Consider the following 55,042-nt stretch of genomic DNA (forward strand, 5'->3'; position numbering starts at 1 on the left):
CGCCTCGCTCTTCCAGTACCTCGAGCGCGAGCTCCGGCTCACGAGCAGCGCCGCCGCCCGGCGCATGACGGCCGCCGCGCTCGTCCAGCGCTTCCCCGCCGTCGTGGAGCCGCTCCGCGATGGGCGCGTGTGCATGTCGGTCGTCTACGAGCTCTCGAAGGCGCTCACCCCTGAGAACGCGAGCGAGGTGCTGCCGCGCTTCTACGGGCTCTCGAAGCGCGAGGCGGAGGCGCTCGTCGCCGAGCTGAGGCCGGTCGCGAATCCGCCGCGGCGCGAGGTGGTCACGGCGCTCGCGCGCACCACGCCGCCACTGCGCGCGAGCGCGCCCGCGGAGGCGCGGACCGCCTCGCCTGTACCCGAACGGACTTCGCCGGTGAAGTCCGAAAGGGTACAGCAGGGCGAGGCGACCGACCTCTTCTCCGCGCCGGCTCGCCCGCGCGACGAGGTGGTGCCCCTCGACGCTGACCTCCGCCGCTACCACCTCACCGTCTCGAAGGCGTTCCTCGCCAAGCTCGACGCCGCCAAGGACGCGCTCTCCCACGCCATCCCCGACGGCGACACCGAGGCGGTGCTCTCCGCCGCGCTCGACCTCCTCCTCGAGAAGACCGACCGCCGGCGCGGCCTCGTGAAGCGGCCGCGGCCGGCGCCTCAGAAGCCCTCCGCTGACCCGCGCCACGTCCCGGCGGCGGTCGCGCGGGAGGTGTGGAAGCGGGACGGCGGCCGCTGCAGCTTCCGCCTGCCGGACGGGAGCGTCTGCGGCTCGACGAAGCGACTCGAGCTCGACCACATCCGCCCGGTGGCGCTCGGTGGGCGCAGCACCGCCGACAACCTGAGAGTGGCTTGCTGGGATCACAACTCCCTGCACGCTGTGCAAGTCTTCGGCAGGGAGCACATGGACCAGTTCCGGAAGGACGCGGACCGAAGCGCTCCATCCACCGCCGCTGGCGGAAGCACTTCTGGGGCGTGCGGAGAGGGCGCTGAGGCCGCTGGCTCGACGCGGACGCAGCGACGACGCGGTACCGGATCGTGAGCCGATCTCGCGGACGGCGCCGCGGACGTGGGGGTGGCGCCTCGCCGGCGGCGCTCGCCGGACGGTGCCGCCTGGCTCGACGAGGCGGCGACCGCTGGACGGCCACGCACCTCTCGGCCGGCTGGAACGTGCCTAGGGGGACTTGTGGCGAATCGTGAGGCGCAGCGGGGAGAGGGCCGGGGAGGGGCCTCTCACGACCGGTCGAGCGCGCAGCCTGGAGCGGCTGCTCACGCTCCTCAGCGCCCGGGCCCCAGCACCGACCAGGCGGCGACCGCCACCCCCGCGATGGACTCGCCGGCGATGGCGCCCGCGCCGACCAGGGGAACGAGCGCGCCCGCGCGGGCGGGGCGGAGCGCCCGCCAGGCGGCGCCGGCGAGCGCCCCCGCCGCGATGGCGGCGGCGTAGTGCGCGGGGGCGATGAAGCCCATCCCGACGGCGCCCGCGGCCGGCAGGAAGCGGGCGGCGCGCGTGCGGCCGAGCAGCTCGAGCGCCGCCCCGGCGGCGAACGCCACGGCGGCGGCCACCCCGGCGCCGGGCGGCATCGCCGCGAGGCCTCCCGCCGCCGTCTCGGCGATCGCCTTCCAGGGGAGCGCCCCCGGGACCGGCAGCGCCGCCGTCCCGAGCCCCTGCGATCGCGCCAGGAGCAGGTACGCCGGCACCGCCACCGCGGCCCCGACCGCCGTGCCCGCGAGCAGCGCCAGCGCCTGCCGGCGCGGGGAGGCGCCCAGGTCGCTCCCCGCCTTGAGCGCCCAGAGCGACACGCCGGCCTGCGAGGCGGTCCCCGCCACCACCGCGCCCATCCCGGCGTTGGAGGCGAGCGTGGTCCGGGAGACGACCCCGCCGGCGACCTGCGCCAGCTGTCCGACCTCGCCCGCCGGGATCATGTCGGTCTGCCCGGCGGCGCGGGCGCTCACGCCGCCCAGCACCGCGGCGAGCGCCAGGGCCGCGGCCACCTGCCACGGGCGCAGCCCGAAGCCGGCGGCGCCCACCACGGCGATCCCCGCCACCGCCGCGCCGCCGAGCCACAGCGCCGACCGCCCCCCGCCGCGCAGCCTCGCCAGGTCGCCGAGCGCGCGCGGCAGGGTCCGCGCCTGGCCCGCCAGCGCGACCGAGGCCGAGCCGAGCATGAGGGCCACGCCCGGCCAGGCCAGCCACCCCACCAGCGGGCCGTAGGCGGCCTCCGGCACCGCGCCCGAGCGCAGCAGCGCGGGCGCGACGAGGGCCCACGCCACCACCGAGCCGGCCAGCACGCCGAGCCCGTTGTGCAGTCCGGCGACCAGCCCGGCGCCCGCCATCATGGGGCTCCAGGCGATCCCCAGCCCGAGCGCGGCCGCGGGCGCGCCGGCCACCGTCCCCGGCCAGGCGGTCACCGCCGGCCACCAGCCGGCCACGTCGCGCGCGGCGGTGAGCGCCGCCGACGCGCCGCCCACGCCGGCGAGCAGGCGCGTCCCCGAGCGTTCCCCCCCGTGCGCGGCGCGGATGACGCCCGCCGTGGCGACGCCGGTCGGGAACGGAAGCCGCTCCTCCTCGACCAGCCGGCGTCGCAGCGCCAGCGCCAAGAGGACGCCCAGCGCCCCCACGCCGAGCCCCCACGCGCCGGCGACCCAGCCCGGCGTGTCCCGCCCCAGGAGCGCGAGCGCGGGGATGGCGCCGAGCAGCCCGGCGGCGGCCGGCGCCGCGCCCACCGCCACCGCCGCCGTCTGCGCCAGGTTCGTCTCGAGGGCGGTGGCGCGCCGGCCGCTCACCCCCGCCCACGCCGAGAGGCCCGCGAAGGCGAGCAGCGAGGCGGTGATGGAGCCGGAGTCCCACCAGCCCGTCTTGAGCCCCATGTAGACGTTGCCGACCGCGATGAGCGCGCCGATGGCGAGGCCCGCCGCGAGCGCGCGCGCCGTGAGCTCGGGTGCGCCGGGTGCGTCGCCGGGGGGGTCGCTCGTCGCCACGGCCGGCATGCTAGCCTATCGCCCGGATGAGCACGGGCATGGACGACACGGTCCCCGCGCCGCCGCCGTTCGGGGCGAACGAGGAGGGCGTCCCCCTCGGCGCCGAGGTGGGCGAGTACCTGGTGCTGGGCTTCCTCGGGGCGGGCGCGCACGGCGGCGTCTACCTGGCGGAGCACCGGCTGGCCGGGCACCGCGCCGCGGTCAAGATCCTCCACCGGGACGCGGCGGAGTCGAGCGAGATCACGGCCCGCTTCATCCTCGAGGCGCGGGCCGTGAACCAGATCCGGCACCCGGGGATCGTCGACATCTACGACATCGACACCCTCCCCGACGGCCGGCCGTTCTGCGTGATGGAGCTGCTCGCGGGGCGGACGCTGCACGCGCTGCTCCTCGAGCGCGCGCCGCTCCTCCCCGCGGAGGCGGTCGGCTACCTGACGCCGGTCTGCGAGGCGCTGCAGGCCGCGCACGAGGCGGGCGTCGTCCACCGCGACGTCAAGGCCAGCAACGTCATGCTGGTGTCGGAGGGGACCGCGCCGCAGGTGAAGCTCCTCGACTTCGGGGTGGCGAAGCTGCTCGAGCCGGGGGCGGGCGGGCTCACCGCCGTCGGGCAGCGGATCGGGACGCCCGCCTCGATGTCGCCGGAGCAGATCCGGGGGGCGCCCATCGACCTGCGCGCCGACGTCTACGCGCTCGGCGTGCTCCTGCACCGGATGCTCACCGGCCAGCTGCCGTTCGACTCCCCGGATCCGGCCGAGGTGGAGCGCATGCACCTCGAGGCGGCGCCGCCGCGGCCGAGCGCGCTCGCGCCGGTGCCGCCGGCCTTCGACGCGGTGGTGGCGCGCTGCCTGGAGAAGGATCGGGAGCGGCGCTGGCCCTCCGCGATGGCCGTCGCCGAGGCGGCCCGGGCGGCCCTGGGCGACGCGCCGGCGAGCGCGCTGCAGACCGCGCCCGCGGTGGCCGTCCACGTCGGGGTGAAGCCGCGCGGCAGCGCCGACATGGAGTCGCTCACCGCGCAGGCCGACGTGGGCGACGCCGCCGAGGCGGCGCTCCGCGAGGCGGGCTACGCGCTCACGCTCGGCACGGCGGGCAGCGTGCTGGGGGTCCGCTTGCTCCCCGCCGAGCCCGAGGCCGCGAGCGCCGCGCGGACCGAGGCGGTGGCGTGGGCCTGCGCCCTCGCGGCCGGGCTGACGCGCCCAGCCCTCGCGGTCATGGTATGCGTGCACGCCGCCGACGCGGCGGTGCGCGCGGGCGCGGCGGGCCCCGAGGTCGTCGGGGGGCCCATCTGCGAGCTCGACCGCTGGCTGCCGGAGGGCGGCGCGGGCTTCGTGGCGACGCCCGCGGCCCTCGCCGGCCGGCCCGGCTAGCGACGGAGGAACACACGACATGAAGGCCCTGGCGAAGACGGAGCGGCGGGAGGGGATCTGGATGGTGCGGGACGCGCCGGAGCCCGAGGTGGGCGTCCACGACGTCCTCATCCGGATCCGCGAGAGCGCGATCTGCGGCACCGACGTGCACATCTACAACTGGGACGCGTGGAGCCAGCGCACCATCCCGGTGCCGATGATCGTCGGCCACGAGTACGTCGGGGTGGTGGAGCGCGTCGGCGCGGAGGTCACGGCCTTCAAGCCCGGCGACCGGGTGAGCGGCGAGGGGCACCTCACCTGCGGCTTCTGCCGCAACTGCCGCGCCGGCCGGCGCCACCTGTGCCGGCACTCGGTCGGCGTCGGCGTCCACCGGCCCGGCTCGTTCGCGGAGCTGCTCTCGCTGCCCTCGGTCAACGTCTACCGGATCCCGGACGACGTCCCCGACGACATCGCGGCCATCTTCGACCCGTACGGCAACGCGGTGCACACGGCGCTCTCCTTCGACCTGGTCGGCGAGGACGTGCTCATCACCGGCGCCGGCCCCATCGGCGCCATGGCCGCCGCCGTGGCGCGGCACGTCGGCGCCCGCCACGTCGTGGTGACCGACGTGAACGACTACCGGCTCGGGCTCGCCGCGAAGCTCGGCGCCACCCGCACCGTCAACGTCGGCAAGGAGGACCTCAAGACGGTCATGGCGGACCTCGGCATGACCGAGGGGTTCGACGTCGGCCTGGAGATGAGCGGCAACGGCAGCGCCTTCCGCCAGCTCCTCGAGGTGATGAACCACGGCGGCAAGGTCGCGCTGCTCGGCATCATGGCGGGGCAGGAGGCGATCGACTGGAGCCAGGTGGTGTTCAAGGGGCTCTTCCTGAAGGGCATCTACGGCCGGGAGATGTTCGAGACCTGGTACAAGATGGTCGCCATGCTCCAGACCGGCCTGCACCTCTCACCGGTCGTGACGCACCGGTTCCCCATCGACCGCTTCCAGGAAGCCTTCGACGTGATGCGCAGCGGCCGGTCGGGGAAGGTGATCCTCGACTGGAACGCGACCTGACGGCTCGGCTCGCTCGGGGGGGCGCCCGCCGCGCCCGTCCGGCCGGCGGCCCCGCCGGGCGGCCGGTGTTAAGCTCTCGCCCGCCGTTCGCGCGGTGGCCTCTTCCCAGCGGAGAACCCATGCCTGCCCTGCTGCCCGACGTCGATCCGGACGGTCTGCTCGAGTACTCGGTCGTCTACACCGACCGTGCGCTGAACCACATGTCGAAGCGGTTCCAGCGCGTCATGTGCGACCTGTCGGCGACTCTGAAGCAGGTCTACGGCGCGCGCTCCGCCATCGTGGTGCCGGGCAGCGGCACCTTCGGCATGGAGGCGGTGGCGCGCCAGTTCGCCCAGGGCCAGCGGTGCCTCGTCCTCCGCAACGGCTGGTTCAGCTACCGCTGGACGCAGATCTTCGAGGTGGGCCGCATCCCGGCCGAGGCGACGGTGCTGAAGGCGCGCCGCCAGGGCACGCAACGCCAGGCGCCCTTCGCCCCGGCGCCCATCGACGAGGTCACGGCGGCGATCCGCAGCCAGCGCCCCGACCTGGTGTTCGCGCCGCACGTCGAGACGGCCTCCGGGATCCTGCTCCCGGACGCCTACCTGCGCGCCGTCGCGGCGGCGGTGCACGAGGTGGGTGGGCTGTTCGTGCTCGACTGCGTCGCCTCCGGCGCGCTGTGGGTCGACATGGCCGCCACCGGCGTCGACGTGCTCGTCACCGCCCCGCAGAAGGGCTGGAGCGGCTCACCCTGCTGCGCGCTCGTGATGCTGGGCGAGGCGGCCCGCGCCCGCATCGACGCCACCACCAGCACGAGCTTCGCCGCCGACCTGCGCAAGTGGCTGCAGATCATGGAGGCGTACGAGGCCGGCGGCCACGCCTACCACGCGACGCCCCCGACCGACGGCCTGCGGAAGCTGCGCGACACGATGTTCGAGGCGCGCGACCACGGCTTCGCGAAGCTCGCGGCGGCGCAGCTCGAGCTCGGCCGCGAGGTGCGCGCGCTGCTCGCCAGGAAGGGCTTCCCCAGCGTCGCCGCGCCCGGCTTCGAGGCGCCGAGCGTGGTCGTGAGCTACAGCGACGACCCGGGCGTCGTCAACGGCAGCAAGTTCGCCGCCGCGGGCCTGCAGACCGCCGGCGGCGTGCCGCTCCAGTGCGACGAGGGCCCGGACTTCCGCACCTTCCGCATCGGCCTGTTCGGGCTCGACAAGCTGACGCACGTCGAGCGGACGGTGCGCCTGCTCGAGGACGCGCTGAAGAAGATCGCCTGAGCGGGAGGGCCTGACGGCGCGCTCACGGGGCGAGCTGCGCCGGGACCGCCGCCGCCCGCGCCCGCGCCTCGCCGATGCGCCCCAGCGCCGACGGCCCCACGCCCTCGACGCAGATGGACGCCGCCGCGGCGCCGAGCCGGGCCGCGTCCGCCGGCTCCGCCCCGCCGGCCAGCGCGAGGAAGAAGCCCGCCGAGAACACGTCGCCCGCGCCGGTGGGATCGACCTCGCGCGCCGGATGGACCCCGACCCTCCACGTGCGGCCGCGCGCGATCACCTCGCAGCCGCGCCGGCCGTGCGTGAAGGCGACCACCGGGACGTGGCGGGCGAGCCGGCCGACGAGATCGCCCTGCCCCGGGACGTCGTCCTCGCCCAGGACGGCCGCGTCGATCCCGGCGAGCTCCTCGGGGGCCGGGTCCCAGCGCGGCTGCGAGACGCTCCCGTCCGGCTCGAGCCGCCGCACCCAGCCCTGCACGCCCAGACCGGAGAAGCGGGCCTGCACGGCGCGGCGGAACGCGGCCAGCTCCACCTCCGCGAGGATGGGGGCGAGGTGCAGGAGGTCGGCGGCTCGCCAGGCCGGGGGGAGGCGCGCCGGGTCGAGCGGCGGCGCGGCCGCGAGCACGCGCTGCGAGCGGAGCCCGTCGGGGCCATAGGCGTTCGCGAAGGTGGTGGTGCGCGGCGCCGGCGCGAACGCCACCTCCGCGCGCCCGAGGGCGCCCGCCGGGAACTCGGGCCCGGCCGCGCTCAGGACGCGCACCCGCGCGCCGAGCCCCGCGTAGGCGAGCGCGCAGTAGGTCGCCGCGCCGCCGGGCACGAACCCGCTCCCGTGGCGGTCGAGCGTCACGTGGCCGGCGAGGAGGACGGTGGGCGCTCCCGCCCCGGGCGCCTGCGCGAGCGGGCTCACGGCGCCGCCCCTCCCCGCTCGACCGCCTGGGCCTCGCGGGCGAGCCCCTCCACCACCGAGTGGAAGCCCTTGAACTGCTCCAGCCGGGCCGCCGGCAGGAGCCGCCGGACCTCGGCGGCGATCCGCGGCACCTTCGCGGTGCCCCCCGTGCAGCAGACCACGCCGATGTCGCCGGGCGCGACGCCGGCGCTCCGGACCGTGTCCTCCAGGCAGCGGGCGATGGCGTCCACCTCGCGCCGGCTCGCGTCCTCGAAGCCGGGGCGCGTGACCGGCTCCCGCACCTCGATGCCCGGGTACGAGAAGGCGATCTCGGCGCGCGGCGCCGACGAGAGCTCGCGCTTGGCGCGCTCGATGGCCTCGAAGAGCTGGAACCCCTGGGTGTCGTCCACGAGGGTGGTGAGCTGGTCCAGCCGGCGGCGGTCCTCGTCGGAGACCGACCAGCGGCGGACGTCGGCGAGGAAGCTGGCGATGTCCCGCCGCTGCAGCATCGACAGGTGCGCCGGGGAGCAGAGGTGCTGCATCACCCCGTGCGGCATCCGCAGCACGTTGCTCCCGAACGGCGCCCGGTACTGGACCTCCGCGCCGAAGTGCTTGCTGACGCGGGTGCGCATGAGCGAGGCGTCGAGCGCGTCCCCCGCCACCGCCACGCCGCCCACCGCGAGCACGTCGGCCCGCTCGAGCGCGCGCGGGCCGACGCGGAGCACCGTGAAGTCGGAGGTGCCGCCGCCGAAGTCGCCGATGAGCGCCACCTCGTCGCGATCGGCCGCCGCGCCGAAGGCCCGCGCCGCCGCGATGGGCTCCGGCAGGAAGTGCACCTCCTCGAAGCCGGCGAGCTCGGCCGCCTTGCGGAGCCGCCCCTCCGCGAAGGCGTCGTCCCCGCCGTCGAAGTGGACCGGCCGGCCCAGCAGGGCGCGCCGGACCTCGGTCCCGAAGAAGGCGTCGGCGCGCTGCCGCATGTTGCGGAGCAGCGACCCGACGAGCTGCTCCGCCGTCAGCTGGCGCCCGCGGATGACCGTGCCGCGGAACGACCGGGACCCCAGGTAGTGCTTGATGGAGCGCAGCAGGCGCGCCTCCGCGCCGTGCTCGATGAACTGCCGCAGGGCGTCGGAGCCCACGAACGCGCCCCCCGCGTCGGGGAAGCAGAGGATGCTCCGGAGGATGGTGGGATCCGGGGCCGACGGGTCGAGCGGCACCGGATCGAACACCCGGCGGGCGTTCGCCGCGGCGAGCAGCGAGTTGCTGGTGCCGAAGTCGATCGCGTAGAGGGTCGGGAGGTCGGACATGCCGGCTCGACGTAGCACGAGCCGGCGCCGGGCGCCCCCCGAAGATGGACCCCAGATCCGCGCGTGATCCTGGCACCCCGGCCCGTCTAGAGTCGCGGGGCCATGACCTTCTCGCTGCAGTCTCCGGCGTTCCAGCAAGGGCGCGAGATCCCCTCCGTCCATACCTGCGAGGGCGAGGACGCCTCTCCGCCGCTCGCCTGGTCCGGCGCGCCCGCCGGCACGAAGAGCCTCGCCCTCATCGTCGACGATCCGGACGCGCCCGATCCGAAGGCGCCGAAGATGACCTGGGTCCACTGGGTGCTCTACGGCCTCCCCGCCACCTCGACCGGCCTGCCGGGCGCGGTGGCGTCGAAGGAGCTGCCCGCCGGGACGCGGGAGGGCGTGAACGACTGGAAGCGCACCGGCTACGGCGGCCCCTGCCCGCCCATCGGCCGGCACCGCTACTTCTTCAAGCTGTACGCGCTCGACACCGTCCTCCCGGACCTCGGCTCGCCGACGAAGCCGAAGCTCGAGCAGGCGATGGAGGGCCACGTGCTGGCGAAGGCCGAGCTCATGGGGACGTACCAGAAGCAGCGGTGACCCGCGGCGGACCCGCGCCCGCTGGGAGTGGCCCTCATGAGCGCGTTCCAGCCCGCCGACCCGCGGTTCGACGCCCGCGTCCGGGCCAGCTTCGCGCGCCAGGCGATGATGGCGACGCTCGGGGCGACGCTGGAGCGCGTGGCGCCGGGCGAGGTGGACCTCCGCCTGCCCTTCCGCGCCGACCTGACGCAGCAGCACGGGTTCCTGCACGCCGGGGCGATGACCGCGGTCGCCGACAGCGCCTGCGGCTACGCGGCGCTCACCCTGATGCCGGCGGACGCCGCGGTGCTCACCGTCGAGTTCAAGGTGAACCTGCTCGCGCCAGGGAAAGGCGAGAGCTTCGTGGCGCGGGGGCGCGTGCTCAAGGCGGGGCGCACGCTGACGACCTGCGCCGGCGACGTGTTCGCCAGCGCGGGCAGCGAGGAGCGGCTCGTCCTCACCATGCTCGCGACGATGATGGCGGTGCGGGACCGTGCCGGCTTGGCGGACTAGCTCGCTACGGCGTACAGGGCACGCGGTTGCGTGGGCCGACGGACCGCGCTAGATGGGGCTCGCGACGCGCGAGCGTCGCACCCATGATCGACCGCTCCTAGAGACCGAAGCCCTCTTCCGCCGACCTCCTGGCCGGCCCCCGCCGCCGCCGCGCGCGGCGCGTCTCCCGGAGCACCCATGCCACGCCTCCGCCTCGAGCGGCTCACGTTCGCGTACGCGGACGCCGCTCCCATCCTCGACGGCGCCGACCTCACCCTGGACCCGGGCTACACCGGCCTCGTGGGCGAGAACGGCGCCGGGAAGTCCACCCTCCTCGCACTCGTCGCCGGCGCGCTCGAGCCGAGCTCGGGCGCGGTGCGCGTCGAGCCCGGCGGAGCGCGCGTGGTGCTCTGCCCGCAGCGCGTGGACGACCCGGGCCCCGACGCGCTCGCCCTCGCCGCCCGCGAGGATGGCGAGGCGCGGCGCCTCCGCGACGCGCTCCACCTCGAGCCGGCCGACCTCGCGCGCTGGGCGACCTGCTCCCCGGGCGAGCGCAAGCGCTGGCAGCTCGGGGCGGCGCTCGCGGCCGGCCCCGACGTGCTCCTGCTCGACGAGCCGACGAACCACGTCGACGAGGCCGCGCGCGCCCTGCTCCTCGACGCGCTCCGGCGGTTTCGCGGGCTGGGCGTGGTCGTGTCGCACGACCGCGCGCTGCTCGAGGCGCTCACCTCGACCACGCTCCGCCTCCACCGCGGCGAGGCGCGCCTGTACCGGGGCGCGTACGGCGTCGCGCGCGCGGCGTGGGAGGCCGAGACGGCCGCGGCCTGGGACGCGCGCGCCGCGGCGCAGGACGCCCGGCGCCGGGCCGAGCGCCGCCTCGACGACGCGCGTCGGGCGCGGGCGGCCGCGGAGCGCTCGCGCAGCGGACGCGGGCGAGACCCCAGGGATCGGGACGCGCGCGGGATGCCCGCCAAGAACCTCGCCGGCTGGGCCGAGGATCGCCTGGGGCGGCAAGTCGGCGTGCTCCGGCGCGAGGCGGCGCGCGCCGCGGAGGCGGTGCCGGTCGCCGCGGTCGAGAAGGCGATCGGGCGCTCGGTGTTCGCGGGGTTCGAGCGCGCGCCGCGTCCCTGGCCCCTCGCGCTGGCGCGCCCGCTCCTCCAGGTGGACGGCCGGCCCCTGCTCCGCGGCGTCGAGGTCCGGCTCGGCCGCGCCGATCGCGTGCGGCTCGCCGGGCCGAACGGCGCCGGCAAGACGACGCTCCTCGTCGCGCTGCTCGAGGCCTCCGCGCTCCCGCCGGAGAAGGTGCTGGTCCTGCCGCAGGAGCTCGCCCCCGGGGAGGCGCGGCGCGCGCTCGAGGCGGTGCGCCGCCTGCCGCCCGAGGTGCGGGGGCGGGTGCTCTCGATCGTCGCCGCGCTCGGGAGCGACCCCGAGCGGCTCCTCGCCAGCCTGGAGCCGTCTCCCGGCGAGGCCCGGAAGCTCCTGCTCGCGCTCGGCCTCGGCCGGCATGCGTGGGCGCTCGTGCTCGACGAGCCCACGAACCACCTCGACCTGCCGACCGTCGAGCGGCTGGAGGCGACGCTCGCGGCCTACCCGGGCGCGCTCCTGCTCGTCACGCACGACGACGCCTTCGCGGCGCGGTGCACGACGTCGACGTGGCGCATCGTGTCGGGGCGCGTCGAGCGGTGAGCGGAGGGGCGGGCGCGCGCTGCGCCGGAGCGGGGTCAGGGGCCAGCCGTGAGCTCTCGCCGTGGAGCCCGCGTCGTGGGGGCCGCGCGCGAGACCGTGGCGAGCACGCGGGACAGCTCATCCGGCAGCGTCGGCTTCGCGAGGTGGCGATCGAACCCCGCCTCGGCCGCCTGCTGGACGTCGGCCGGTGAGGCGTACCCGGTCAGCGCGACGAGCGGGATGTGCCTGATCTCGGGATCCTCTCGGATCCTGCGAGCGACGTCGTACCCGCTCATGCCCGGCAGGCCGATGTCGCAGAGGACCGCGTCCGGGCGCACCGTGCGGACCAGCTCCAGCGCCTCCGCGCCGGTGCGCGCGAGATCGGCGTGGTGCCCGAGGATCTCCAGCATCTGGCCGAGGACCACCGCGGCGTCTTCGTCGTCTTCCACGGCGACGATCCTCAGCCGGCGCCACGCCTCCGGCGGCGGTGGCCCCGGCTCGGCCGCGCGCGGGGCCGCCTGCAGCGGGAGCCGAACGATCAGCTCGGCCCCTTTCCCCGGCCCCTCGCTGCGGGCCTCGACCGTGCCGCCGTGCAGCTCGACGAGCCCCTTCACCAGCGCCAGGCCGAGACCGAGCCCGGCCCCTCTCCGATCGAGCGTCCCATCTCCCTGCTCGAACGGTCGGAACAGCCGGCTCCGCAGCTCGGGCGCGATCCCGACCCCCGTGTCCCGGACGCGAATCACCGCCTCACGCGCTGCGCCATCGACCTCGACGGTGAGCAGGGCGTGCCCGCGCTGCGTGAACTTGGCGGCGTTCTGGAGGAGGTTCCCGAGCACCTGGACGATGCGCGTCGCGTCGCAGTCGACCCACACCGGGCCGGGCGGGAGCGCGACCCGCAGCTCGATTCCCTTCGCCGCGAACGCGAACCGGTTCTCCTCCACCGAGCGGCGCGCCAGCTCGACGAGGTCGAGCCTGGCCTGCTGCAGCCGGATCTTGGCGCGCGTGATGCGGCTGGCGTCGAGGAGATCTTCGACCAGGCGCGTGAGCTGGCCGAGCTGACGCTGGACGATGCCTCGAGCGGAGGAAGCCTGCGCACTCCCGGCGGGGGCCCCCTCCATGACGAACAAGGCGTTGCGCGCCGCGGCGAGCGGGTTGCGCAGCTCGTGCGAGAGCACCGCCAGGAACTGCTCCCGACGGCGGTCCAGCTCCCGCAGCGTCTCCTCCGCCTGCTTCTGGGCGGTGATGTCCGAGCACGTGCCGACGATGCGGACCCCGGCGCCCGCCACGTCGCGCTCGACGACGCGTGCCCGGGCGAGCATCCACCTCCACTCTCCCGATGCGGCGCGGACCCGATGCTCGAAGGTGATGGTGTCGGTGACTCCGCCGATCGCGTTCGAGACCTGCCGCTGCACGATCGGCATCTCCTCGGGGTGAATGAAGCCCGCGAGCTGCGACATGCTGGTCGGTGTCTGCTCGGGCGAGTACCCGAGAAGCTCCGCCCATCGCGCGCTCTGGTAGATCTCGTCCTCCAGGACGTTCCAGTCCCAGACCACCTCGCTCGCGGCGTCCAGGGCGAGCCGCAGGCGCTCCTCCGACGCCCTGAGCGAGTCCTCCGCCCGGGCGCTCGGAGCGTTCGAGCACGGGTTCACGCCAGATTCAGGCTCCCCCATGGAAACCCTCGTTCGGATCACGGCCGAGAACTGTACCTCCCTTCCACCCCCGCAGCGCACCGGAGCGGCCTCGCCTGCCACCAACGGGTGCGCGGCCTTGTCGGGTCATGCCCTTCCTCCGCCTCGCTCGTCAGCTCGCTCCTGCTCGGCGCGTCGAGGTGACGAGCCCACCGATCACGACGGTCGCGAGGGGACCTGGCGGAGCGCCGCAGCCGGGTCAGGACGGAGTGGTGCAACGCGCGTAGCTTGATGCCGATGGCGATCGAGCTCGTCCCGTCCAGTGGCGACGCTACCCTCATCCTGAGTGGAGACCTCGACGCCGCGGCCGCGTCGCCCGAAGCAGGATCCTTCGCCATCTCCGGCCGGAGGGCGCGATCGCCTCTCCGAGCACGTGACACCAGGCGGGCTGGTGAAGACGTCGGCAGGACGCCTGCAGCGGACGGGCTCTCCAGGAGTGAACGTCATGCCTGAATGGAGCAAGGTCTGCTGTGCGCTCGACCTCTCGGACTCGTCGGGCGTCATCGTAGGGAAAGCAGCATCCCTCGTGCGGCGGCTCCAGGGCGCGCTGACATTGCTCCACGTTTACGAGGCGCACGCACCGTCCCCCGACCTCTTGCTGGAGAGATACGAGCACGCGGCGCCGGAGATCGAGCAGAAGCTGGCCGCCCATCAGCGTGAAGCCGAGCGCGTCATCGGCGGCCCGGTGCGCACCGTGATCCTGACCGAGGGTCCGCCCGCGGCGGCGATCGTGCGGTTCGCCCGCGAAGGATCGTTCGATCTCGTGGTGACCGGGACCCACGCCGACAAGGGCCTCGCTCGCGTCCTCCTCGGCTCTGTCGCCCAGCGGGTGGTCCGCGAAGCGCCGTGTCCCGTCATGGTCGTGCGACAAGCCGGCGCGCTCCAGGGCTGACGTAGCGACGCGACGCACGGGACAGGAAGGTGCCGGAATGCCCGAGTGGAAGAACATCTGCTGCGCGGTGGACTTCTCGGACTCGTCGCGCGTCGCCATGGACTACGCGGCCGAGATCGCGCGGCGGTACGAGGCGAGCCTCACGCTCGTTCACGTGCACGATGCGACGCGGGCTTCGGGCGCCGACATGACCCTGCGTCACCGCCAGCAGCTGCTGGAGGCATGGCGGCGCGAGGCCGAGTTCCTGGCCGGACGTCCGGTCGCGGGCAGGATGCTGGAAGGTCATCCAGCCGAGACGATCCTGCGGTTCGCCAGCGAGGGCTCCTCCGAGCTCATCGTCATCGGGACGCACGGTCGCGGCGGCTTGAAGCGCCTCGTGCTCGGCTCGGTCGCGGAGCACGTCGTGCACCGCGCCGACTGCCCCGTGCTCGTCTCGCGCCACTTCCATCGGCCGACGTGAGGCCCCGCGCTCCGCTTCACTCGGCGGCGACCTGCTCCGGCTTCGCCGGCCGAGCCTCGGTCAGGGTCGCCTCCGTGAGCAGGAGCACGCTCGCCACCGAGACCGCATTCTCGAGCGCCAGCCGCACCACCTTCGTCGCGTCGACGATGCCGGCCTCCACCAGGTCGACGTACTGCCCGGTGGCGGCGTTGAACCCGAAGCTCCCCGCTCCGGTCCGCATCCGCTCGACCACCACCGCGCCATCCGCGCCGGAGTTGGCGGCGATCTGACGGGTCGGGACGGTGAGCGCGTGCTTCAGGACCGCGAGCCCGGTGCGCTCGTCCCCCTCGCACCTCGCCTCCTCCGCTGCGACGGCCTCGATGAGCCTCAGCAGCGCGAGCCCGCCGCCCGGCACGACCCCCTCCGCCACGGCGGCCTTGGTCGCGCTGATGGCGTCCTCGAACGCCTCCTTGCGACTCTTCAGCTCGGCTTCGGTCGGCGCGCCGACATGGATGACCGCCACGCCGCCCACCAGTCTCCCCAGCCGCTCCTCCAGCTTCTCGCGGTCGTAGTCGCTGTTCTCCTCCTTCAGCTGGCGCCGGAGCTGCTCGGCGCGGGCGCCGATCGCGTCCCGGTCGCCCGCTCCCTTGATGACGGTGGTGGTCTCGCGGGCCACCACCACGCGCCGGGCGCTCCCGAGCTGTGCCGCCGTGACGTGCTCCAGCTTCAGCCCGACGTCCTCCGAGGCGACCTGGCCCCCGGTCACGACCGCCAGGTCCTCCAGGATCGCCTTGCGGCGATCACCAAACCCCGGTGCCTTCACGGCTGCGCACTGGATCGCGGCGCGGAGCTTGTTCACGACCAGCGTCGCGAGCGCGTCCCCGTCCACGTCGTCGGCGACGATGAGCAGGGGGCGCCCCAGCTTCACGACCTCCTCCATGACCGGCAGCAGGTCCTTCATGAGCGAGATGCGCCGGTCCGTGAGCAGGATGAGCGGTCGCTCGAGGACGCACTCCATCCGGTCGGCGTCGGTGACGAAGTACGGCGAGAGGTAGCCCCGGTCGAGCTGCATGCCCTCGACGAGCTCGAGGCGGGTCTCGGTCCCCTTCGCCTCCTCCACCGAGATGACCCCCTCCCCGCCGACGCGCTCGACCGCGTCCGCCACCAGCGCCCCCATCACCGCGTCGTTATGAGCGGAGATGGTCGCGACCTGCTCCTTCTCGAGCCGGCTCTTCACGGGGCGCGAGAGCTTCCGGAGCGCCCCCACCGCCGCCCGCACGCCGCGTTCGAGCCCGTGCTTCAGCTCGATCGCGCTCGCCCCGGCCGCCACGTTGCGGACGCCGTCGGCGAAGATGGCGTGGGCGAGGAGGGTCGCGGTCGTCGTGCCGTCGCCCACCTCGTCTCCCGTGCGCTGCGCGGCCTCGCGCATCATCCGCGCCCCGAGGTTCTCCGTCGCGTCGTCGAGCTGTAGCTCCTTCGCGATGGTCACGCCGTCGTTGCAGACGATCGGCTCGCCCCACCCCTTGTCGATGAGGACGCACTTGGAGCGGGGCCCGAGGGTGACTCGCACCGCATTCGCCAGGACCGTCGCGCCGCGCAGGACCTCCTCGCGCGCAGCGCTGTCGAACAGGAGCTGCTTGGCCGCCATACCCGCCTCCGCTGCTGCCTCGAGGATCGGACACATTGTGCGCCTTCGACCGGCGCCCGGCGCTGCGCGTCCGGGCCGCATCCCGAGCGGTCTCCCGGGCTCATCACCGGCGGCGTGGCCAACCGCACGCGCATGGGCTCGGCGCGCACCCGGCCCACGAGGCGAGCGCGCAGGCGCTCGTTGCACCGGCCGACCGTTCTTCGAGCAGCGGCCGAGGCGGGCGTGAGCTCATGGCACCAGGCAGAGAGCCGCTGGCTCACCTGGACCTCGAGCGCGCCCCGCGCCCGTGGCTCCTCGCGCTCGCGCGGCCGGTCCTCAGAGGCGCTGCGCGAGCCTAGCGCGCCGAGCGGCGGCGCGGCTTCCGAATGGCGCGCACCTTGCTGCGCTCGGGATCGCCCGCGTAGAAGAGGTCGCCCCGGTCCGACTCCAGCCCGCTCACCCCCGCCCCCTCGGGCATCGTCAGGCGGGTGAGCACCTCCCCCGTCTCCGGGTCCACCTGGCGGAGGTCGGACTCGCCTCCCTCCCAGGTCCCGTGCCAGAGCTCGCCGTCCACCCAGGTGACCCCGGTGACGAAGCGGCTCGACTCGATCGTGCGCAGGATCGCGCCCGTCTCGGGGTCGATCTGGTGGATCTTACGGTCCTGGTATTGCCCGACCCACAAGGTCCCTTCGGCCCAGGCCAGCCCCGAGTCGCGCCCGCCGCCCGGCGCCGGAATGGTCGACAGCACCGCGCCGGTCGCCGGGTCGATCCGGTGGATGCGGCCGCCCGCGAGCTGGAAGAGGTGCCGGCCGTCGAAGGCCGTCCCGGCCTCGGCGGCGACGTCCAGGGTGCGCGCGATCCCGCCGTTGCCGGGCTCGAAGGCCTGCAGCGCGCCGCCGCTGGCGAACCAGACCAGGCGGCCGTCGAAGCTCACGCCGTGCACGCGCTCCACGCCCGGGAAGGGCCCGTACTCGCGCACCGTCTCCGCCGGCTGCCCCGCGTCGCGCACCTTGCCCATGGCCCGCTCCTCTCCTCTACCCTAACCGGCCTCGCCGGAGCCGGGGAGCAACAACGTCGTCGCGAATCCGGCCACGGGCGCGGCGAGCCAGCGCCGGGAGCGGCCGCCGCCCAGCGCGCGCACCTGGCCCGCCTCCTCCAGGGCCCGCAGCGCCCGCTGCACCGTCCGCTGGCTCGCCCCCAGCGCCAGCGCCAGCGCCGAGGTCGACCAGGCCTCGCCGTCGGCGAGCAGCGCCAGGAGGGCGGCCTCTGGGCTGTCGACGGGCGGCGCCAGCAGCCGCACGGTGGCCGCTCCTCGCGCCACCAGCGTGAAGCCCCCGGCGCTGGCCCGGATCTCGGCGAGCGGCCAGATCGCGCGGCGCAGGCGTCCCACCGCCACTCGCAAGCGCGCGCGGTGGGACGGGTTCGCCCGGCGCGCCTCGAAGGCGCGCGCGATGAGCGCGCCCCGGCCCGCCTCGCCCGGCCACGCCTCCGCCAGCCCGTGCAGCAGCGCGAACAGCGCCGGCCGCCGCGCGAGCCGCACCACGCGCGCACCCCGGCGCACCGCCCGCCGGCAGCCGTCGACGACCAGGTCCGCCGAGGCGAGCACGGCCTCGACGTCGGCCAGGGTCAAGGGCCGCGCCTCTCCCGCGGCGACGAGGCGCGCCGCCGGGAGGGCGAGCGCCCTCCCCGCCTGCTCGACCTCGGCGCGCAGCGCTCCGATGCCGGCGCGCGCCGCCGCCTCCCGCGCCCGGGCGAGGGCCTCGCGCGCCCCGTCGGCGCGCCCGCGGCGCAGCGCGACCTCGAAGGCGACCAGGCCGGCGACGGCCGCGAGCCGGGCGGGCGCGCCGCCGAGCTCGAGCGCCTCGTATGCGCCGGCCGCCTCGCCGATCCGGCCGAGCAGCACGAGCCGCCGGAGCTGCAGCAGCCGCGCGTGGAGCGCGTTCTCCCGATCGCCGTGGGCGGCGAACGTGCGCAGGGCTTCGGCCAGCGGCCGCGCCGGCCCAGCCAGGTCGCGCGCCGCCAGCGCCACCTCCGCCTCGGCCGCGAGGCAGCGCGCCCGCGCGAGCGGCGCCCGCGGCCCGAAGCGCCGCGCCGCGCGCCGCAGCAGCTCCCGCGCCCGCCCCAGGTCCCCGAGCTGCGCCATGGCGATCCCGCGCAGCGCGAGGGCGGCCGGGTCGCTCCGCAGGGCGACGCGCTTCAGCGCGCCCAGCGGATCCCCGGCGCGCAGCGCGAGCCCTGCCGCGGTGACCGCGAGATCCATCGCCCGGTCTTAACCGCGTCGCCCTTGTTACTCCCGCCCCGCTGCGCCGGACCTTACCTCTCGACTGCGCAGGGACTGGACCCTGCCACGGCGGGGCCATCCAGGCTCCCCGCAGCCGAGGGAAGGGAGACGCGGCGATGACGACGCACAAGACCGGGACCCGCCAGCAGTGGACGGCGGCGCGGCTGGCGCTGCTCGAGGCGGAGAAGGAACTGACGCGGCGCAGCGACGAGCTGGCGCGCCGGCGGCAGGAGCTGCCGTGGGTGCGGGTCGAGAAGGCCTACCAGTTCGAGACCGCCGAGGGGAGGGCCACGCTGGCGGACCTGTTCCAGGGGCGCTCCCAGCTCCTCGTCTACCACTTCATGTTCGGACCCGACTACGCCGCGGGGTGCGCGACCTGCTCCACGATCGCGGACGGCTTCGACGGCTTCGTCAGCCACCTGGCCCACCACGACGTCACGCTCGCGGCGGTGTCGCGGGCGCCGCTCGCGAAGCTGCTCGCGTACCGGCAGCGCATGGGCTGGAAGTTCCCGTGGGCCTCCTCGTTCGGCGGCGACTTCAACGCCGACTTCAACGTCGGCTTCACGCCGGAGGAGCAGCGTCAGGGCGGCATCGAGTACAACTACCGGCGCGAGCCGGCCTGGGAGGTCCGCGGCGACGCGGGGATGGCGAGCCGCATGTCGGGGGACCCCGTCGGCGACAACGCCGCCATGGCGGGCACCGACCCCGCCACCTACACGCGCGAGCGTCCGGGCATGAGCGCGTTCGCGCTGGAGGACGGCGTCGTCTACCACGCCTACTCCGCCTACGCGCGCGGGCTGGACGGCCTCTGGGGCATGTACCAGTGGCTCGACCGCGCGCCCAGGGGCCGCAACGAGACCGGCGTCTGGTGGCGGCGCCACGACGAGTACGCCCAGCGCTGAGGCCGACATGACCACCGCCGCGCACCCCCGAGCCCTGGCCCCGCCTCCAGCGACCTCCGGGCGAGCCTCTCCGCGGGCGTTCCTGGCCCTCACCACCTCGCTCTTCGCCGCCAGCGCGGCGCTGACGATCGCCTGGTGCGCCTCCATGTCGGGGATGGGCGAGATGCCGATGCCCGGCGGCTGGTCGATGTCGATGGCGTGGATGCGGATGCCCGGACAGAGCTGGCCCGCCGCCGCGGCGTCGTTCCTCGGCATGTGGCTGGCGATGATGGTGGCGATGATGGTGCCGTCCGTCGCCCCAGCGCTCTGGCGCTACCGCCTGGCGCTGGGCGGCGCCGGCGAGGCGCACCCCGGGCGGCTGACCGCGCTCGCCGGCGCCGGCTACTTCCTGGTGTGGAGCGCGCTGGGGGCGGCCGCCTTCCCCCTCGGGATCGCGCTGGCGGCGGCCGAGATGGAGGAGCCGGCGCTCGCGCGCGCCGTGCCGGCCGCGATCGGCCTGGTCGTCCTGGTCGCCGGCTCGCTCCAGCTCACCGCGTGGAAGGCGCGCCACCTGGCCTGCTGCCGGGAGGCGCCCGGGCCCGGCCTCCCGCTGGGGACCGGCGCCGGGGCGGCCCTCCGCCACGGGGTGCGCCTGGGACGACACTGCGCCGCCTGCTGCGCCGGGCCGACGGCGATCCTCCTCGTCGCCGGGGTCATGGACCTGCGCGCGATGGCGGTGGTGGGCGCCGCCATCACCGCGGAGCGCCTCGCGCCCGCCGGCGAGCGCGTGGCGAGGGCCACCGGGGCGGTGGCGGTCGGGGCGGGGCTGCTGCTCGTCGCCCGCGCCGCCGGGCTCGGGTGACCTCGCGGCCGCGCGCTAGGTGATCGCGCCGCGCGCGTCGACGCGGATGAGGCGATCGACGCGCCCCTCCACCAGCCCGCCCCGGACCGCGACGTACCCGTCGTGCAGGTTCACGGTCGGATCGCAGTGGCCCGGGACGAGCCAGACGGCGTCGCCCAGGGCGGGGAGCGGGCTCCCTCCCACCGGCCACAGGAGCCCGTGCTCGTCGCCGGCGGTCTCGAAGCGCAGGTCGAACCTCCCGCTCGGGTCGTGCACGCGCGGGGCCCCGGAGTCCACCGCGTGGCTCTTGTGGCCCGCGTCCACGACGGCGTAGCGCGGGCCCACGCTCATGACCTCGGCCTTCACGAAGAGCGCGTGCTCGAACCGGGGCACCGCAGGATCGCGCTCATTGTCGGCGTAGTCGCGGTCCATGAAGAGGTAGCTCCCCGGCTGCAGCTCGCCGTAGACGCCGCTCGCGGCCTCGTAGGCGAAGGTGCCCGTGCCCGCCCCGGTGACGAGCGGGACCGGGATCCCCGCCTGTTCCAGCGCCTGCCGCGCCGCGCGGGCGCGCTCCGCGCTCGCGGCCACCGCGGCGCGCCGGGCCTCGACCGAGCGCACGTGCTGCGCGTTCCCGTGGTACGCCTGCAGCCCGGCGAACCGGAGGCCTGGTGATCGCGCGACCGCGCGGGCCAGGGCGATCGCGGCGGAGGCGTCGCCCTCCGGCACCGGGACGCCGCAGCGCCCCTGGCCCACGTCGATCTCGACCAGCACGTCGAGCTCCGCGCGCCGGGCCGCCACCGCCGCCGCGAGCCGGGCGACCCCCAGCGGCGAGTCCACCGCGAGGGCGAGCCGCCCGCCCCGCGCGGCGAGCGCCCCGGCGAGCGCCGCGACGCGCTCGAGCTTCTCCGGCGAGACGACCTCGTTCGAGAGGTAGAGGTCGTCGACGCCGCCCTCCGCGAGCCGCTCCGCCTCCGAGGGCTTCTGCACGCAGACGCCGACCGCGCCCGCCGCGAGCTGCAGGCGCGCCAGCTCGGCGCTCTTGTGCATCTTCGCGTGCGGGCGCAGCCGCACCCCGGCCGAGCGCGCGAAGGCGGCCATCCGCTCGAGGTTGCGCTCCATCGCGTCCAGGTCGAGGACGAGCGCCGGCGTGTCCACCGCCGCCACGGGGTCTCCAGGTCGCGTCATGTCGCCTCCACCTCGGTTGCGGCGGACCGGGCCGCCCGGGCGCGCTGCTCGAGGTCGGGCAGGAACGCCGTGAGCAGCCCAATGGCCGGCAAGAACGAGCAGACGCGGTACACGAACTCGATGCCGTGCCGGTCGGCGACTTCGCCGAGCAGCGCCGCGCCGACGCCGCCGACGCCGAACGCGACCCCGAAGAACAGGCCCGCCACGGCGCCGACCCGCCCCGGCATGAGCTCCTGCGCGTAGACGACGATGGCCGAGAAGGCCGACGAGAGGACCAGGCCGATGACGACGGTGAGCACGGTGGTGAGGGACCGGTTCGCGTACGGCAAGGCCAGCGTGAACGGCAGGACGCCCAGGATCGAGCCCCAGATGACGTACCGCCGGCCGATCCGATCGCCGATGGGGCCGCCCGCCAGCGTGCCCACGGCCACGGCTCCGAGGAAGAGGAAGAGCTGGAGCTGCGCCTCGCGCACCGAGAGGTGGAACCGCTGGATGAGGAAGAACGTGTAGTAGCTGTTGAGGCTCGCCAGGTAGAAGTACTTCGAGAACACCAGCGCCACGAGGACGGCCACCGCGGCGAGCACGCGCCGGCGCGGGAGCCTCGCGCCCTCCCCCGCGGCCCGGCCGCCCTGCGCGCGCCGCCCGGCATACCACCGCCCCACCCCGAGCAGCACCAGGATGGCCGCCGCGGCGCCCAGCGAGAAGAGCGCGATGCTGTGCTGGCCGAACGGCAGGATGACGAACGCCGCCAGCAGCGGCCCGACCGCCGAGCCGACGTTGCCGCCCACCTGGAAGAAGGACTGCGCGAGCCCGTGCCGTCCGCCGGACGCCATCCGCGCCACGCGCGAGGACTCCGGATGGAACACCGCCGAGCCCACCCCCACGCAGGCCACCGCGGCCAGGACGAACGGGTAGCTCGGAGCCACCGCCAGGAGCAGCAGCCCGGCGAGCGTGAAGCACATGCCGATCGCGAGCGAATACGGGAGCGGCCGGCGATCGGTGTACATCCCGACCACGGGCTGGAGCAGCGAGGCGGTGAACTGCGAGGTCAGCGTGATGACGCCGATCTGGCCGAAGTCGAGGTGGTAGGCGCCCTTGAAGATCGGGTACGCGGACGGGATGGCCGACTGGAGCATGTCGTTCAGCAGGTGACAGAAGCTCACCGCCGCCAGCACCCGGAACCCGGTTCGACCACCATCGCTCGATCTGATCATCTGCCTCGAGGGGACGCGCTGCCCGCGGGCGGCCATCGCCCGCGGAGGGGAAAGCTGTCTTGCCCTGCTTCGGCCGGGTCTGTCCAGCCCGCCGGGCGGGCGCCGCGCGATGCTGGACGCTGCTGGCGGCGCGCTCGTGGCGCGAAAGGAGCTGGCGCGGCACACTCGGCTGAACTGGTCGTGGCGGCCGCCAGCGCCAAAAGAGAGCCTGGCGCGGCAGGCGCGAAGACCGTACGTACAGTACGGGTACGCAACGCGGAGGAGCGATCATGGTGGCGAGCGGTGGCGGACACGCGGTGGTGAGGGCGTTCGGCGCCGTCGTCGCGCTGACGGCCGCTTGTGCCCATGACACCCAGGCGACGGCGCGAGCGCCTGCGGTCGAGCGCACGTCCGCTCCCGTCTTCGTCACGGGGTCGCGCCTCCCACAGCCGGGGAGCGGCGCGTGCCAGCCAACGCTCGCCACCACCGATCCGCTGCGCGTCTACTGCCGCGAGAAGCTCGACCAGACCGGCCGGGACGGGGACCTCGGCGCCACGCTGCGCGCCCTGGATCCGTCGATCACGACGACCCACCGCTGAGACGAGGTGGTCTTCTCCGACCCGGGCAGCCTGCGCGTCCGGGCGTCGCGGCGGGACCGAGCGCCGCCCAGAGCACGGTTCACACCCTCGCCGGCTCGGGCCGGAGCGGGGGTGACGATGGCACGGGCGCGAGCGCGACGTTCGCGCTGCCCCTCGGCCTGGCGGCCGGCGCGGACGGGACGATCCACGTCGCGGACGCGGGCGGCGGACCGTGCGCGCCATCCGCTGACCTGCCCCCCGACTACCTGCTCAACGAGGCCACCGCGGAGCTAGGCGTTCTCGGGGCTCTCCCCGTAACGGCTGAACTGGCTCCGCCATTCGAAGGGCTCGCCCTGAAGACCATCACTCAACGCCGCGGCATTCTGACCGTCCACCAGCAGGACGACCCGCTCGCTCCCGCGATCCGTCTCCTCGGCCAGCGCGAAGAGGAAATCGTGGATCGCGCCGTCGACGACCCTGCGGCAGCAGCGCCGGACGAGCTCCCGCTGCTCACCGCTGAGCGCCGCCAGCTCATGCTGGAGCGGCTGCAACGCCGGAGCCTTCCACTCGCCTGCGACGAGCCGGTCGGTGGTCTCGAACGCAGCATCGCGAAGGTGCTGCATGATGAACCGGCCGAGGTGATCGAGGGCCTCGCGACTCATGGCGTACTCCGGAGGATGGCGATGAACGGGTTCGAGCCCCGGTCAGGCGGTCACGACCGCGGGAGGATCCGCGGGGGGCGACGGTACGACATCGTGGAGGAGCAGGACCAGCAGGCCGCGATCGCTCGGGGTTGACGTTGGCGGCGCCGGGCGCACCCGCGACGGCGACTTGGAGGGCGCTTCCGCAGTGCAACCGTGCTGTCGCTCGCGATCAGGAACAGAGAGCGACCGTGAGATCGGGGTGCGCATACCTGGTTCAACGCAGCGTCGAGTATTTCCGTCACGACCATTGCGGTCGACTCCCCTCGTCCGCAGGGTTCGCTGAACCCGCCGAGAACGGTGGCAGGTACGCGTGGGTTCGAGCGCGCGGTCGAGGGAGAGATCATGGCGAACGACAGTCCGAGCGCTTCGACGACAGGTTCATCGAGCAGCCGCGAGGAGGCGAGCCGGAGGGAGACGCAGCAGGCCGGTGGTAAGGGCCAGCAACCGTCGCAACAGAGTGGCGAGCAACTGTCAGCGGAGAGCCCAGGGGAGCGCAACGTTCACTGAACGGCCTCGGGCAGCGGGCGGCTCGGGTCGAGTCACAGGGCGCTGCTTCGCGGAGGGATGGGGGTGTTATGCCGGTGCTGATGGCGATCGGTCCGTGGTGGGCATTCGTGGTGCGAGGAGTCGCGGCGGTCCTGTTCGGGGTTCTGACGTTCGTCGTGCCGGGGATGGCACTCCTGACGCTCGTCTTCCTTTTCGGTGCGTACGCCCTCGTCGAGGGAGCGTTCAACGTCGCGGGTGCCGTACGGACGGACGCATCGCGCCGCCAGCCGCGCTGGGTGCTCCTCGTCGAGGGCATCGTCAGCATCCTCGCGGGGTTTCTCGCCTTCTTCGTTCCCGGGCTCACCGCGCTGTCGCTGCTCTACATCATCGCCGCGTGGTCGGTGGTGACGGGCGTCCTCGAGGTCGCGGCCGCGATTCGCCTGCGACGCCAGATCCGGGGGGAGTGGCTCATGGCGCTGAGCGGCGCCCTCTCGATCGTGTTCGGGTTGCTCGTCGCGGTGTTCCCCGGCGCCGGCGCGCTCGCCGTCGTCTTCTGGATCGGAGCTTACGCGGTGGTCTTCGGAGGGCTCCTGATCGCGCTCGGGGTGAGGGTCCGCCACTTCACGCGCGCCGGGAAGAAGGCGGGCACCGGCTTCGGCGAGCTCGCGCCGAGCGCGAGTCATTGAACGAGTTCCTCGACGTCGAGGGAGGGGGGCACCATGGCCGAGACTGCACGCGGGGACGTGGAAGGGCTGTGCGACATCTGTCACCGTCGGCCCGCCGCGGTACGAGTCGCCGTCTCCCAGAACGGACGCCGACAGACGCTCAAGGTCTGCGATGACGACTACGCGCGACTCCAGGCCCAGGCGCGGGGCTCCTCGCCGTTCGAGTCGCTCTTCGGCGGCAGCCTCTTCGGGGACGACGTCTTCGGAGACTTCTTCGGGGGCGACGGCGTCGAAGGGGGCGACGAGGCCGACGTCGACCGTGGCAGGGGGCGTGCGCGAACCCGCCCGCGCGGCAGGGCGGCCGACCGCGAGGCGGTCGACCTCGCCGACTACCTGAGCCAGCAAGGCGAGGAGATCCTCCAGCAGGCCGCGCGTACCGCCGTCGACTGGGGCGCGCGCGACGTCGACTCGGAGCACCTCCTCCACGTGCTCGCCGACAACGACGTGGTCCAGGCCGTCCTGGCGCGCTTCAAGCTCTCACCGCAGGATCTGAAGCGGCAGGTCGAGGAGCTGCGTCCGCGGCGCCAGGGGAAGGCCCCCGAGGGCCGCGAGCAGGTGGGCGTCTCTCCACGGGTCAAGGCGGCGCTCGAGGCGGCGTTCCGCGCCTCGCGCGACCTCGGCCATAGCTACGTGGCCGGGTGACGAGCAGCGGGCGGCGCCGGAGCAGCACGCACCGAAGACGTGAGAGGACGGGGGTCTACCATGCCGGAAATCGAAGCGCGTCGAGAGCCATTGCCGTCGGGCACTGCCGCCCCACCCTTCCGCATGCTGGCCGCGGACGCGGCGGTCATGCCCCCCGGGAGCCGCTTCCCGCCCGAGGATTGGATGTCGCTCGACGACCAGCGGGGGTCGCCCGTCGTGCTCGTCTTCTACCCCGCCGACTTCACGCCCGTGTGCGGCGAGGAGCTCGCGATCTTCAACGAGGTCCTCCCGGAGCTCGAGCGCCACGGGGCGAAGGTGTTCGGGATCTCCGTCGACTCGGCCTGGTGCCACCGTGCGTTCGCGCAGGACCGGCACCTCCGGTTCCCGCTGCTCGCCGACTTCCACCCAAAGGGCGAGGTCTCCCGCCGCTACCGCTCCTATCGGGAGCAGGACGGGCTCGCCGAGCGATCGCTGTTCGTCCTCGATCGCGACGGCAAGGTGTTCTGGAGCTACGTGTCCCCGATCGACGTGAACCCGGGCGTCGACGGAGTCCTCGACGCGCTAGAGAGGCTCGACGACGAGCAGTCGGCGGACTCGAGCGACGCGCCATCCCGGTCCGGCGACACCGCGCACGGGGAGCCGCGGCCATGACGCCCCTCCGGATCCGGATCGGCCCCGGCGATCACGCGGACGGCCCGCGCGACGCGCCCATCCAGCTGCTGGAGTACGGTGACTACGAGTGCCCGTACTGCGGCCGCGCGTATGCAGAGGTGGAGGAGGTCCGGCGGGCGCTCGCGGGGCGGCTCCTCTTGGTGTACCGCCATTTCCCGCTCACGCAGGTCCACCCCCACGCGATGCTCGCGGCCGAGGCCGCCGAGGCCGCCGGGGCGCAGGGCCGCTTCTGGGAAATGCACGGCGTGCTGTTCCAGAACCAGCACGCGCTCGAGCCGCAGGACCTCGTCGCCTACGCCGACGCGATCGCGCTCGAGCCCGACCGGTTCACGGAGGACCTCGAGGAGCACCGGTTCGAGGGAAAGGTCCGCCGCGATTTCCTGAGCGGCGCCCGCACCGGGGTGAACGGCACGCCGACGTTCTTCGTGAACGGGCGCCGGCACGACGGCGTCTTCACCGCGGACGCGCTCATCGAGGCGCTCCAGGGCGGCGCGCCCGGGGCGGCGTACTAGCCTCGACGTGGAGGGTCGCCATGGCGTCCGCCGTCCGCACCGTCGCGCTCCCCTTCGGCGACCGGATCCCCGCCCTGGGGCTCGGCACGTGGCACATGGGCGAGGATCCCGACCGGCGGGAGATGGAGCTCGCCGCGCTGGAGCGCGGTCTCGACCTCGGCCTCGGGCTCGTCGACACGGCGGAGATGTACGGCGACGGCGCCGCCGAGGAGCTCGTCGGCGACGCCATCGCCGGGCGGCGCGACGACGTGTTCGTCGTGACCAAGGTGCTGCCGACCAACGCCTCGCACGCGAAGACGATCGCTGCGTGCGAGCGTAGCCTGCGGCGCCTCGGAACGGACTACATCGACCTGTACCTGCTGCACTGGCGCGGCGTCACCCGTCTCGAGGAAACGGTCGAGGCGTTCCACGAGCTCGTCGAGGCCGGAAAGATCCTGTCCTGGGGCGTCAGCAATTTCGACGTGGCGGACATGGAAGAGCTCTTCCGCGTCGCACCGGAAGGGCCGCACGCGCAGGTCGACCAGGTTCTCTACAACCTCACGCGGCGCGGGATCGAGCTCGACCTGTTGCCCTGGTGCCGCGCCCACGGGATCCCGATCATGGCGTACTCGCCGATCGAACAGGGCCGGCTCGCCGGGCACCCCGCGCTGAGCAAGATCGCCGACCGTCACGGCGTCACGCCGGCGCAGGTGGCGCTCGCGTGGGTGCTCCGGCAGGAGAGCGTGTGCGCGATCCCGAAGGCGGGGACGCCGGCGCACGTCGACGAGAACCGTGCCGCGCTCGACCTCCGGTTCGGGCCGATGGATATGGCCGAGCTCGACGCCGCCTTTCCCCCGGCGGCCGAGCCGCGCCCGCTCGAGATGCTGTGAGCCGGCGCGGGGCCGCTCCGGTGGCGCGCCGCATGCGCGCCGCGTAGGGCGGGCCGTAGACGCCGACGACCGAGATCGTGCCGCCCTTGCGTGTCCCGTGGACGCACCAGTTGAACGCGCTGGTCGAGCCGGCCTGCATCTTGCCGAAGACGCCGAACGCGCGCTGAACAGGGCCGCCCGCCGCCTCGCAGCCGACCGCGTCGATCGAGCAGTCTGCGCCACGGTCGTCGGTGAGCCCCTTGATCGTCGTGATGATCGGCGTGGCGGCGAGGTTCCGCGCCGAGGAGGTGAAGCTGCTCGACGCTCGGCAGGCACTGGCCGAGGCAGCCGTGGCTGCGACGCCCGCCCTCCCCTCGCCGGCCTACTCGACTCGCGCCATGCTGTCGGTCATCGAGAACATCGCCACGGCGGCAACGGTGAAGCCCCATAAGGCCAGGGAGCTGCTGCGCGGCGTGGTGGACTCGATCCTGATGACCCCCACACCCGACGGATACGCGGTGCGCGTGGCCCTCAAGAACATCAGCCCCGCCGCCTGGGAGGGCGACGGGGCCGAGGACTACAAGACTGGTTGCGGGGGCGCGACCGTGACCTTCTCTGAGGCGTTCGTGGCGCGGGCCTGAGAAGGGCTCCGTCAGCTCTTCGCGAGCGGCTCGAGGGCGGCGACGAGCCGCGGGATCTCCTCGACCGACGTCTTCCAGACGACGTCCTCGTCCACGTCCATGTAGTCGTGCACGACCTTGTGGCGCATCCCGACGATCCCGCCCCACGGGATCTCCGGATGCGCCTTCTGGTACTCGCGCGAGACGCGCCGCGCGGCCTCTCCGATGGTCTGCAGCAGGTGGGCGAGCGCGAGGCGGAGGTTCTCGTCCCGGTCGAAGTCCTCTCGCCGAACGCCGGCGGTCTTGGAGGCGACCTTGCGCGAGAGGTCGAGCATGTGCCCGACGTACACCTCGTCATCCCGCTGCATACTGGACCTCGGCGCCGGCGAGCACGCGATCGCGGATGCGTTGGTTCAAGAATCGCTCGGTCACGAGGTCCACGGTGCGTCCGCCGAGGAGGCCCGAGAGCTCCCGTTCCATCTCGTGCAGCGCGATGAAGCCAGGAACGTGGTCCGGCTCGAACTCCACCAGGACGTCGACGTCGCTGTCCGGCCTGAAGTCCTGGCGCAGGACCGACCCGAACAAGGACAGCTTGCGGACGTGGTGGCGCCCGCAGAAGTCGGCCAGCGCTCCGCGGTCGATGGGGATCCTCGTCGCCACGATCGGATTCTAGCCCGAACCGTCGCTCGGAGCATTCTCGGTCGTCGACGGCATCTGCTTCGTGCGCGGGTACGCGGCGCGGGCTCACGATAGGATTCACCTGGCGTCGGCCGTGCTGCTGCACCCGGCGCGGTGGCCGGCGTCTCGGTCGCGGGGCGGCGAGGCGGAAGGGCTTGGCCCGCTCGGCACTGCAGCGGTTCCTTGCAACTTGAGAACGCCCTCGGATCAACGGAACTGCGAGTAGTATGAGGCCCGCCATGCGCGACCTCGACAAGCTGCGACAGGCGTACAACGAGGGCGGACTAGGAAATGTGCTGCGTGGCGTCGAGCGCCGGGCGCTCTTGAGGCTGGTGGAGCTGCTCAAGCGGCCCTTCCATCGCGGCACCACACCTGAGCCGTGCCACGCGGTCTTCCAGCACTTCATCGAGAGCGTGAACGCGCTCCAGCGCCCTCGCGTACTGGAAATCGGCTCGCGCGCACGCTCCGGGAACGTGCAGACGCACCATTTCAAGGATGCGGACTATGTCGGCTTCGACGTGGTCCCCGGCGAGAACGTTCAGGTCGTCGGGGACGCCCACGACCTCTCCGCGTACTTCCCTGCCGAGTCGTTCGACGCCGCGTTCGCGGTGTCGGTCTTTGAGCACCTGGCGATGCCATGGAAGGTCGTGCTGGAACTCAACCGCGTCCTCAAGCCTGGTGGGCTCGTCTGCGTCTTCACGCACCCGACCTACCCACCTCACGACCGGCCCTGGGACTTCTGGCGGTACGCCCCGGAGGCATTCGAGGTTCTGTTCGGCGCACCCACGGGTTTCGAACTCCTCGAATGCGCCGAGGGTCTGCCGTGCTCGGTCGTGCCGCTTGCTAGTGAGCCGGCCCTGGTCGGTTTGTGGCGCGAGCCGGCCTACCTAGCCGTTGCGGCTATCGCGAAGAAGACCAGTGTGCCTGACACGAGACTCCGTTGGGATGTTCCGCTCACGGCGGTCCTCTCGACGCGCTATCCACGCTGACCGCCGCCCCCCCACGCTGCCCACTCACCTGGGCCCCGCCGCTCCTAGACCCCTACCGGCGCAGAGGATCACGACAGGACGCTCGTAGAGCATCGACCCGCCTCTCCCACGGGCTCGATGCGGGTGTGGCGCTCGCTGCTGTCGGCCTGCGGGCCGCTAGGATCTTGCCCCGCCGCGTCGACAAGGATGCAGCGTCATGACCTTGTTCTCGACGGTTCACGCCTGGCGTCCGTATCGCCCTCTGCCAGGTGATCCATCAGCGCCACGATCCGCGCTCGCAGGTCCCGCTTGAACTCTCGAACGCGCTCGTAGTCCGCCGGAAGCTGCGGGACCTCCGCGATCCGCTCGCCCGCCTCGACCTTCTTCTGGAGCACCTTGAACGCCTTCTCGAGATCGAGGTCGTAGTTGAAGAAGCGGCGCAGCTCATGGAGAGGAACCGTGATCGAGGGTTCCGGGGTCGCGAGCAACTTCCGCGCCCGCGAGATCGCGGAGGCCGTCCGCGGGCGGTCGCTCGTGCGGCGCTCCGAGGCGGTCGCGCGCTTCGACCGCGCGATCGCGTCGAGGAAGTGTGCCATCGCCTCCTCCGGCAAGAACAGGTGAAACCGCCCGGAGGCGGCCAGCTCGGGGAGCTGGGCTGCGAATACCTTTCGTCTGGAACCGCCGGAAGTGGGTCCGCTCGGCGCGCACCGGGAAGCGCGTCCACCGCCTTCGGCCGCCCGAGGAGCACGTCGCGCTGCGAATCCCGGAGCTCGCGATCGTCTCCGAGGCGCTGTGGGCTCGCGTCCAGGCGCGGGTCTCGGCGACTCGCAAGGCGGGAGGACGTCCCCCTGGCTCGGGCAAGCACCCGCTCCTCCTCTCGGGACTGCTTCGCTGCGGCACATGCGGCGCGAGCATGGTCGTCATCGGCGCCAGGGTGAAAGACGGTCGACGCTACCCGGCCTACGGCTGCGCCGCTCATCACTCCAAGGGCTCGTCGATCTGCAACAACGCGCTGACGATCTCCGAGGGCAAGCTTTCGCGCGCGATCTTCGCCGCGCTGCACGAGCTTCTCGCCTCCCACGACTTCCGGCAGCGGTTCGCTGACCGGTTCGCCCAGCGCGTCGCTGCGCACAAGCCCGCAGCAGACGAGGAGCGCGCCCGGCTCGAGGCCGAAGTTGGAACGCAGGAAGCTCGACTTCGTCGCGTGACCGAGGCGTTCGCCACGGTTGGCCAGTCCGAGGCGCTCGTGGCACAGCTTCGCCGGGAGGAGGAGAGGCTTCGCGAGCTCCGGAGCCGCCTCGCGGCCTCCAAGGCGAGCACGAAGCCCGCCGCCTCGGCCGTCACCGTGAGCCTGGAGAAGCTCGCGAAGTACCTCCGGCATGTCGAGAAGCTCGCCGAGGAGGCTCCCCAGAGCGCCAGGGCGGCCCTCGCCCGCGTGCTCGCTCCAGTGGTGCTCCACGCCGTCGAGAAGGACGGGAAGCGCTCCTACGAGGCCCGCGGAGCCCTGAAAATCGAAGACCCGGTCTCCCTCTCGGGCGACCGGGTCCTAGAAAAGGTTGGTTGCGGGGGCAGGATTTGAACCTGCGACCTTCGGGTTATGAGCCCGACGAGCTACCTGGCTGCTCCACCCCGCGTCAGGTCTGTGGGAGCGGGTTTCTACGCTCTAGGGGGCTGCGGGTCAAGAGCTTTTCTGACGGCGAGCGGGCTGGCTACCGCCGGCGCAGGAACGCGCCGGGGACGGCGCAGAGGCCGGCCAGGACCACCATGGTCGCGCCGGTGGGGAGCTGCCAGAACCACGAGGCGAGGTAGCCCCCGGCGGCGGCGAAGACCCCGATGGCGGTGGCCAGCGCGAACACGGCGCGGAGGCGGCTGGCGAGGAGCAAGGCGGCGGCGGCGGGGATGGTCAGGAAGGCGAAGACGGGCAGCGCGCCGAGCGCCCGGGCGGACACGGGGATTGCGAGGCCCAGCGTCAGGAAGAGCAGCGCGTTCCACCGCCCGGTCCGGTAGCCGAGCGCGGCGGCGGTCTCGCCGTCGAACGAGACGAAGACGAGCTCCTTCGCGAACAGGGCGTGCACGACCGCGCAGGCGAGCGCCACGCCGGTCAGGATGAGCAGGTCCGCGACCGGCACGGCCACCGCGTTGCCGAACACCATCGCGTTGAGGTCGTGCGCGGCGTGGACGAGCCGGTTCGCGCCGAGCACCACCAGGGCGCCGGCGAGCACGTAGGTGGTGCCGACCCCCGACTCGGCCGGCAGCTTGCGGCCGCGCAGCGCCATCCCGAGCGCGAGCGCGCCCGCCACCGAGAAGGCGAGCGCCACCGCGAGCTGCACGCCGGCGTGCTCCACCTCGACGCCGAGCGACTCCTCCAGCATCAGCGCGGCGATGAGGCCCAGGGTCGAGAGCTGGGTCAGGGCGGCCGACACGAACACCGTCCGCCGCAGCACCACGTACACGCCGAGGAAGCCGCACAGCGCCCCCGCCACCAGGGACGCGAGCAGCGGCTCGCGCCAGATCTCGCGCGCCGCCAGGAAGTCCTGCCAGGACGTGTGGATCACCGCGCCTCCGCCTCGGGGTAGACGAAGCGCCGTCCCCCCTCCTCGCGCACCGCCACCCGTCGGCCGTAGAGCGCCCCGAGCGCCTCGGGGGTGAGCATCGCCTCGAGGGCGCCCACCCGGAACAGCCGCTTGTCCTTGTCCACGAAGCAGAGCCGCTGGGCGTAGTTCGCCACCGCCTCCAGCCGGTGCGAGACCATCACCACCGCCAGGCCGCCGCCGCGGTGCAGCGCACGCAGCACGTCCATCGCGTCGAGCTCGGCGGCCGGGTCCATGCCGTTCGTCGGCTCGTCCAGCGCGAGCAACTCGGGCTCCGAGGCGAGCGCCCGCGCGATGAGCGTGCGCTGCCGCTGCCCGCCGGAGAGGGTCCGGAACGGCACGCCGGCGAGCTCCTCGATGCCCACCCGCGCCAGCGCCGCCCGCACCGCCTCCCGGTCCGCCGCGCCGGGGCGCCGGCCGGGGGCGAGCAGGCGGTAGCGCCCCATCACCGCCACCTCGGCGGCGGTGAGCGGCCAGTAGGCGTCCACGTGGTCGCGCTGCGGCACGTAGCCGACGCGGAGCGGCCGCGGCTGCCGGCGCGCCCCGCCGAGCGGCGGCTGCACCCCCAGCAGCGTGCGCAGGAGCGTGGTCTTGCCGCCGCCGTTCGGGCCGACGATGGCGAGGAAGTCGCCCGCGCTCACGCCGAGGGTGAGGTCCCGGAGCAGCACCTCGCGGCCGTAGCCGATGGCCGCGTCCTCGAGCGCCAGGATGGGCGCCGGCGCGCCCGTCATCGCACCGCTCCGGCGACGAGCCGCACCAGCGTGTCGAGGTAGCTCTCGTACGTGCTCGTCCCGGGCATCCCGCCCACGTCGCCGGGGATGAGCACCACCTTCGCGCCGGTGTGCCGCGCGACCACCTCCGCCGAGCGCGGGTCGTAGTAGTTCTCGACCAGGATCGCCTTCACGCCCTGCGCCTTCACGAGCTGCACCACCTCGGCGAGGTGCGAGGGCGGCGGCGGCACGCCGGGCTTGGGCTCCAGGTAGGCGACGGCGCGGAGCCCGGTCCAGTCGAGGAAGTAGCTCATCGTCTGGTGCTGGGCCACGATCGGCCTCCCGCGCAAGGGCGCGAGCGCCGCCTTCCAGCGCGCCAGGTCCGCGTCGAGGCGGCGCTGGAAGTCGGCGCCGCGCTGCGCGTACTTCGCCGCGTTGGCCGGGTCGAGCTGCGCGAGCTTCTTCGCCAGCCCGGCCACCACCGCCACCGCGGCGCGCGGGTCGTCCATGAAGTGCGGGTTGCCGGCCGGGTGCAGGTCGCCCAGGCTCCGGTCCACCGGGCCGGTGGGGATGTCGAGGACATGGATGGCGCTCGCGGCGGTGAAGCGGCGCGCGCCGCCGGGCTGGATGTCCGGGTTGCGCGACTGGTTCACGAGCGGCGGCAGCCAGCCGATCTCGAGGTCGAGGCCGACGTCCACCAGGAGCCCGGCCTGGCGCAGCTTCACCGCCAGCATGGGGTTCGCGTCCACGAAGTGCGGGTCCTGGATGCCGCGCGAGAGGCTCTCCACCTGCACCTGGTCGCCGCCGGCCTCCTTCACCAGCGCCGCGAGCCCTTCGGTGGTGGTGACCACCCGCAGCGCGGCGGCGGCCGGCCGAGGGAGGAGCGGCGAGAAGACGGCCAGCGCCACCGCGGCCAGGCGCAGGCGGGCCGCGACGGAACGACGGACGTTGCGGAGGGTCATGGTCGCGGTCTCCTAGAACGGGTGCGCGCCGTGCGCGCCGATGACGAACTCGAGGTGGAGCGTCGCTTCGAAGCCGTCGCGGCCGCCGGGCAGGTGATCCCACGCGACCTGAGCTCGGAGTCGCTGGAACTCGCTCGGGAGCCACTCCGCGAGCGCGCTCACCCGCCGCTCGGTGCCGCTCCCGGACGTGACGAGGGTCGTGCCCGGCACCACCGCCGGCGCCAGCTCGCCCCGGACCCCGTAGGCGTAGAACGGCCCGTCGCGGAAGACGGCCTGCAGGTACCCGCCGCTCGCCGTCCCCTCCTCCTCGGTGCCCCGCATCCGGCGCGCGAACACCTCGCCTTGGAGCACCACGTAGGAGCGGCTGTTCACCGGGCGCACCTTGAGCATCAGGTCGGCGCCCCCCACCTCCCGGCTCGCCCCGCGGAGCGGCTCCTGGATGCGCGCCCCGGAGAGCCCCACACCCAGCGTCGCGCCCTCGCCCACCTCGAAGTACTGCTGCAGCCGCGCCACCACCGTCCGCCGGTCCTCCTCCACGAACGAGGGCCGGGTGGTTTGCCCGGCGAGGTGCAGCTCGGCGAACCAGGGCAGCGGCGCCAGCCAGGCGACGTCCACGCCGGGGCCCTTGAGCGCGTCGGCCGAGAGCAGTCGGTCCATCGCCAGCGGCGCGTCCACGAAGTCCCACACGTGCGGGTGCTGCTGGTTGAGCCGGCCGAAGGGCGAGAGGAACTTCCCCGCGCGCACCTGGAAGCCGGCCGGCAGCGTGAGCGTGGTGAGGTAGGCCTCCTCCACGTCCACTCCGGCCGGCGTGAAGGAGATGAAGATGTCGGCGCGTGCGTAGGGGTCGACGACCGACTGGAGCCCGAGCTCCAGCTCCTCGAAGTGCGGGGTCACCTCGTGGGGCGCGCCGTAGAGGCCGCTCCGGGGCGAGAGGCTCCCCACGTCGAGGTTGTGGTAGGTGCCGGCGAAGTCCCCGATGGCGGAGATGTCGGGGAGCATCAGGATGCGCGCGTAGGGGTTCCCCCCGGTCGCGGCCTGGCCGCCCGGCCCGGGCGCCGGGGCCGGCGCGGCGTCGACCGGTGGCGCGCCGGCCGGCGCGGGCGCGGCGGCGGCCCCGCCTGGCGCGGCGCCGAGCTCCTTCGCGATCTCCTCCTCCAGCTTCTTCTGCTCTTCGGCGGACGGCTGCGGCGGTGGGGCCGCGGCCGGCTCGGCGGCCAGGGCCAGCGCCGCCACGAGGAACCAGTGCATGTGTCACCTCGGCGCGCCCAGGCGCGCCACGAGAACCGACAGCGACGGCGGGAGAGGTCCGGCACGCGGCACCTGGCGCGAGGACGTCTCGCGACGGCGCCGGAGAGGCCGGACCCGGGTCGCTAGACGGCGGGAGGTGACTGCCCGGGGATCGCCCCCAGCGGAAGGCCGAAGACGGGGGCCGCCGGAAGGACCACCACCACCGCGGCGGGCTCGAGCGGGCGGGGGGCGACGTCCGGCGTGTGGCCGGTGGCCTCCTCGCCGCCGGCGGCGACGCAGGCGAGGCACGCGTGCGTACCGAGCGGGCCCTCGTGGACGTGCGGCGCCACCGCGGCCGTCAGGACGAGGACGATCGTCGCGATGGCGAGGGCTGCGCGCACCGCGGCAGTCTTATCGTCGCGCGCCGGGGTGTCAAGCGGCGGTCGGGTCGCCCGGCGCTCCGGGCCCGACTGCGCCGCCCGCGCGGAGCTCGGCGATCTCGCCCGGGGTGAACCCCGCCTCCGCCAGCACGCGGTCGGTGTCGGCGCCGAGCCCTGGCGCCGGACGGAACGGGGCGCGCGCGCCGTCGAGGCGCACCGGGCTCGCGAGCACCGGGATCGCGCCCTCCCCGCCGGACCGCGCCACCTCGCCGAAGGCGCCGCGCGCGCGGAGCTGCGGATCGGCGCGCGGCTCGTCACCCTCCAGCACCGGGGTGAGGCACACGTCCTGCTCCCGCCCGAGCCGCGTCCACTCCTCGCGCGTCCGGCTGGCGAAGAGCGCGGTGAGCTCCTCGACCGGTCCGCGGCCGCAGCCGTCGAGCTGGCGCTCGGCCAGCTCGGGGCGCCCCGCCGCGGCGCAGAAGCGCGCGAAGAAGTGCGGCTCCAGCGCGCCGAGCGCCACGAACCGCCCGTCGCGCGTGCGGTAGGTGCGGTAGCAGGCGGCGCCGCCGTCCAGCAGCTCCGCCCCGCGCCGCAAGGGCGCGCCGCGCGCCCAGGCCATCCCGAGCGGCAGCGCCATCATCCCGAGCACGCCGTCGGTCATGGCGACGTCCAGGAGCCCGCCCTCCCCCGTCGCCGTGCGCCGGTGCAGGGCGGCGAGGATGCCCGCCACCGCCACCCACGCGCCGCCCGCCACGTCGGCCGGCGGCACGCCGAAGGGGAGCGGCGCCTCCGGGGGGCCGTTCAGCGCCAGCGCGCCGGCGATGGCGGCGTAGTTGAGGTCGTGCCCGGCCAGCTCGCGGTACGGCCCCTCCTGCCCGTAGCCGGTGATCGCGCACACCACCAGCCGCGGGTTCGCGGCGCGCAGCGCGGCGTGGCCGGCGCCGAGCCGCTCCAGCACCCCCGGCCGGAAGGACTCGACCAGCACGTCGAAGGCGCCTGCGAGCCGCAGGAGCGCCGCCGCGCCCCCCCGCGCCTTGAGGTCGAGCGCGAGCGAGCGCTTGTTCCGGTTCAGCACCTGGAAAGCGCCCGAGGCCTCGCCGGCGAGCGGCGGGAGGTGGCGCAGGTAGTCGCCGCCGCGCGGGTCCTCCAGCTTCACCACCTCGGCGCCGAGGTCGGCCAGCACCAGCGTGGCGTACGGGCCCGGGAGCAGCCGGGAGAGGTCGAGGACGCGGACGCCGGCGAGCGGGAGCACGCTATTCCTGGGTGGGGGCCCCGGCGGCGTGCCCCGTCATGAAAGTATCTGCTGGAGCTTCATGGCGAGGCCCATGTCGCCCTGGATCTTGAGCTTGCCCGCCATGAACGCCATCTGCGCGTTGAGCTTGCCGTTCACGATGTTGAGGAAGTCCGCGTCGGTGCAGGCCACGGTGCACTTCGCGGCGGCGTCGGTCCCGGCGGCGACGGCGCCGCCCGGCTTGGTGCAATCCACTGACCACTGCCCGCCGGTCGGGCCGGAGATGTTGAACTGGTAGACGGCGGCGATCTTCGCCACCACGTCGGGCTTGTTCTTGAGCCGCTCCGGCATGTGCCGCTCGAACACGTCCTTCACGCTCTCGGCCTGACCCGCCATGGACTCTCCGCTCGAGTTGATTGAGAAATCAACCCTGAACGTAGGGGCCGCGCGGCGCGGTGTCAACGCGTCAGGCGTCCGAGGGCTGGCGCGCTCAGCGGGGCTTCACCATCTGGTCCACCGCCGCGGTGAGCGACGCAGGGTCGACCGGCTTCACCAGCACCGCGTCCACCTCGTGGCCTCGCGCGCGCGCGATGTCCTCGCGCTCGGCGTACCCGGTCACCAACACCACCGGGACGGTGGGGGCGATCTCCTTGGCGGCGCGCGCCACCTCCAGCCCGCCCATCCCCGGCATGCCGACGTCCGTCACCAGCACGTCGATCGAGTGCTCGGCCAGCGTGCGCAGGCCGGCGGCCCCGCTGGCGGCGAGCAGGACCTGATAGCCGGCGTCCTGCAGCACCTCGCCCATGAGCTCCCGGTTGTCCTCGTCGTCCTCGATGAGGAGGACGCGCGCCCCACCCTCGGCCACCATCGTCACTCCGCGTAGAACGCGTCCAGCACGTCCCGGTACTTCTGGGTGCAGTACTTCCGCTTCACCTTGAGCGTGGGGGTGAGCTCCCCCGCCTCCTGCGTGAAGTCGCGCGGGAGGATGGCGAACCGCTTGATGGTCGAGTAGCTCGCCTGCTTGGCGTTGAGCGCGTCGACGGCGGCCTGCACCCGGGCGCGCACCCGCGGGTCCTCGTGCAGCGGGCCGGTCAGCGCCAGGCCGCCGTCCTGCGCCCACTTGCGCACGTTCTCCTCGTTGAGCGTGACGAGCGCCGAGAGGAACTTGCGCTTGTCGCCGTGCACCATGACCTGCGAGATGAGCGGCTCGGTCTTGAGCTCGTTCTCGAGGTTCTGCGGCGCCACGTTCTTGCCGCCGGCGGTGACGATGATGTCCTTCTTGCGGTCGGTGATGCGCAGGCACCCGTCGCGGGTGAGCTCGCCGATGTCGCCGGTGTAGAGCCAGCCGTCGCGCAGGATCTCGGCGGTGGCCGCGGGGTTCTGGTGGTACTCCTTCATCACCCCCGGCCCGCGGATGAGGATCTCGCCGTCCTCGGCGATGCGCACCTCGGTGCCGGGGACCGGCGGCCCGACGGTGCCGATCTTCGCCTGCCCGGGACGGTTCACGAACGTGCCCGCGGCCGACTCCGTGAGGCCGTAGCCCTCCAGGATCTCGAAGCCGATCATCTGGAAGAACCAGGCGATGCGCGGCGACAGCGGCGCGCCGCCCGACACGAAGAGGCGCATGCGCCCGCCGAAGCGGTCCTTGAGCGCCTTCTCCAGCTTGGGGAACACCAGCCGCCGCGCCACCGCCAGGCCGATCCCGCCCCGCCCCGGCTCGCCGCGCTCGAGGCCGTCCACCTCGGCCTCCAGGCTCTTCAACGACCAGGCGAAGAGCTTCCCCTTCACGCCCGGCGTGGAGAGGCCCTTCGAGACCACCGCGTTGTAGGCCTTCTCGAAGATGCGGGGCACCGAGGGCATCACGGTGGGCCGCACCTCGGCCGCGTTGTCCACGATCTTCTCGATCGACTCGACGAAGGCGGCGGTGGCGCCGACCTTGAACCAGACCGCCTCGATCACCTTCGCGAACGAGTGGGCCATGGGGAGGAAGCACAGGACGAGGTCGTCCTCGCGGATGATGCGGAGCTCCTCGACCGCCTCCGCCTCGTAGACCCAGTTGCCGTGGGTGAGGACCACGCCCTTCGGGTTACCGGTGGTGCCGGAGGTGTAGATGAAGCAGGCGGGCTCGGAGAGCGAGAGCTGCGCCAGCCGAGCCGCGTGCGCGCCCTCGTGGCCGGCGCGCCAGGCGGCCCCGGCCTGCTCCAGCTCGGCCAGCGTCCGCTCGAAGCCGTCCCGCGCCGCGCCCTCGAAGCGGATGATGCCCTCGAGGCGCGGCAGCTTCTCGCGCACCTCGCGGATCTTGGCCACCTGCGCCTCGGAGTCGCAGAAGACGAAGCGGGCGCCTGAGTTCTCGAGGATGTACTGGCAGTCGTGCGCCTTGTTGGACTGGTAGATCGGCACCACGATCGCGGCGGCGCCCATCACGCCCAGGTCGGCGACGATCCACTCGGTGGTCGTCTCGCCCAGGATCGCCACCCGGTCGCCGCGGCCGACGCCCAGCGCGGCCAGCCCGTCCGCGGCGTCGCGGGCCCGGTGGGCCAGCTCGGCCCAGCTCGTCTCCTCCCAGCGGCCGGCGCGCTTCTGCTTCGTGGCGGCCCGGCTCCCGAGCCGCACGGCGGTGGCCTCGAAGAGGTCGACCAGGCTGCGGGGCTTGCCCGCGCCACGCTGGAGCTCTTCGCGCGCGATCATGCGATCTCCCGAGGCTAGTGCTTCAGCTCCGCCAAAAGCTCGCGCGCCCGCTTCTGGGACCGCCGCTCCTCCGGCGCGTCGTAAGCGCCGGGCTCGTGAGCCAGCGCCTCCTCCAGGAGCTTGCGCGCTTCCTTGGGGTGGCCCTCTTTGATGTATAGCTCGGCCAGGTAGACGCGCCCGCGGACATTCGAGGGGTTGAGCTGGATGGACTTGCGGAGGTTCTGCTCGCTCTTCTTCGCGTCGTACTTCGGCCACGGCAGCTTGAAGTAGAACCGGCCCCAGGCGTTGTAGACCCCGCCCTCGTGGTACCTGGGGTCGAGCTTCTCCGCCTTCGAGAGGCGCTCCTTGAACTTGCCCTCGATCCCCTGCCCCAGCGCCTTCAGGATGCCGATGCCGAGGGAGTAGTTGCCCATCCCGAGCGCGGCGAAGTACCAGCCCTCGACCCCGTTCGGGTTCACGGCCGCGGCGCGGTCGCCGAGCTCCCAGGCGCGCTTGCCGAGGCGGCTGCGATCCTCCTCCGGCAACGCCGGGTCGTCGCTCACCCAGAAGTCGAGCCGAGCCAGCCGCCACAGCACGCCGTAGTCGTCCGGCGCGAGCTTCTGCGCACGCTCCAGCTCGGCGCGCATCTGGTCGAGCACGCCGGGCTCGTCGCGCACCTTCCACTGCTCATCCGAGCGCGAAACGAGGGTGGCCACGTCCTGTCCCTCCGGAGCGGCGGTGTTGGGGGTCTGCCCTCGAGCGGTGGTCGCGAGAGCGAGCGCCGCCGACAGGGCGAGCGAGCGAAAGGCGGGGGTCATGGTGCGTCAACCGTATGTGAACGGAGGACGCGGCGCTAGCTCGGCGCCGCTGCTCGCTTGGGCCGCGCGCCGGCGCCCGGCCTACCCGGCGCAGAGCAGCTCGACGTGGACGTCGTCGCCCTGACCCAGGGTGCAGTTGCCCCCGAAGGTGAGCGCCGCCGGCCGCCCCTCGAGGGGGGGTGTGTAGACCACGTCCTTGCCGCTCGCGGAGGGATCGCCTTCGAGGCCGACCGTGCAGGCGGCGGTGCCGCCGGCGGCGCGGGTCACGCTCACCGCCAGGAGCCGCCAGTCGGTGGGCGCCTCGGAGAGGGGCACCGTCTGCGTGGCGAGGAGCCCGGCGATGGCGTCGAGCGTCGAGGTGAAGTCGCCCTGGCAGACGTCTGCGACGAGCGCCTGGCCGCCGCCGGTCTTCACGCCCTGCGCGAAGGCGGTGTAGCGGTAGCCGCCGTAGCCGGCGGCGTTGCAGGCGAGGGTCTTCACCGGCTGCCCGGACGCGTCCACCCCCACCAGCTCCGCCACGATGAGGTCGCGCTTCTCGCCGGCGAGCGGCTGGCGGAAGGCGTCGAGGTACGTCGCCACCGGCGGGAGCAGCGCCTGGTCGGCGTCGGTGTGGCACCGGTCGGATCCCCCGCTGCTGTAGATGATGGCCGGCGGGGTGGCGGGGTCGGAGCAGTCGTCCTCGTCCGAGACCAGGATGACGGCCAGGCGCGCGCCGGGCCGGAGGAAGCCGGCGTTCGCGCCGTCGGCGACGCGGTCGGTGACGGCCAGCAGCGCGGCGCGGAGCCCCTGCTCCTTGCCCGAGCCGTCGACCCCCACGTTCACGTTGGCCTGGAAGTCCTGCACGAGCGTCGCCGACGAGGCGGAGAGGATGCGCGTCGCCGCCGGCCCGACCAGCTTCCCCTGCGGATACGGCCGCGCCGGGTCGCCGAGGTAGGTGGTCTGCAGGTGATACACCCCCGACGCGTCGGTGTACGGGTAGTCCACCGAGGTGGTGGTGATCCCGATCTGGAACGAGCCCTTCACCGGCAGGCTCGCCAGCCGGTCGATGAACTGCTTGAACCCGCCGGCGAGGAGCGTCTGCTCCGCGCGCATCGACCCGGAGTCGTCCACCACGAACAGGATGTCGGTCCTGGGGACCTCGGGGACGACGGCGGACGTCTGGCACTTCGTCACGGCGCCCGGAGGCGCGCTGCTGCACGCGCAGGCGAGCGCGGCGAGGAGCGTGGCGAGCTGGCGTCCGCGGGCGCTCATCGCGGCTCTACTGCGCGGAGGCGCAGGTGCAGGTGCCGCGCCCGGAGGTGCCGATGGGCGTGCACTGCCAGTCGGTCGCGGCGCCGCCCATGGACGCCTGGCAGTCGGTCGACGCGCCGCCCGCCAGCACCTTCGTCGGGTCGCACCCGCCGAGCGGGTTCGCCGGCGTCGGCGAGGGCACGACCCCGAGGTACTGGGCGATGTACGACTCGCCCGCGCCCGCCTCGCAGTGCTTGGTGGCGTGGTTGATGTTGATGCAGTTGGAGGTGGAGCCGCCGAGGACGGGCTGGCCGGTCTTGCAGTCGACGAACCACCAGTCGAACGTGGCGAGGTCGGCCTGGGTCAGGGCGGGACCGGTGCAGTAGCGCGAGGACTTGCCGTCGGCGCTCTCGACGCGGAGCAGCGCCACCTCGGTGGCGGCCGGCTGCGTCGGGAGGGTGAGCCCGGGCGGCGGCTTCACGAGCTGGGCGATGCCCTGCAGCGTGGCGCCCCAGTTCGCGTCGCAGACCGAGGCCTCGAACGTGCTCACACCCTGCCGCCGGAGCAGGCCCGAGAAGGTGGCGTAGCGCGAGCCGTAGGGGGTCGTGCCGACCACGTCGGCCGGCGCGTCGCTGAGGAACGGGATCTTCCCGGAGCAATCGCTGGGGACGTTGCACTCCCCGGTCTTCCCGGGGCCGCAACCGCCCGAGGCGAGGCAGCTCGCCGGACAGTCGCAGGTGCACGTCCCCGCCTTGCACACCCGGTTGCCGTTGCCGTCGTCGACGCAGGTCTTCTGGTCGGCGGAGTAGATGAACGCGGCGCCGAAGGAGCGGTTGAGGCTCGTGAAGTAGCTCACGTACCGGTCGAGCGCGTACATCTTGTGCGTCGCGGCGCGCTGGTCGTTCACGCACACGTCCGAGCCGGGGGTGCTCGACCCGAAGTTGTTCGGGTCGAAGGCGAGCGCGTGGGTGGGATCGTCCGGGTTCGAGCAGTCGTCCTCGTCGCCCAGCCACACCACCACCAGCTTCGCGCCCGCGTGCGGCCACTCGTCGGCGGTGACGCCGGGCTGCTTCCCGGCCAGCGCCTTCTCCACCGCGAGCCGACCGGCCTCGAAGTGCTGCTCCATGCCCGAGCCGCAGGTGCCGACCGCGATGTTGGCCTGGAACTGCTTCGTCAGCAGGTCGAGCTTGGCGGCGGCGGTGGAGCTCGTGGTGTCCCAGATGTCCTTCGTGAAGTGCAGCACGGACGGGTTGCCCGCGGCGGCGACGAAGTTGCCGTGCGGGTAGGTCGCCCCGGGGCTCGCGACCCCGCCGGTGCACCCGGCCACCGAGAAGCTCGGGAAGAAGTTCTCGACCAGGTCCTCGCAGGTCGCGCCCGCCTCGGTGCACACCTCCGAGCTCGCGGTGCGCGTGTAGTGCGAGTCGCTGATGGCGCACTGCAGCGGGGTGCCGCCGCAGGTGGTCGCCTGGTAGGGCGTCCACCCCTCGAAGACCGAGGAGGTCGTGATCGCGACGTGGAAGTCGAACGGATCGAGCCCGGCGGCCTGCCGGTCCTTCTGCGCCTGCGCGAGCGCGCTCACGAACGAGCCGAAGTTCCGCGCCATGCTCGCCTGCTCGGAGGACATGGAGCCCGAGTCGTCCACGACGAACAGGATGTCGGCCACGGCGAGGCTCGACAGCTTGATGCGCGAGGACCCCGGCTGGATGACGCACTTGCCGACCGGGTTGAAGTTGTAGTCCTGGCAACCGGCCAGGGCGCACAGCACGAGCGCGGCGAACGAGCGACGAAGCATCCGGAGGCCTCCGCCGGGGATGATACCCGGATCGCGGGACAGCGCGACGAATCGCGCTGCGCGCGCGCAACATGCGACATGTAGGGGGTGCGGGAAGGTGCGCCCCCGGGGAGGGAGGCGCCCGCGCTACTCCCACTCGATGGTGGCCGGCGGCTTCGACGAGATGTCGTAGACGACGCGGTTGATCCCGCGGACCTCGTTGATGATGCGCGAGGACAGGCGCGCGAGGAGCTCGTACGGGAGCCGCGCCCAGTCGCCGGTCATGCCGTCGGTGGACTCGATGGCGCGGATGGCGCAGGTCGACTCGTAGGTGCGCTCGTCGCCCATGACGCCGACGCTCCGCACCGGCAGGAGCACCGCGAACGCCTGCCAGAGCTTCTCGTACAGGCCGGCGGCGCGGATCTCCTCCTGCACGATGACGTCGGCGCGCCGGACCAGCTCGAGCCGCGCCTCGGTCACCTCGCCGAGGACGCGGATGGCGAGGCCCGGCCCCGGGAAGGGCTGGCGCTGGACGCTCTCCTTCGGCAGCCCGAGCTCGAGCCCGAGCCGGCGCACCTCGTCCTTGAAGAGCTCGCGCAGCGGCTCCACCAGGGCGAGCTTCATCTTCTCGGGCAGGCCGCCCACGTTGTGGTGGCTCTTGATGGTGGCCGACGGGCCCTTGAAGGACACCGACTCGATGACGTCGGGGTAGAGCGTGCCCTGGACGAGGAAGGCCGCGCGCTCGCCGTGCTGGGCGAGCCGCTCCACCTCCTCCTCGAACACCCCGATGAACTCCCGGCCGATGATCTTGCGCTTCTGCTCCGGGTCGGTGACCCCGGCGAGCTGGCCGAGGAACCTGGCGCGCGCGTCCACCGTGACGAGCGGCAGGTGGAACATGCGGCCGAAGACCTCCTCCACCTGCTGGCGCTCGTTCGCGCGGAGGACGCCGTTGTCCACGAAGATGCAGCGCAGCCGGTCGCCGATGGCGCGGTGCACGAGCAGCGCCGCCACCGCCGAGTCGACGCCGCCGGAGAGGGCGCAGATGGCGTGCCCATCCTTCACCTGGGCCCGGATCTGCTCCACCGCCACCTCGGCGTAGGCGCGCATCGACCAGGTCCCGGAGCAGCCGCACACCCGGTAGGCGAAGTTCCGGAGCAGGTCCTTCCCCTGCGGCGTGTGGACCACCTCGGGGTGGAACTGCACGCCGTAGAAGCGGCGCGCCCGATCCTCGACCGCGGCGAAGGGCGAGGAGCCGGTGGAGGCGATGGGCTCGAAGCCGGCCGGCAGCGCCTCGACCCGGTCGCCGTGGCTCATCCACACGTCGAGCCGGGGCGGGAGCCCCTGGAAGAGCGGCGAGCCCTGCTTCACGTCGATGAAGGCGGGGCCGAACTCGCGGTGGTCGGCCGGGTGCACCTTCCCGCCCAGCTCGTGGGCGAGGAGCTGCAGGCCGTAGCAGATGCCGAGCACCGGCACGCCCAGCTCGAAGACCGCGCGGTCGGCGCGGGGGCTCCCCGCGGCGAGCACGCTGGCCGGGCCGCCGGACAGCACCACGCCCCGCGGCGCGAAGGCGCGGATCTGCGCGGCCGGGACGGTGCACGGGTGGATCTCGCAGTAGACGCCCAGCTCGCGCAGCCGCCGCGCGATGAGCTGGGTGTACTGCGAGCCGAAGTCGAGGATGAGGATCTTCTCGGAGTGGATGTCCACGATGTCGTCTCAGTCGATCCGGTAGTTCGGCGCTTCCTTCTCCACGATCACGTCGTGCACGTGGCTCTCCCGCAGGCCGGCCGAGGAGATGCGGATGAAGCGCGACTTCTGGCGCAGCTCGGGGATGGTCTTGCAGCCGAGGTAGCCCATGCCGCTGCGCAGGCCGCCGACGAGCTGGAAGACGTTCATCTGGACGCTGCCCTTGTACGGCACGCGGCCCTCGATCCCCTCCGGCACCAGCTTGTCCGCCTCGGAGACGTCGGCCTGGAAGTAGCGGTCCTTCGACCCCTCCTTCATGGCGCCGATCGACCCCATGCCGCGGTAGCTCTTGTAGCTGCGGCCCTGGTACAGGATGACCTCGCCGGGCGCCTCCTCGGTGCCGGCCAGGAGCGAGCCGATCATCACCGTCGAGGCGCCGGCGGCGAGCGCCTTCACCACGTCGCCGGAGAACTTCACGCCGCCGTCCGAGATGACCGGCACGCCGTGCTTCTCGGCGGCGCGGCTGCAGTCGTCCACGGCGGTGATCTGCGGCACGCCCACCCCGGCCACCACGCGGGTGGTGCAGATGGAGCCGGGGCCGATGCCGACCTTCACCGCGTCCACGCCGGCGCGGCAGAGCGCGTCCGTCGCCTCGGCGGTGGCCACGTTGCCGGCCACGAGCTCCACGCTCCGGAAGTTCGCCCGGGTGGCGCGGACCGCGTCGAGGACGCCCTTCGAGTGCCCGTGCGCCGTGTCGACGGCGATGACGTCGGCGCCGGCCTTGAGCAGCGCCGCCACCCGCGCCTCGCGGTCGGGGCCGACCCCCACCGCCGCCCCGCACAGCAGCCGCCCCTTGGCGTCCTTGGCGGCGTTCGGGTGCTGGCTGATCTTCTCGATGTCCTTGATGGTGATGAGGCCCTTCAGCTCGTAGGCCTCGTTCACCACCAGCAGCTTCTCGATGCGGTGGCGGTGCAGGAGGTCCTTCGCCTCCTCGATGCCGACCCCCTCGCGCGCGGTGATGAGGTCCTTCGTCATGACCTCCTCGACGCGCTGCTCGAGGTTCTTCTCGAAGCGCAGGTCGCGGTTGGTGAGGATGCCCACCAGCCGGCCCTTGCGCGTCACCGGGATGCCGCTGATGCCGTTCTCGCGCATGAGCGCCACCGCCTGGGCGAGGCGCGCCTCCGGCTCGATGGTGATGGGGTCTCCCACCACCGCCGACTCGTACTTCTTCACCTTGAGGACCTCGGCCGCCTGCTGCTCGACGGTGAGGTTCTTGTGGATGAAGCCGAGCCCACCGGCGGCGGCCATGGCGATCGCCATGCGCGCCTCGGTGACCGTGTCCATGGCCGCCGAGACGATGGGGATGTGGAGGGAGATGTTGCGGGTGAGGCGGGTGGCCGTCTCGACCGTCTTCGGGAGCACGTCGCTCTCACCGGGGACGAGCAGCACGTCGTCGAAGGTGAGCGCCTCGCGCAGTTCGTCGCGGTTGAGCATGCGGACGTATAGCGGACGTGAGCGCAGGTGGTCAAGGCGCGCCGCCCTGCGCGCGCTTGCCGGGCCGGACGCCGGCGGCGATGATGCGCGGGTGAGCGAGCGAGCCCGGCCGGCGGAGCGCGTGGAGGCGGGGACGTTCGCGCTGGAGCTGGGGCTGCCGCGCGCGCCGGCGCCCGCCGCGCAGCGCTCGCGCGCGGTGATCGGCATCGACCTCGGCACCACCAACTCGTGCGCCGCGGTGGTGAAGGACGGCCGCCCCTACGTCATCCCCTCGCGCGAGGGCCACGCCACCGTGCCCTCCATCGTGGCGGTGAACGCCCGCCGCCAGGTGGTGGTGGGCCACCTCGCCCGCGCGCAGCTCCTCTCCGCGCCGCACGACACCATCCACGGCGCGAAGCGGCTCCTCGGCCGCCCGTTCGAGTCGAAGGCGGTGCAGGACCTCCGCGCCTCCTTCGCCTACGAGGTGGTCGAGGGCGAGGACGGGCTCGCGGCGGTGCGGCTCGGCGGGCAGACCGTCTCGCTGGAGGAGATCGCGGCGGTCATCCTGCTCCAGGTCCGGGGGGTGGCGCAGGACCACCTCGGGGAGGAGGTGAACCGCGCCGTCATCACCGTCCCCGCCTACTACACCGAGCGGCAGCGCGCGGCGGTGCGGCGCGCCGGCGCGCTGGCGGGGCTCCACGTCGAGCGCATCGTCAACGAGCCGACCGCGGCCGCCCTGGCCTTCGCCCACGGGCGAAAGCTCCGGCAGCGCGTCCTGGTCTACGATCTCGGCGGCGGCACCTTCGACGCCTCGGTGCTGGAGCTGCAGGACGAGCTCTACGAGGTGGTCTCCACCGCCGGCGACACCTTCCTCGGCGGGCTCGACTTCGACCGGCGCATCGTGGAGCGGCTGCTCGAGCTCTACCGCGCGCAGACCGGCGCCGCCTTCGACGGCGACCGGGTGGCGCTCTCGCGGCTCTACGACGCCGCCGAGCGCGCCAAGTGCGCGCTCTCCGAGCGCCAGGACTTCCCCGTCCACCTCCCCTTCCTCGCGCTGCGCGGCGGCGCGCCGGTGACGCTCGACGCGAAGCTGGCGCGGGCGGAGATCGCCGCGCTGGTCGAGCCGCTCGTCGACCGTACGCTGGCGGTCTGCCAGGGCGCGCTCGCCGCCAAGGGGCTCGGGCCGGGCGACGTGGACGAGGTGCTCCTGGTCGGCGGCCAGTCGCGCATGCCGCTCGTCCACGACAAGGTCCGCGCCTTCTTCGGGCGGGCGCCCTCGCGCGCCGTCCACCCCGACGAGGCGGTGGCGGTCGGGGCGGCGCTGCTCGCGGACTCGCTGGGCCGGCCCGACGGCCCGGTGCTCATCGACGTGCTGGCGCTCCCCATCGGCATCGCCCTGCCCGACGGCCGGGTTCGGCCGGTCTTCGAGCGCAACACGCCGCTGCCCGTGAAGAAGCAGTACGGCCTCTCCACCACCGCCGACGGCCAGACCGCCTTCGAGCTGGCGGTGGTGCAGGGCGAGGCGGGGCGCGCCGACGGCTGCGAGTACCTCGGCACGGTGCGCCTCGACGGGCTGCCGCGCGCGCCGAAGGGCGTGGTCAAGATCGCGGTCGTGCTCGAGCTCGGCGCGGAGTGCCTGCTCACCGTCTCCGCCCGCGAGCTCTCGACCAACCGCGCCGTGACGACCAGCTTCGCCGCCCGGGGCCGCCCCTCGCAGGCGGTGGCGCAGGGCGAGGCGCACGCGCCGGCCGACCGCATGCTGACCGCCGGCTTCCGCCTGCCGGAGCGCCCCCGGCCCGCGCCGCCGCCCCGCGGCCTCGCGGGCTGGTGGCGGCGGCTCCTCGGGCGCGGCGAACGGCGAGCCTGACCGCGGCGGGGGGTACGAGCCCCCGCCCAACCGGACGCGCGTCACCGCTCGGGCGCGCCGGCGCGCTCCGCCCGGCGCCGCTGCACCCAGCGGAAGGCGAGCGCGAGCACCACCACCGCCACCGCGAGCAGGATGTAGTGGGAGAAGCGGGACGCCTCGAGCGCCGCCTTCTCGATGTCGTCCCCGAACCAGAAGCCGAGGCAGACCCACAGCGGCGCCGAGACCAGCGCCGCCAGCCCGTCGAAGAGGAGGAACTGCCAGTAGGGCAGGCGCGAGTGGCCGACCGTGAAGTAGGTCGGCGCCCGCAGCCCGGGCAGGTAGCGGGCGATGACCACCACCACGTTGCCGCGCCGGCGCAGGAGCTGCTCGACGTGCTGCAGCTTCTCGGGCGGCACCAGCCGGCGCAGGAGCCGGAACTCGGCGATGCGCGCGCCGAGGCGCCGGCCCATCCAGTAGATGACCGAGTCGCCGGCCAGGATCCCGAGCAGCCCCACCAGCACCATCCGGCGCAGCCCGTCGTCGAACGGCAGCGCCCGGAGCGCCGGCGTCTCCATGGGCGAGGCGAGCCAGGCCAGCACGCCGCCGGTGACGAGCACCACGTCCTCGGGCATGGGCAGCCCGAAGCCGCACAGGAGCAGCACGCCGAAGACGAAGGCGTAGCCCACGTCGAGCGAGCGCTCCCCCAGGAGGTCGACCAGCTGCTGGAGCATCGTCCGCTACCGCCCCGCCAGGTCGCGCAGCGCCGCGCGGCTCGCCTCGACCCGGCGGGCGATCTCGCCCGCCACCACCGCCGCCAGCTTGAGGCACGTCACCGGCTTGTCCTGCGCCTTCTTGAAGAAGGCGCGGCGGGTGAGCTCGAGGAGCTCGCAGTCGGTCGCGGCGCTGGCGGTCACGAGGCGCACCGTCCGCGCCAGGAGGCCCAGGTCGCCGAGGTGCTCGCCCGGCCCTAGCGTGCCGACCTCGCGCTCCCCGCCCTCGAGGCGCTGGGTCAGGCGCACCGTCCCGCTGCGGATGACGAAGAGCGAGTCGCCGGGTGCGTCCTCCTGGAAGAGGACCTCGCCCGCGGCGAGCTTCCGCTCCTGCGCGATCTCCGCCAGCGCCTCCAGCCCCGTCGGGCTGAAGTCCTTGAAGAGCGGCGCGCGCTGCAGCGCGTCGACGACGTTCATCGGCCGGACCAGCCTTCCCGGAGGTACTGCTGCGCGTAGCGCACGTAGTTCTGGGCCGAGGTGCGGAAGAAGGCGATCTCGTCCGCGGTGAGCTCCCGCTTCACCTTCGCCGGCGAGCCCAGGGCGAGCGTCCGCGGCGGCACCACCATCCCGGGCGGCACGAGGGCGCCTGCGCCGACCAGCGTCTCCTCGCCCACCACCGCCCCGTCCAGCACCGTCGCCGCGATCCCGATGAGGCAGCGATCCCGGATGGTGCAGCCGTGGAGCGTCACGCGATGGCCGATGGTGACGTCCTCGCCCACCACCGTCGGGTGGGTGTGGCTGGTGACGTGGATCACCGCGTGGTCCTGCACGTTCGTGCGAGCGCCGATGCGGACGTGGTTGACGTCACCGCGCACGATGGCGCCGAACCAGAGGGACGCGTGCTCGCCGACGACGACGTCGCCCACCACCACCGCGCTCTCGACGGCGAACACGGTGTCGTGGAGCTGTGGGGTCTTGCCGCCGAACGGTCTGATCGTCGCCACGTGCAGGAGTCTCCCGTTGGGGCCGTGGATGCTAGCCCGCGTCCCAGCGCGCCGCAAGGCGCCGGACCGGCGAGCGCCTCGGCTCCATCCGGACGGCCGGCTCCACCGGGGCGCGGCGGGCGACCGCGCTCGAACGTGGCAGAAGCGATTTGCCTCACGTCGTACCACAGTTCGCCGCATGGTGAAGCGAGCGCCTGCCCCGACGGCGCGTGACGGCGGCCCGGTGCCTGGAATCAGTGACCTGGCGGTCGTGCCACGGCCGGCTCGACGCATGCTTGTAGGCCTCCTCGCTCGGCGGGCGGTGGAGGAACCGCGCGCTCGGGCTGCCCAACAGGGCGGGGGGATGATCATGAGGATGTCGAAGCGCCTCGGTTCGTCGCTGGCGATCGCGATCGGACTCGCGGTGCTCATCGCGTGCGGCGGGAACCAGAGCACACCCACGACGCCGGGGGCGCCCGGCGGTCCATCGGTGAACCAGGGGACAGGCGGCGGAGGGGATCCGGGGGCGCCCCAGCAGCCCGGCGCGAGCGACACGCCGACCTCGCCTCCCACCACCTCCACCGATGCCGGAGCTCCGCCCGACGTGAGCGGGCCACCAACGCCGCCACCCCCGCCGCCGCCGCCGCCGCCGCCGACCGGACCGCGCGCGCTGCCGCCCGCGCCCCAGGGCTGGGCTCCCCCCGACGACGCCGCCGAGAGCCTGGCGCAGCTCGCCCACTTCTGGGCCGAGGAGCGCTTCGAGTGGAACGAGGACCGCAACCTCATCGAGCAGGTGCAGGAGCTCGATCACGAGCTGCTCGCCAAGGCGGACGTGGACGAGTGCTTCAACGGCGTCGGCCAGGCGAGCGGGGTCCCTGTCGACGGGCGCTGCGCGACGGGCACTCCGAAGCGGAACCAGTCGTACGTCTGGGGGCTCACGCGGACCGGACGTGACCTCTGGTTCGGGACGGCCGCCAACGTCGTGTGCCAGGTCGTGCTCGGCGTGCTCGCGCCCGATCCGAAGGCCTCGCTGCAGAACCAGTACTTCGTGTGCGAGGGCCAGAACAACGCCGCCGGGATGGGCGACTTCCGCCCGCCGCACCTCTACCGGTACAACCTCGACTCGGGCACCCTCACCCTGCTCGACGCCGCGGACGGCACCGAGGCCGATCAGCTGCGCAAGGCGACCTTCGGGTTCCGCTCGGCAGGCGCGGCGGACGGCGTGGTGTTCCTGGCTGGCCCGGGCCTGCAGGGAGGCATCAACATGTTCGCCTTCGACGACGCGACCGGCGAGCTGCTCGGCGCGAAGAGCCTCCCCCAGTTCAGCGACATTCGCACCTGGGTGAACGTGCGGGGCGTGCTGTACGCGGGCGTCGGCAACACGCTGGACGCGCTGGGGACGGACGCCACCGCCTCGGCCTGCCTCGCGAGCGCCGCCCCCTGCGATCCGCAGCCGGCGGGCTCGATCCTCCGCTGGAGGGGCAAGAAGTGCGAGCCCCAGACGCTGTTCGACTTCGAGGTCGTCGGCGTCATCGACAACGAGGCGGCGAACCTGGCCTTCCACGAGGGGCACCTGTTCGTCACCACCTGGCCGACATTCGGGGGCGACATCTCCAAGGTGCGCCCGGCCGGCCTCTTCATGAGCCCGTGGCTCGGCGCGGCCGGGCTCTCCGTGTCCGACGTCGGCTGCTGGCGAGAGATCTGGTCAGTCGCCGAGTACGACCCCGACCCCATCGCCCGGCTCAGCACCGGCGGAGGCGCCATCGCCTCCTTCGGCGGCAAGCTCTACTGGGGCACGATGAGCGTCCCGTTCCTGGCGACCACCATCGCCGCCCAGCTGCAGCAGGCCGGGAAGCTCGATCTCGACGCGAACCAGGACGGCAAGATCGACGCGGACGAGCAGCTCGCCCTGGCGCTCGGCAGCCACCGCTCGGTGGCGGTGTTCGCGCTCGTGGGCGACCCGGACGCGTCGCCGTTCACCCCGGGTTCGGATTGGCCGACCCGGTGGATCGAGCTCGTGTTCGGCGAGCGGTACCTGCCGCGTTACGACGCGGAGCGCCGCATGTACACCGTCGTCGCAGACGAGGCGCATCAGAACGTCGCCGGCCTCATGCCGGAGTGCGGCTCCTCCGGGTTCGGCAACTTCTTCAACGCGTACGTGTGGAGCATGACCGTCTACCGGGACGCGCTCTACATCGGGACGTTCGACTGGGTGCAGGTCGCGCGCGGGACCCTGGAAGGCCTCCTCGGGATCGACCCCAACGTGCCGCCACCGCCTGACTGGGGCACCGACGGGGAGGTGCAGTGCATCAGCTACGACGGCGAGGCCTGCGAGGAGTCCCTCAAGGGAAGCTACCAGCTCACGCTCGAGCAGCTCGGGGAGCGACTGCCGCGCGACGGCGCCGATCTCGTCCGCATCGGATGCGACGGCAACGTCGCGGCCGAGACCTTGACCGGGCTGGGAAACGACACCAACTACGGCATCCGCAACATGGTGACGGACGGAGCCGCGCTCTACGTCGGCACCGCCAACGCCATGAACATCCACCCCAGCGGCGGATGGGAGCTCCTCCAGTTGACGCCACGGCACACCTGCGCCGAGCCTCGGCCCCCGCAGATCGAGCTGGAGCAGGTGCAGGCCACGCTGGACGAGCTGCTCAGCTCGCCCGAGGTGCTCGCGTGGGCCCACACCATGATCGGCGAGCTCGCCTCGCGGGCGGCGTCGCCGCCACCGCAGGCCGCGCCGCCGACGTCGCCGTAGCGGCGGGCCGGTCAGGCGGGTCGGCGGGCGCCACGCCCGCCGTCGCACGCGCCGCGCCCCGCCGGTCCGGGGGCGCGGCGCGCTCTCACGCGGGGAGCTCGCCGCTCAGCGAGTTCGCGTGCGCCCTCGTCACCCGGACCCGCAGCACCGCCCCCGCCGGCGCGCGCAGCTCGTCCGCGTCGAGGTGGACCACGCGGTTCTCCGGCGTCCGCCCGAAGCGGCGGCCCTCCTCGCCCTCCAGCGCGCCCTCGACCAGCACCTCGACCGTGCGCCCGAGCTGGCCCGCCATGACCTCGGAGGCGATGCGCCGCTGGACCGCCTGGAGCGCCTCGAGGCGCGGCACCGCCACCTCGCGCGGCACCTCCTGCCACTCGGGCGCCGAGCCGAGCCGCCGGGCGGCGCCGGTGTGCGGGCGCGGGCTGTAGACGAAGGAGAAGGAGTTGTCGAAGCGCGCCCGCTCCAGCAGCGCCAGCGACCGCCGGAAGTCCTCGTCCGACTCGCCGGGGAAGCCGACGATGAAGTCGGTGGTGATCGCGATCCCCGGCCGCGCCGCGCGCAGGAGCTCGAAGCGGCCCAGGTACTCCTCCACCGTGTAGTCGCGCCGCATGCGCGCCAGCACCGGGTCGGAGCCCGACTGCACCGGCAGGTGGAAGTGCGGCATCACCTTCGGCTCGTCGCGGAACGCCTCCACCAGCGCGTCGGAGAGGTCGTGGGGGTGGCTGGTCGTGAAGCGCACGCGGGCCAGGTCCGGCACCGCGGCCACCCGCCGGAGGAGCGCGGCGAAGTCGCAGCCCCCGGCGTACGAGTTCACGTTCTGCCCGATGAGCGTCACCTCGCGCACGCCCACCGCGGCCAGCGCGGCGCACTCCGCCACGATCTCCGGGTAGGGCCGCGAGATCTCGCGCCCCCGCGTGTGCGGCACGATGCAGAAGGAGCAGACGTTGTCGCAGCCCTTCATGGCGGTGACGAACGCCGTCGCGCGGCCGCGCGCCGCCTCGGGGTCGGCGCCGGGGAAGACGTACTCCTCCGAGGCCATCCAGCCCGTCTCCGCGAACCGCTCGCGGGCGGCGCGCTCGATCATCTCGGGGAGCCGGGCCAGGTTGTCGGGCCCGAAGACGAAGTCGAGGTACGGGACGCGCGCCAGCAGGCGGTCCTTCTCCTGCTGCGCGACGCAGCCGCCCACCGCCAGCAGCGTGCCGCGGCGCGCCTTGTGCGCGCGGTAGCGGCCCAGCGCCGAGAGGAGCTTCTGCTCCGCCTTCTCGCGGACGGCGCAGGTGTTGACGAGGATGAGGTCCGCGTCCTCCGGGTGGGCGGTGGCGGCGAAGGCGTGCCGCCCGAGCAGCTCGACCATGCGGGAGCTGTCGGCCTCGTTCATCTGGCAGCCGAAGGTGTGGACGAAGACCTTGCGCATCGGGCCGAGGAAACTAGGTGGGAGGCCCGGCGCGAGTCAATCGGAACGGCCGAGCGAGGCCAGATCGCCCGGCGAGACGTCGCGGGCGCGGGCGAAGCCCGCCACCAGGCGCCCGGCGCGGACGCGCAGCGCGTAGAGCCCGAAGTCGGCGAGCTCGAAGGTCCTCGCGGCGTCGGGGAAGCGGGCGAGGAAGCGCGCCTTCGCCGCCTCGTGCTCGGGCGTGCCCTCCGCGAGCCGGCGCACCTCGCCGGAGAGCGTCACCCGCCCGACCTGGAGCGGGTCTCCGGCCGGGTCGTCCGGCAGGTGGAGCAGCGCCGACCACGGCGCGCCGTCTCCGAGCCCCCTCGTGTGCCGCGCCAGCCCCGAGGCGTGGACGAGGAGCGCCTGGAGGTCGCCGGAGAGGGCGAAGGGCAGGAGCCCGACGTAGGGCGCTCCGTCCACCAGCACCCCCAGGGAGAGCACCCGCTGATCGAGGAGCTGCCGCAGGAGGCTGGCGTCGTCGGAGTTCATGAGGGAGTTGTAACCAGCCCCATCCCCCTCGCCCGCGCCCTCACCGCCTCCCCGCGCTCCTCGGCACCAGCGCCTCCGCCAGCC

At 73.7% G+C, this 55,042-nt stretch carries 55 protein-coding genes and 1 tRNA gene (1 of these 56 cut by a window edge); 22 read left to right on the top strand and 34 right to left on the bottom strand.

Translation table 11 applies throughout. From position 1 onward, the window contains the following. Positions 1-1,030: HNH endonuclease (locus tag HWY08_RS19920; RefSeq protein ID WP_176068520.1), on the top strand; the 1,030-nt coding region annotated here is incomplete at its 5' end. Positions 1,031-1,266: 236 nt separating this feature from the next. On the opposite strand, the gene HWY08_RS19925 is transcribed toward HWY08_RS19920, so the two are convergent. Then, a complete protein-coding gene (locus HWY08_RS19925) occupies positions 1,267-2,979 on the bottom strand; it encodes an OPT/YSL family transporter (RefSeq protein ID WP_371869359.1) in 1,713 nt (570 codons plus the stop codon). 17 nt (positions 2,980-2,996) lie between these two features. Here HWY08_RS19925 and HWY08_RS19930 point away from each other — a divergent pair, with 17 nt between their 5' ends. The 3 genes from HWY08_RS19930 (at position 2,997) to HWY08_RS19940 (ending at position 6,635) form a co-directional block, all read left to right on the top strand. Then, on the top strand, positions 2,997-4,334 hold the full coding sequence (locus HWY08_RS19930; RefSeq protein WP_235969720.1) for a serine/threonine-protein kinase: 1,338 nt from the start codon (positions 2,997-2,999) through the stop codon (positions 4,332-4,334). 19 nt (positions 4,335-4,353) lie between these two features. Next, positions 4,354-5,388, top strand: coding sequence for an L-threonine 3-dehydrogenase (gene tdh / locus HWY08_RS19935; protein ID WP_176068524.1), 1,035 nt, complete (start codon positions 4,354-4,356; stop codon positions 5,386-5,388). Positions 5,389-5,507: 119 nt separating this feature from the next. Next, the gene (locus HWY08_RS19940) at positions 5,508-6,635 is read left to right on the top strand and encodes an aminotransferase class V-fold PLP-dependent enzyme (protein WP_176068526.1); all 1,128 of its coding nucleotides are present in this window, start codon (positions 5,508-5,510) and stop codon (positions 6,633-6,635) included. 22 nt (positions 6,636-6,657) lie between these two features. On the opposite strand, the gene HWY08_RS19945 is transcribed toward HWY08_RS19940, so the two are convergent. Further along, positions 6,658-7,536 (bottom strand): PfkB family carbohydrate kinase, encoded by an 879-nt coding sequence (locus tag HWY08_RS19945; RefSeq protein ID WP_176068528.1) that lies wholly within the window; start codon positions 7,534-7,536, stop codon positions 6,658-6,660. Continuing rightward, a complete protein-coding gene (locus HWY08_RS19950; protein WP_176068530.1) occupies positions 7,533-8,819 on the bottom strand; it encodes an Hsp70 family protein in 1,287 nt (428 codons plus the stop codon). Before HWY08_RS19950 ends, HWY08_RS19945 begins: the two co-directional genes overlap by 4 nt. A 102-nt stretch (positions 8,820-8,921) precedes the next feature. Here HWY08_RS19950 and HWY08_RS19955 point away from each other — a divergent pair, with 102 nt between their 5' ends. From HWY08_RS19955 to HWY08_RS19965, 3 genes are all read left to right on the top strand, one after another. After that, complete coding sequence (locus tag HWY08_RS19955) at positions 8,922-9,398, top strand: YbhB/YbcL family Raf kinase inhibitor-like protein (RefSeq protein ID WP_176068531.1); 477 nt, start codon at positions 8,922-8,924, stop codon at positions 9,396-9,398. Positions 9,399-9,434: 36 nt separating this feature from the next. Beyond that, complete coding sequence (locus HWY08_RS19960; protein ID WP_176068532.1) at positions 9,435-9,890, top strand: PaaI family thioesterase; 456 nt, start codon at positions 9,435-9,437, stop codon at positions 9,888-9,890. A 177-nt stretch (positions 9,891-10,067) separates the two neighbouring features. Beyond that, the gene (locus tag HWY08_RS19965; RefSeq protein ID WP_176068534.1) at positions 10,068-11,555 is read left to right on the top strand and encodes an ATP-binding cassette domain-containing protein; all 1,488 of its coding nucleotides are present in this window, start codon (positions 10,068-10,070) and stop codon (positions 11,553-11,555) included. 35 nt (positions 11,556-11,590) lie between these two features. On the opposite strand, the gene HWY08_RS19970 is transcribed toward HWY08_RS19965, so the two are convergent. Next, complete coding sequence (locus tag HWY08_RS19970) at positions 11,591-13,204, bottom strand: hybrid sensor histidine kinase/response regulator (protein WP_176068536.1); 1,614 nt, start codon at positions 13,202-13,204, stop codon at positions 11,591-11,593. A 463-nt stretch (positions 13,205-13,667) separates the two neighbouring features. Here HWY08_RS19970 and HWY08_RS19975 point away from each other — a divergent pair, with 463 nt between their 5' ends. Next, positions 13,668-14,114 carry a universal stress protein gene (locus HWY08_RS19975; RefSeq protein WP_176068538.1) on the top strand — a complete coding sequence of 149 codons (447 nt, stop codon included), beginning with the start codon at positions 13,668-13,670 and terminating at the stop codon, positions 14,112-14,114. A gap of 37 nt (positions 14,115-14,151) precedes the next feature. Continuing rightward, positions 14,152-14,574 (top strand): universal stress protein, encoded by a 423-nt coding sequence (locus HWY08_RS19980; RefSeq protein ID WP_176068540.1) that lies wholly within the window; start codon positions 14,152-14,154, stop codon positions 14,572-14,574. Positions 14,575-14,590: 16 nt separating this feature from the next. Here the strand turns inward: HWY08_RS19980 and groL are convergent, their stop codons facing one another. The 3 genes from groL to HWY08_RS19995 all read right to left on the bottom strand — a co-directional run bounded on the left by groL (position 14,591) and on the right by HWY08_RS19995 (position 18,440). Further along, on the bottom strand, positions 14,591-16,201 hold the full coding sequence (gene groL / locus HWY08_RS19985; protein WP_176068542.1) for a chaperonin GroEL: 1,611 nt from the start codon (positions 16,199-16,201) through the stop codon (positions 14,591-14,593). 334 nt (positions 16,202-16,535) lie between these two features. After that, positions 16,536-17,198 (bottom strand): Vgb family protein, encoded by a 663-nt coding sequence (locus HWY08_RS19990; protein WP_176068544.1) that lies wholly within the window; start codon positions 17,196-17,198, stop codon positions 16,536-16,538. 21 nt (positions 17,199-17,219) lie between these two features. Next, complete coding sequence (locus HWY08_RS19995) at positions 17,220-18,440, bottom strand: helix-turn-helix domain-containing protein (protein ID WP_176068546.1); 1,221 nt, start codon at positions 18,438-18,440, stop codon at positions 17,220-17,222. A gap of 137 nt (positions 18,441-18,577) precedes the next feature. Between HWY08_RS19995 and HWY08_RS20000 the strand changes: the two genes are divergently transcribed. Continuing rightward, a complete protein-coding gene (locus HWY08_RS20000) occupies positions 18,578-19,363 on the top strand; it encodes a DUF899 domain-containing protein (RefSeq protein WP_176068548.1) in 786 nt (261 codons plus the stop codon). Between the two features lie 7 nt (positions 19,364-19,370). Next, positions 19,371-20,204, top strand: a complete 834-nt coding sequence (locus tag HWY08_RS20005) for a DUF2182 domain-containing protein (protein WP_176068551.1) — start codon at positions 19,371-19,373, stop codon at positions 20,202-20,204. Positions 20,205-20,219: 15 nt separating this feature from the next. Here HWY08_RS20005 and HWY08_RS20010 read toward each other — a convergent pair whose 3' ends face one another. Together HWY08_RS20010 and HWY08_RS20015 are read right to left on the bottom strand one after the other, a co-directional pair. Further along, positions 20,220-21,368 (bottom strand): DSD1 family PLP-dependent enzyme, encoded by a 1,149-nt coding sequence (locus HWY08_RS20010; RefSeq protein ID WP_176068553.1) that lies wholly within the window; start codon positions 21,366-21,368, stop codon positions 20,220-20,222. Beyond that, positions 21,365-22,582 carry an MFS transporter gene (locus HWY08_RS20015; RefSeq protein ID WP_235969721.1) on the bottom strand — a complete coding sequence of 406 codons (1,218 nt, stop codon included), beginning with the start codon at positions 22,580-22,582 and terminating at the stop codon, positions 21,365-21,367. The genes HWY08_RS20010 and HWY08_RS20015 overlap by 4 nt, the downstream gene beginning before the upstream one ends. A gap of 269 nt (positions 22,583-22,851) precedes the next feature. Between HWY08_RS20015 and HWY08_RS20020 the strand changes: the two genes are divergently transcribed. Further along, a complete protein-coding gene (locus HWY08_RS20020; protein ID WP_176068557.1) occupies positions 22,852-23,160 on the top strand; it encodes a hypothetical protein in 309 nt (102 codons plus the stop codon). 269 nt (positions 23,161-23,429) lie between these two features. Here HWY08_RS20020 and HWY08_RS20025 read toward each other — a convergent pair whose 3' ends face one another. Beyond that, the gene (locus tag HWY08_RS20025; protein WP_176068559.1) at positions 23,430-23,801 is read right to left on the bottom strand and encodes a hypothetical protein; all 372 of its coding nucleotides are present in this window, start codon (positions 23,799-23,801) and stop codon (positions 23,430-23,432) included. A gap of 617 nt (positions 23,802-24,418) precedes the next feature. Here HWY08_RS20025 and HWY08_RS20030 point away from each other — a divergent pair. The 6 genes from HWY08_RS20030 to HWY08_RS20055 all read left to right on the top strand — a co-directional run bounded on the left by HWY08_RS20030 (position 24,419) and on the right by HWY08_RS20055 (position 28,369). Then, positions 24,419-25,015 carry an HdeD family acid-resistance protein gene (locus HWY08_RS20030; protein WP_176068561.1) on the top strand — a complete coding sequence of 199 codons (597 nt, stop codon included), beginning with the start codon at positions 24,419-24,421 and terminating at the stop codon, positions 25,013-25,015. Between the two features lie 33 nt (positions 25,016-25,048). Continuing rightward, the gene (locus HWY08_RS20035) at positions 25,049-25,696 is read left to right on the top strand and encodes a Clp protease N-terminal domain-containing protein (RefSeq protein ID WP_176068563.1); all 648 of its coding nucleotides are present in this window, start codon (positions 25,049-25,051) and stop codon (positions 25,694-25,696) included. Positions 25,697-25,819: 123 nt separating this feature from the next. Then, complete coding sequence (locus tag HWY08_RS20040) at positions 25,820-26,347, top strand: redoxin domain-containing protein (protein ID WP_176068565.1); 528 nt, start codon at positions 25,820-25,822, stop codon at positions 26,345-26,347. Beyond that, complete coding sequence (locus tag HWY08_RS20045; RefSeq protein ID WP_176068567.1) at positions 26,344-26,880, top strand: DsbA family protein; 537 nt, start codon at positions 26,344-26,346, stop codon at positions 26,878-26,880. The genes HWY08_RS20040 and HWY08_RS20045 overlap by 4 nt, the downstream gene beginning before the upstream one ends. 20 nt (positions 26,881-26,900) lie before the next feature. Then, positions 26,901-27,749, top strand: a complete 849-nt coding sequence (locus HWY08_RS20050; RefSeq protein WP_176068569.1) for an aldo/keto reductase — start codon at positions 26,901-26,903, stop codon at positions 27,747-27,749. Positions 27,750-27,988: 239 nt separating this feature from the next. After that, positions 27,989-28,369 (top strand): hypothetical protein, encoded by a 381-nt coding sequence (locus tag HWY08_RS20055; RefSeq protein WP_176068571.1) that lies wholly within the window; start codon positions 27,989-27,991, stop codon positions 28,367-28,369. 11 nt (positions 28,370-28,380) lie between these two features. Here HWY08_RS20055 and HWY08_RS20060 read toward each other — a convergent pair whose 3' ends face one another. Further along, positions 28,381-28,716 carry a HepT-like ribonuclease domain-containing protein gene (locus HWY08_RS20060; RefSeq protein ID WP_176068573.1) on the bottom strand — a complete coding sequence of 112 codons (336 nt, stop codon included), beginning with the start codon at positions 28,714-28,716 and terminating at the stop codon, positions 28,381-28,383. Continuing rightward, on the bottom strand, positions 28,703-29,008 hold the full coding sequence (locus HWY08_RS20065; protein ID WP_176068576.1) for a nucleotidyltransferase family protein: 306 nt from the start codon (positions 29,006-29,008) through the stop codon (positions 28,703-28,705). The genes HWY08_RS20060 and HWY08_RS20065 overlap by 14 nt, the downstream gene beginning before the upstream one ends. A 257-nt stretch (positions 29,009-29,265) precedes the next feature. On the opposite strand from HWY08_RS20065, the gene HWY08_RS20070 reads away from it, so the two are divergent. After that, positions 29,266-30,015 (top strand): class I SAM-dependent methyltransferase, encoded by a 750-nt coding sequence (locus HWY08_RS20070; RefSeq protein WP_176068578.1) that lies wholly within the window; start codon positions 29,266-29,268, stop codon positions 30,013-30,015. A gap of 194 nt (positions 30,016-30,209) precedes the next feature. Here the strand turns inward: HWY08_RS20070 and HWY08_RS20075 are convergent, their stop codons facing one another. Beyond that, a complete protein-coding gene (locus HWY08_RS20075; RefSeq protein WP_176068580.1) occupies positions 30,210-30,605 on the bottom strand; it encodes a hypothetical protein in 396 nt (131 codons plus the stop codon). On the opposite strand from HWY08_RS20075, the gene HWY08_RS20080 reads away from it, so the two are divergent. Continuing rightward, positions 30,584-31,573, top strand: a complete 990-nt coding sequence (locus HWY08_RS20080; RefSeq protein ID WP_176068582.1) for a recombinase zinc beta ribbon domain-containing protein — start codon at positions 30,584-30,586, stop codon at positions 31,571-31,573. The genes HWY08_RS20075 and HWY08_RS20080 overlap by 22 nt on opposite strands. Here the strand turns inward: HWY08_RS20080 and HWY08_RS20085 are convergent. The 15 genes from HWY08_RS20085 to guaB all read right to left on the bottom strand — a co-directional run bounded on the left by HWY08_RS20085 (position 31,552) and on the right by guaB (position 46,758). Then, positions 31,552-31,628, bottom strand: a tRNA-Met gene (locus HWY08_RS20085). The two genes, HWY08_RS20080 and HWY08_RS20085, sit on opposite strands and share 22 nt — an antisense overlap. Before the next feature lie 75 nt (positions 31,629-31,703). After that, positions 31,704-32,549: a metal ABC transporter permease gene (locus tag HWY08_RS20090; protein ID WP_235969723.1), complete on the bottom strand. Its 846-nt coding sequence runs from the start codon at positions 32,547-32,549 to the stop codon at positions 31,704-31,706. Then, positions 32,546-33,316 carry a metal ABC transporter ATP-binding protein gene (locus HWY08_RS20095; protein ID WP_176068584.1) on the bottom strand — a complete coding sequence of 257 codons (771 nt, stop codon included), beginning with the start codon at positions 33,314-33,316 and terminating at the stop codon, positions 32,546-32,548. The genes HWY08_RS20090 and HWY08_RS20095 overlap by 4 nt, the downstream gene beginning before the upstream one ends. Further along, complete coding sequence (locus HWY08_RS20100; RefSeq protein WP_176068587.1) at positions 33,313-34,257, bottom strand: metal ABC transporter substrate-binding protein; 945 nt, start codon at positions 34,255-34,257, stop codon at positions 33,313-33,315. Before HWY08_RS20100 ends, HWY08_RS20095 begins: the two co-directional genes overlap by 4 nt. 12 nt (positions 34,258-34,269) lie before the next feature. Continuing rightward, positions 34,270-35,505: a putative porin gene (locus HWY08_RS20105; protein WP_176068589.1), complete on the bottom strand. Its 1,236-nt coding sequence runs from the start codon at positions 35,503-35,505 to the stop codon at positions 34,270-34,272. A 122-nt stretch (positions 35,506-35,627) separates the two neighbouring features. After that, positions 35,628-35,885: a hypothetical protein gene (locus tag HWY08_RS20110; protein ID WP_176068591.1), complete on the bottom strand. Its 258-nt coding sequence runs from the start codon at positions 35,883-35,885 to the stop codon at positions 35,628-35,630. 31 nt (positions 35,886-35,916) lie between these two features. Then, positions 35,917-37,116, bottom strand: coding sequence for a CaiB/BaiF CoA transferase family protein (locus HWY08_RS20115; RefSeq protein WP_176068593.1), 1,200 nt, complete (start codon positions 37,114-37,116; stop codon positions 35,917-35,919). Positions 37,117-37,152: 36 nt separating this feature from the next. Further along, positions 37,153-37,491 carry an SCP2 sterol-binding domain-containing protein gene (locus HWY08_RS20120; RefSeq protein ID WP_176068595.1) on the bottom strand — a complete coding sequence of 113 codons (339 nt, stop codon included), beginning with the start codon at positions 37,489-37,491 and terminating at the stop codon, positions 37,153-37,155. A 94-nt stretch (positions 37,492-37,585) separates the two neighbouring features. After that, complete coding sequence (locus HWY08_RS20125; RefSeq protein ID WP_235969724.1) at positions 37,586-37,963, bottom strand: response regulator; 378 nt, start codon at positions 37,961-37,963, stop codon at positions 37,586-37,588. Positions 37,964-37,965: 2 nt separating this feature from the next. After that, entirely contained in the window at positions 37,966-39,783 is a 1,818-nt protein-coding gene (locus tag HWY08_RS20130) for an AMP-dependent synthetase/ligase (RefSeq protein ID WP_176068598.1), read from the bottom strand. Positions 39,784-39,797: 14 nt separating this feature from the next. After that, complete coding sequence (locus HWY08_RS20135; RefSeq protein ID WP_235969725.1) at positions 39,798-40,478, bottom strand: tetratricopeptide repeat protein; 681 nt, start codon at positions 40,476-40,478, stop codon at positions 39,798-39,800. A 183-nt stretch (positions 40,479-40,661) separates the two neighbouring features. Further along, positions 40,662-41,831 carry a hypothetical protein gene (locus tag HWY08_RS20140; RefSeq protein WP_176068602.1) on the bottom strand — a complete coding sequence of 390 codons (1,170 nt, stop codon included), beginning with the start codon at positions 41,829-41,831 and terminating at the stop codon, positions 40,662-40,664. 7 nt (positions 41,832-41,838) lie between these two features. Beyond that, the gene (locus HWY08_RS20145) at positions 41,839-43,602 is read right to left on the bottom strand and encodes a vWA domain-containing protein (RefSeq protein ID WP_176068604.1); all 1,764 of its coding nucleotides are present in this window, start codon (positions 43,600-43,602) and stop codon (positions 41,839-41,841) included. A 126-nt stretch (positions 43,603-43,728) separates the two neighbouring features. After that, a complete protein-coding gene (gene guaA, locus HWY08_RS20150; protein WP_176068606.1) occupies positions 43,729-45,285 on the bottom strand; it encodes a glutamine-hydrolyzing GMP synthase in 1,557 nt (518 codons plus the stop codon). Between the two features lie 9 nt (positions 45,286-45,294). Next, positions 45,295-46,758: an IMP dehydrogenase gene (guaB, locus tag HWY08_RS20155; protein ID WP_176068608.1), complete on the bottom strand. Its 1,464-nt coding sequence runs from the start codon at positions 46,756-46,758 to the stop codon at positions 45,295-45,297. Positions 46,759-46,849: 91 nt separating this feature from the next. Here guaB and HWY08_RS20160 point away from each other — a divergent pair, with 91 nt between their 5' ends. Next, on the top strand, positions 46,850-48,604 hold the full coding sequence (locus HWY08_RS20160; protein ID WP_235969726.1) for an Hsp70 family protein: 1,755 nt from the start codon (positions 46,850-46,852) through the stop codon (positions 48,602-48,604). A gap of 41 nt (positions 48,605-48,645) precedes the next feature. On the opposite strand, the gene HWY08_RS20165 is transcribed toward HWY08_RS20160, so the two are convergent. The 3 genes from HWY08_RS20165 to HWY08_RS20175 are packed head-to-tail and all read right to left on the bottom strand — an operon-like array spanning position 48,646 to position 50,297. Beyond that, positions 48,646-49,314: a DedA family protein gene (locus HWY08_RS20165; protein ID WP_176068612.1), complete on the bottom strand. Its 669-nt coding sequence runs from the start codon at positions 49,312-49,314 to the stop codon at positions 48,646-48,648. A 6-nt stretch (positions 49,315-49,320) separates the two neighbouring features. Beyond that, positions 49,321-49,770 carry a cyclic nucleotide-binding domain-containing protein gene (locus tag HWY08_RS20170; RefSeq protein WP_176068614.1) on the bottom strand — a complete coding sequence of 150 codons (450 nt, stop codon included), beginning with the start codon at positions 49,768-49,770 and terminating at the stop codon, positions 49,321-49,323. Next, entirely contained in the window at positions 49,767-50,297 is a 531-nt protein-coding gene (locus HWY08_RS20175) for a gamma carbonic anhydrase family protein (RefSeq protein WP_176068616.1), read from the bottom strand. The genes HWY08_RS20170 and HWY08_RS20175 overlap by 4 nt, the downstream gene beginning before the upstream one ends. Positions 50,298-50,880: 583 nt before the next feature. On the opposite strand from HWY08_RS20175, the gene HWY08_RS20180 reads away from it, so the two are divergent. Further along, positions 50,881-53,037, top strand: a complete 2,157-nt coding sequence (locus tag HWY08_RS20180; RefSeq protein WP_176068519.1) for a hypothetical protein — start codon at positions 50,881-50,883, stop codon at positions 53,035-53,037. A gap of 85 nt (positions 53,038-53,122) precedes the next feature. Here the strand turns inward: HWY08_RS20180 and miaB are convergent, their stop codons facing one another. The 3 genes in view from miaB to HWY08_RS20195 are tightly spaced (at most 40 nt apart) and all read right to left on the bottom strand, a layout consistent with a single transcriptional unit that may run on beyond the window. Then, positions 53,123-54,448, bottom strand: coding sequence for a tRNA (N6-isopentenyl adenosine(37)-C2)-methylthiotransferase MiaB (miaB, locus tag HWY08_RS20185; protein ID WP_176068618.1), 1,326 nt, complete (start codon positions 54,446-54,448; stop codon positions 53,123-53,125). 36 nt (positions 54,449-54,484) lie between these two features. Continuing rightward, positions 54,485-54,958 carry a pyridoxamine 5'-phosphate oxidase gene (locus HWY08_RS20190; RefSeq protein WP_176068620.1) on the bottom strand — a complete coding sequence of 158 codons (474 nt, stop codon included), beginning with the start codon at positions 54,956-54,958 and terminating at the stop codon, positions 54,485-54,487. 40 nt (positions 54,959-54,998) lie between these two features. Then, on the bottom strand, positions 54,999-55,042 hold the final stretch of the coding sequence (locus tag HWY08_RS20195) for a VWA domain-containing protein (RefSeq protein ID WP_176068622.1). Its footprint extends 1,369 nt past the window's final position; the window shows 44 of its 1,413 coding nt (coding positions 1,370-1,413); the start codon falls outside the window, past its right edge; its stop codon occupies positions 54,999-55,001.

This window comes from Anaeromyxobacter diazotrophicus (genome assembly GCF_013340205.1).
Lineage (GTDB): Bacteria > Myxococcota > Myxococcia > Myxococcales > Anaeromyxobacteraceae > Anaeromyxobacter_A > Anaeromyxobacter_A diazotrophicus.

Bases quoted from the DNA above. Each gene is read 5' to 3' on its own strand.
- HWY08_RS19925 (WP_371869359.1), bottom strand. From the start codon at position 2,979: ATGCCGGCCGTGGCGACGAGCGACCCCCCCGGCGACGCACCCGGCGCA.
- HWY08_RS19930 (WP_235969720.1), top strand. From the start codon at position 2,997: ATGAGCACGGGCATGGACGACACGGTCCCCGCGCCGCCGCCGTTCGGG.
- tdh (WP_176068524.1), top strand. From the start codon at position 4,354: ATGAAGGCCCTGGCGAAGACGGAGCGGCGGGAGGGGATCTGGATGGTG.
- HWY08_RS19940 (WP_176068526.1), top strand. From the start codon at position 5,508: ATGCCTGCCCTGCTGCCCGACGTCGATCCGGACGGTCTGCTCGAGTAC.
- HWY08_RS19950 (WP_176068530.1), bottom strand. From the start codon at position 8,819: ATGTCCGACCTCCCGACCCTCTACGCGATCGACTTCGGCACCAGCAAC.
- HWY08_RS19955 (WP_176068531.1), top strand. From the start codon at position 8,922: ATGACCTTCTCGCTGCAGTCTCCGGCGTTCCAGCAAGGGCGCGAGATC.
- HWY08_RS19960 (WP_176068532.1), top strand. From the start codon at position 9,435: ATGAGCGCGTTCCAGCCCGCCGACCCGCGGTTCGACGCCCGCGTCCGG.
- HWY08_RS19965 (WP_176068534.1), top strand. From the start codon at position 10,068: ATGCCACGCCTCCGCCTCGAGCGGCTCACGTTCGCGTACGCGGACGCC.
- HWY08_RS19970 (WP_176068536.1), bottom strand. From the start codon at position 13,204: ATGGGGGAGCCTGAATCTGGCGTGAACCCGTGCTCGAACGCTCCGAGC.
- HWY08_RS19975 (WP_176068538.1), top strand. From the start codon at position 13,668: ATGCCTGAATGGAGCAAGGTCTGCTGTGCGCTCGACCTCTCGGACTCG.
- HWY08_RS19980 (WP_176068540.1), top strand. From the start codon at position 14,152: ATGCCCGAGTGGAAGAACATCTGCTGCGCGGTGGACTTCTCGGACTCG.
- groL (WP_176068542.1), bottom strand. From the start codon at position 16,201: ATGGCGGCCAAGCAGCTCCTGTTCGACAGCGCTGCGCGCGAGGAGGTC.
- HWY08_RS19990 (WP_176068544.1), bottom strand. From the start codon at position 17,198: ATGGGCAAGGTGCGCGACGCGGGGCAGCCGGCGGAGACGGTGCGCGAG.
- HWY08_RS19995 (WP_176068546.1), bottom strand. From the start codon at position 18,440: ATGGATCTCGCGGTCACCGCGGCAGGGCTCGCGCTGCGCGCCGGGGAT.
- HWY08_RS20000 (WP_176068548.1), top strand. From the start codon at position 18,578: ATGACGACGCACAAGACCGGGACCCGCCAGCAGTGGACGGCGGCGCGG.
- HWY08_RS20005 (WP_176068551.1), top strand. From the start codon at position 19,371: ATGACCACCGCCGCGCACCCCCGAGCCCTGGCCCCGCCTCCAGCGACC.
- HWY08_RS20010 (WP_176068553.1), bottom strand. From the start codon at position 21,368: ATGACGCGACCTGGAGACCCCGTGGCGGCGGTGGACACGCCGGCGCTC.
- HWY08_RS20015 (WP_235969721.1), bottom strand. From the start codon at position 22,582: ATGATCAGATCGAGCGATGGTGGTCGAACCGGGTTCCGGGTGCTGGCG.
- HWY08_RS20020 (WP_176068557.1), top strand. From the start codon at position 22,852: ATGGTGGCGAGCGGTGGCGGACACGCGGTGGTGAGGGCGTTCGGCGCC.
- HWY08_RS20025 (WP_176068559.1), bottom strand. From the start codon at position 23,801: ATGAGTCGCGAGGCCCTCGATCACCTCGGCCGGTTCATCATGCAGCAC.
- HWY08_RS20030 (WP_176068561.1), top strand. From the start codon at position 24,419: ATGCCGGTGCTGATGGCGATCGGTCCGTGGTGGGCATTCGTGGTGCGA.
- HWY08_RS20035 (WP_176068563.1), top strand. From the start codon at position 25,049: ATGGCCGAGACTGCACGCGGGGACGTGGAAGGGCTGTGCGACATCTGT.
- HWY08_RS20040 (WP_176068565.1), top strand. From the start codon at position 25,820: ATGCTGGCCGCGGACGCGGCGGTCATGCCCCCCGGGAGCCGCTTCCCG.
- HWY08_RS20045 (WP_176068567.1), top strand. From the start codon at position 26,344: ATGACGCCCCTCCGGATCCGGATCGGCCCCGGCGATCACGCGGACGGC.
- HWY08_RS20050 (WP_176068569.1), top strand. From the start codon at position 26,901: ATGGCGTCCGCCGTCCGCACCGTCGCGCTCCCCTTCGGCGACCGGATC.
- HWY08_RS20060 (WP_176068573.1), bottom strand. From the start codon at position 28,716: ATGCAGCGGGATGACGAGGTGTACGTCGGGCACATGCTCGACCTCTCG.
- HWY08_RS20070 (WP_176068578.1), top strand. From the start codon at position 29,266: ATGCGCGACCTCGACAAGCTGCGACAGGCGTACAACGAGGGCGGACTA.
- HWY08_RS20095 (WP_176068584.1), bottom strand. From the start codon at position 33,316: ATGACGGGCGCGCCGGCGCCCATCCTGGCGCTCGAGGACGCGGCCATC.
- HWY08_RS20100 (WP_176068587.1), bottom strand. From the start codon at position 34,257: ATGACCCTCCGCAACGTCCGTCGTTCCGTCGCGGCCCGCCTGCGCCTG.
- HWY08_RS20105 (WP_176068589.1), bottom strand. From the start codon at position 35,505: ATGCACTGGTTCCTCGTGGCGGCGCTGGCCCTGGCCGCCGAGCCGGCC.
- HWY08_RS20120 (WP_176068595.1), bottom strand. From the start codon at position 37,491: ATGGCGGGTCAGGCCGAGAGCGTGAAGGACGTGTTCGAGCGGCACATG.
- HWY08_RS20125 (WP_235969724.1), bottom strand. From the start codon at position 37,963: ATGGTGGCCGAGGGTGGGGCGCGCGTCCTCCTCATCGAGGACGACGAG.
- HWY08_RS20130 (WP_176068598.1), bottom strand. From the start codon at position 39,783: ATGATCGCGCGCGAAGAGCTCCAGCGTGGCGCGGGCAAGCCCCGCAGC.
- HWY08_RS20140 (WP_176068602.1), bottom strand. From the start codon at position 41,831: ATGAGCGCCCGCGGACGCCAGCTCGCCACGCTCCTCGCCGCGCTCGCC.
- HWY08_RS20145 (WP_176068604.1), bottom strand. From the start codon at position 43,602: ATGCTTCGTCGCTCGTTCGCCGCGCTCGTGCTGTGCGCCCTGGCCGGT.
- guaB (WP_176068608.1), bottom strand. From the start codon at position 46,758: ATGCTCAACCGCGACGAACTGCGCGAGGCGCTCACCTTCGACGACGTG.
- HWY08_RS20165 (WP_176068612.1), bottom strand. From the start codon at position 49,314: ATGCTCCAGCAGCTGGTCGACCTCCTGGGGGAGCGCTCGCTCGACGTG.
- HWY08_RS20170 (WP_176068614.1), bottom strand. From the start codon at position 49,770: ATGAACGTCGTCGACGCGCTGCAGCGCGCGCCGCTCTTCAAGGACTTC.
- miaB (WP_176068618.1), bottom strand. From the start codon at position 54,448: ATGCGCAAGGTCTTCGTCCACACCTTCGGCTGCCAGATGAACGAGGCC.
- HWY08_RS20190 (WP_176068620.1), bottom strand. From the start codon at position 54,958: ATGAACTCCGACGACGCCAGCCTCCTGCGGCAGCTCCTCGATCAGCGG.